We start from the raw sequence: 57,671 nt of genomic DNA on the forward strand, positions 1-57,671 counted from the left end.
ATACCGCTTGTTGCGGCACTTCACCTAAATGACTCAGTACACGCAATGCGCCTAACATTTCTAACGTAATATCAAATTCAGTGGCTAACGCAGAAGTGGCAAGGCTGCGAAACTGTTTGTAAGCCAGACCCATAGTAAAAGACAGGCTTTCATTGAGTGCAGGAATATCAGTGTAATTCTGTGACATAACGTTGCTTCGTTGTAGTAAGAAAATAAAACAGTGCCAATATACCTAAAGTGCAGCTAAGTTCCCATCCACGAAGGAAAGTGTTGCTTAATCCTAACTCACTGTTCGACATATAAAGTTGAATGGGCAACATGGTTGCTAACAATATATCGGCGTGTAGCTCTTGGTGTGGGCCTTGATCATGATAAATTTTATGGGTAATGGCATAGATAAGTGCAAATAGCCCTAAGCCGTAAAGAATAAAGTTACTTTGATAGCCCGCGATAAGTAGCATAAATACTGCAGCAATAGCACATCCGCCCACTTGGGTAACAAAGCGTGATTTCACTACGTTTAAATAGGCCTTTCGGCTCGTTTGTGTGGCCGCTGCAATCACAGGCACCATACAAAATGCACCAGAGACAAGATCGACAATCATTAGAAAGCCAAGACCCAAGCCAATTAAGCTGACTGATATTAAACGCTGTTTAGCGGTAACGGGTGTCGATTTTGGCTTGCCAAACCCAGCCTTTGGTTTAGGTGGCAATAGCCATAAAAACAGTTTGGTAACGCAGATACTCACCACTATCGCGAGTCCCACTTCGTGTAAACGCTGCGGCATATCCATAGTGGTATGTAGCGCAAAGACAACATTTAATATCCAGTTAATGGTTGGCATAAACAGTGCGCCTACTTTGGCTGGAGAATCTGCCCGTTTTCTTAGTTGATCGAAGAGCACAATACTGATCGTCCAAATAATGAAAGGGTGATCACTAAAAACTTCAGACACGAAAACCGCACAATAAGCTGATAGCAAGACTATGGCGAATGTTTTGCTTAACCCTTTCCAACTGTAATCTTTTACTTTTGTGGCGATGATGATCGGAAATAAAGCAAAGTACACATGTGAATTTACATGGAATAGTTTCCCGAACATCATACAGATACACACAATTAAGCTAGTGCGTAGTGCATCTGTACTGATGAATTGTTTCATATTTCACTTACCAGTTATTGTCGCTTAGTAGATGTAGCGGAATAGGGCAATCACATGGATCCAAGCGCTGCTGATCACATCCAAAATAGGATTACCATTGAGCACGATAACACTCGCGCGTGAACCTGAAATCACATCTTGTTGTGGTACGTTAACGGCAATACGAGTGCGGATTTTTTGTTGTTCGCGGATCCAACGTGAATCGTTACTAACCGTTGATAACTGTGTTAATGGGTTGCTAGCATCAAACACCGCACGATCTTGGTTTTCTATTTCACCTTCAAATACACGTCCTGGTTGGGAATCAAAACTGATCAATACATGATTATCGGGCTGTAAATGCGCAATGCCTTTTTCGTTAAAATCAGCGCTTAGCCAGCTGTTATTTTCATTTACAAGAAAAAGAATAGGGGTGCCTTTATTCACATAAGTCCCTGCATCTAATTGTAAATTACTCACTGTGCCTGCTGTTTTTGCCACAACCGTAGTATTGGATAAATCCCATTCAGCACGCGCTAATTTGGCTTGTGCTAGTTCAACGGCTGCGGTGTTTTTCTTACCTGATAGTGTTGCTTTAATTTTAAGTACATCCGCCTGCGCTGCTGAAATGGCGCTTTTTGCTACATCTGCAGCACTGATTGCATCATCTAACTCTTGGTGAGTAGTTAACCCCTTACGACTTAAGGTTTGATAGCGAACCAATTTATTTTGCGCATTTTTCCATAAGGTTTTTTTCTGTAATACCACTTGCTCTGCTGCTGCAAGCTGCTGCCATGTACCAGCATTGGCTTCTTTGGCTTGCTGTAATTCCGCTTTTGCTTGCTCAACGGCAATTTGATAAGGCTTAGCATCAATAGAAAATAAAGGCTGATTGGCGCTAACGTATTGACCATTAATGACATCGACATGAGTAATGTTGCCAGAGACTTCAGGGGCAATATTGACTACAGATTTATACAAGGTGGCTTGTGTGGTAAATGGCGATACGTTATCTGCAATTAATAAAAATGCAGAGAAGGCAAGTGCAAAACCGATGACGCTATATAGCATGATAGCGTAAATGTTTTTCTTCATTATTGTTACCTATACAACAAAATATGGAGTGATGATATTCTCACTTTGTTGTATCTGCAACATAAATCTTAAAATTAGTACCGGATAATAGATCAATAGCATCGACGTTATTGCGATCAAGAGAAATAAACGGCGATAAAAACCGCACTTAACTAGATGAAAATAATACTTTTGTTAGAAACTTCTGATTTTTTAGGTGATAAATTTGCCTATTTGGCGATTATCTACCATATTTAATTTAACCTGTATTGAGATAGTTACTCGAGCTTACGGAGGAATGAAGCTGTTTTCATAGACTCACGGGTACAGGTATCAGTGATTATTAATAGACCTCTTTGACCCGTTGTTAGTAATCACTCAGTTGCATCGCGCAACATGTGAAAAGTAGACAAAGCAACACAGTAAAAAGCTACATCGTAAGAGCTACGCATGTAAAAGCTTCTAAGTGAAAGCTTAGTTGTTAACAATTTGGTAAGTGACACCTTTTAAAAATTTGCTTCTTCGCCAATAAATAGCGGTTCGAACCTACTATGTCGAACACGGCAAGCTCAACGTAATGAGTGGCGAAGCGTAACAATATTAGTGTGCCGAGTAAGTACACTAATAGCAACACCAAGCCGCACTGCAATAGTGCGGCTTTTTACGTTTTAAGGACGTATTTATATTTTTGAAAATAGTCGAGATTATTACGCATTTCTATTGAAAAACTTAATATATTGAAAAATAAAGATAATATTGTGTTATCCACAAATTTAGTGGGTAACTCTTATCGTATATAATTACTGTTAGCTTATTTTTTAAACACGAGACATAACAATATTAGCAATATGTTGTGCTTATATCGCTAAGTTGTGTTTTCCGTACAGGCTTTTGGCGGCTAAATAATCTCTATTATCTTCTTTGATGTGGGCTTGGGTTGCAATTACCTCAACAATGTCAATGCCATATTCAATTAAATCTTTGATTTTTTTGGGGTTGTTAGTGACTAAGCGGATTCGCTTTATCTTTAAAGCCGTTAATGCTTGTGCTGCCTCGTTAAAATCTCGAAGATCATTATCAAAACCTAAACGATTGTTTGCTTCATAAGTATTCATTCCTTGGCTTTGCAGTTGATAAGCATCAATTTTATTATAGAGTCCGATACCACGCCCTTCTTGGCGAAGATAAAGAATAATGCCTCCTTGTTGTTGCATCTTTACTATTGTCTCATTTAGCTGTTCACCACAGTCACATCTTGATGAGCGAAAGACATCACCAGTCAAACATTCTGAGTGAAGGCGAACTAGAGGAGCACTTGTCGTATCAGCATTATTAAAGATGATTGCTACATGCTCTTTACCTGATGTAAAGCCATTAAATGAGAGAAGCTCCGCTGGGATATGACTATCTTGCCCGATCTTAAATGATACTCTGGCTCTTACCGTTACCATAATCTTTCTAGCTCTTTCTATTATTGATATATAGCTATGACGATGTGAATCATCATAGCTGTAAGTAACCGCAGGTGATGAAAAAGAATCAGGGTGTTATTTCAATAAGCACATTGATCATCTCTAGAGCACTTAATGCCGCTTCTTCACCCTTGTTTCCCATTTTTGTTCCTGCACGTTCAATAGCTTGTTCAATAGAATCAACGGTGAGTACACCAAAAGCCACGGGTGTCTGGTATTCAAGCGCAACTTGTGCCAAGCCTTTATTGCACTCACCTGCAACAAAATCAAAATGTGGTGTCCCACCACGGATCACTGCTCCAATTGCGATTATCGCATCGTAATTACCTTGCTTCGCTATTTGCTGTGCAGCTAAAGGTAATTCATAGGCACCTGGACAGCGAATAACCGTAATATTTTCTGCTTTAACTTGCCCTTTACGTTGCAGGGCATTAATAGCACCGGATAAAAGGTTTTCATTAATGAAGCTGTTAAAGCGAGCTATGACAATAGCGATGCGAGCATGAGGTGCAGTCAACCCCCCTTCAATAATTTTCATGATATTCCTTATGTCGTTGCGTTAAGAGAAGTAAAGCAAACTAATGTTGAGTTTTAATTAGTCATAAATATATTCGACAACTTCAAGACCGAACCCTGATAAAGCTCGATAACCCTGATTACTATTTGATAATAAACGTATTTTTTTAACACCGAGATCAGCTAAAATTTGCGATCCTAAACCAATATTACGTGACTGAACGATTCCAGAATGGGGACTATTTGGCTGTTCTTTTGCATACATATCGAGCTTCTCAAATAGTGTTTTTGGTGACTCTTGCTGGCTAATGATCACCAATACACCATCTTCTGTTTGAATACGTTGCATAGCTGCTTCTAGTGACCATTGTGATAAGCCGACTTGTAAAATATCTTTAAGTGTATCTTTTACGTGAACACGCACTAGTGTTGCTGCTTTAGCTTGAATTTCACCTTTACATAATGCAAAGTGCGCCTGATTGTCTATGGTATCGCGATATGTCACTAACGTGAAAATCCCATATTCAGTATTCAGTTCATATTCAGAGATTCGTTCAATATGACTTTCTTGTTGAGTACGATATTCAATAAGGTCCGCAATGGTCCCAAGCTTCAAACCATGCTTTTCCGCAAATATCTCAAGTTGTGGTCGTCGTGCCATCGAACCATCTTCATTAAGTATTTCGACAATAACACTAGATGGCTCTAGCCCTGCTAATCTAGCAACATCACATCCAGCTTCAGTGTGGCCTGCACGAATTAGTACACCGCCATCTTGTGCCATAAGTGGAAAAATATGCCCAGGCATAACAATATCAGTAGATTTTGCATTTGGTGCGACTGCTGCAAGTACCGTCTTTGCTCTATCAGAAGCCGAAATACCTGTTGTCACATCATTCGCAGCTTCTATTGATATAGTAAAAGGTGTAGAGAAATTATCATTATTTCCTTGCACCATTAGGGGTAAATTTAGTGTTTTGCAGCGAGCTTTACTTAACGTTAAACAAATTAATCCACGGCCATGGGTTGCCATAAAATTAATAGCTTCAGGCGTAACCATTTCTGAAGCAATAATTAAATCGCCTTCATTTTCTCGACTCTCGTCGTCCATAAGAATAACCATTCTACCTTGACGGATATCGTCAATGATCTCTTTAGCACTACTCAAAGCCATAACATGTCCTTATTTATCAAATTTACATGTGTTATGAAATAAAGCCGTATCTTTCTAATAAATCCATAGAAACGTTTGATGTTTTTTCTGATTCGTATCTATCTACTTTAATTAATTTTTCAAGATAGCGAGCCATCATATCTATTTCTACATTTACCTTTTTATCAATATTAATATTAACAAGGTTAGTTTCAGCCAGTGTGTGAGGGACAATGGTTAATTTTATTACATTCTGATAGACGGCATTAATCGTTAAACTAATGCCATCAATCGTTACTGAACCTTTTTCTGATAAGTATTTTTTTAATTGGACAGGTACCGCGACCCATATATTAATCGCGCGCCCATTTCGTTTAAACTCTATAACTTCCCCTACACCATCAACGTGACCTGAAACAAGATGTCCGCCTAGCCGAGTTGTTGGTAACATGGCTTTTTCCAGATTAACTTCTTGCCCTATACGATAACTATGAAACGCAGTACGCTTATATGTTTCTAAGGAAAGATCAGCGGTATAACCTGACGGTAGTAATTTAGATACTGTTAAACAAACGCCATTAGTTGCAATGCTATCACCAATATTAACATCTGAGATATCAAGGTTATTAGTATTAACAACGATTGATAAATCTTCATTATGACGTATGATTGCGCCTATATTACCTATAGACTCTATTATTCCTGTAAACATAATATCCCTATAAATAGAACTATCTATTGGGTACTAATTATCAGTACCCAGAATAAGTAGGTCGAAAAATTAATAACGGTTTTATTTAGAGTTAAATAATGATTTTAATTACGTATAGCTAAATGCATCAGAATACATTTTTCCTATATTCGCCTTTTTCTGTGAGATCAGAATATCTTTCGCAGTCCGGCTCATACCAAATGGCCCGCAGACATAGATATCAAAGTCAGATAAATCTGAAAAATCTTCAATAACCGCGTCAATAACATTACCAATTTTTCCCTGCCAGTCAGTATTTAAATTCTCTACCACAGGAATATAATTTATATTTCTGTATTGTGCGGCGAGTGTTTTTAGTTGTTGATCAGCATAGAGTAAATTACAGTTATTTACTCCCCAATAAAGATAGATAGGCTGAGATAACTGTTTACTAATACAACAACTTAAAATGCTATTGATATATGATAAACCTGTCCCTCCTGCTATAAGTAGTAAAGGTGATTGGCTTTCATCTCTCAGCCATGCATCACCGTGTGGTGCATCGATTGTAAATTCTTTTTGATAAATAAATGCATTAATAAAGTGCGAAATAGCTTCAATGGCGGATTCTTTTACCGAACCTCCTACATGTAATTCAAGGAGCTCATTACAAGTTGGGCAGTTAGCAATAGAAAACGGCAAATTTTTTCCATTGAGATACACAATTACATATTGACCCGCTTTAAAATCAAAGCATTTGTCAGGCTTAATAAACACTTTGTAAATATGGCTGTCAGATGCTTCGACTTTTTTAACCTTGCAATTAAAAATCATGATTAAGCCCTGCTTTTATTTCAGGCTCGTGGCCATTGAGAGTGAACATCCTTTTTGTTCTCGCGTATTTAAACGACGAACAATTTCAACCGTTGTTCCTTGGAATGGATCTGGTTCTTTTAGATGGCGAACAATACCAATATCGTCGGTAACAATAAATGTCGGGTAGCTGGTAGATGAGGCATCCATATAACTCATCAAGCCCTCTTAGCCATCTTCTACGGGCGTTAAAGTGACAGGATCAAGCGCACGAGCATATACCCACGGTGGTACATGTTTACGCTGTAGGCTGTCTTCAAAGAAACAAGTGTTTAGCTCTACTTGGTTAAAGATATCTCGAATTTGACTTTCATGGAAAAGGCTAAAAGTCTCCATCAATAGTTGATTGAAATCTTGTCGGTTTAGCGCTTCTTTTTGTTTGGTTTTCCATCCCCCACCTGTAATGATAAACATATGTGCACCAGCATTAAATTCGATATTATGCTCTTTCATGTAGTGGCATAACAAATAAATAAAATACGGAGGGCCAATTAAACAAATTCCTTTTCCTTTACGCTGAATTGCTTTTAACGCTAAGATGGTTTGTTCAAAATCGATTTCATCGTTTTCAACGGTAAATGTTGTTGGGTAAAGTAATTCAACTAAGCTCATTACATATTTAAACCAAACATTTGACGCACTGAAACGATCTGGCCCCATATTCACTAGTTCTAATTGATGCTCGTGAAATTCACCCAAGTATTTCATGCCGTAATTAACAGAACCTAGCAAGCGTTCAATACTCTGCCGATCTCGAGCTATATGACTTTTGACTCCCTTTGTACCACTACTAGTAAACCAATTTTCAATATTTGATTCATCAGCAGTATGTAATCTTGAGTACTTGAACATTGAAGTAGGAAAAACAGGAATATCGTCAATGGACTGTATATTCTCATCTACGCCTTGTATATTACAATAGTACTTATAATCTTTATTATGATTGTAATGATAATGGAAAGACTCCAAAATAAGTTCTTTCTGTATTTTTTCTTGATCTTCAAATAGTAACGTTAGCGGTGATGATGTAAAAATAATATCATCTATTTCTGTACTCACCTTAATTTCAGTTGCATCTATATTTAATAATGTTGACATGTTAACCCTTATTTAATTTATAAATGGCAGTGTAAGGATCTGCACTGCCATTAATTAATGGCAATTATTTACTGACTTAATCAAATGAAACGTTATCTGTATAAATAGTTTATATAAATGGTAGTAAGACTTAGATATATCGAAAATATCTATCCGTAATTAAATTATTTAATAAGGTTATCTTTGATTTTTTGATTAAACATATTTATAAGCTTGGTAACATCGTCTTTATTTTTCATTGATTCAAAAGAGAGTAATAAATTTTTTGAACCTGTAACTTTTACTGCGTGCATTGTTGAGTCGTAGTACTCATCCACTTTGCCGACAGCATGCTGCTCAATAAGCTCTTCTACTCTTAGCTCAATGTTGGGGTCAGTAGGGTAGGCTTCACTCACATAACTTTGTATATACTCCCTTACTTCATCTCGAGCAATACGACGATTTTCATTGATATTAACGAGCAGTGGGAATTGGTGGTCAATATTTGATACATCAATATTATTCTCTTTAGCAACAGCGAGATAACGCTGATAGTATTTTTCTTTTTCTGCTAGGCTGTCACTCCAGCGGTAAGTGAGTGGCAATCCTTTTCTTGCTGCCCATTCAACCACGCCCATGCTTGAAGCTAAAATATATTGTTTTACTTCGCTAATACAATGCGGGTTAACAGAAATACGTGGGAAGTTAAAGAAGTCATCATCTGCCTGACAATAGTTTGTCGTCAGCGCTTCATTTAAAATTTCGTAACATGCTTCGAATTGTTGCTGTTGAGAGCTACGTTTTCTCTTAAAGAAATCCATTTCGAAGTCATTGACACAGTCACTTAAGCCTAAAACGAAACGACCGTAAGACATTTGATCAAGTAAGCCCGTTTGTTCTCCGATACGTACAGGATGATGGGTGGTAATCACTTGATTTAAAGAACCAATTTCTATACGTTTAGTCAAACCAAGTAAGAAGCTAATCGCTGTCAAAGGTTCTCCGATAATGCCGTTTTTAGAAAAATGATGCTCGCTGACGAGCACTCTTTTAAAGTGGTAATCATCTTTATCCACTAATGCGACAGTATCTACCATGTTGTCTAAAACCATTTCTGAAGTCATACCTTCAGGCTGGAAATTTAGGAAAAATAACCCGAAATTCATATTTTATTCCTTATGCCTTGATATTGAATAGTTTAAAAAGAACAGCTTACTGAGGATCTTTTAAGTGTGGCGCTACTTTTTCCATAAATAGCTCCATGGATTCACGAATTTCTTGTTCAGAACCATTCGCTTCAAATCCAACAGTAATATGCTTAATTCCAGTGGCATCAATATTACTTTGAATGATCTCAATGCATCGTTCTGGCGTGCCGACAGGGTTTAATTCGTTACTGTAATCAAGTCGGCGACGAGGATCAGCCAACCCCTTCATTACCCACTCACGCCACTGAGCTTTGAGGTAATCGTAGCCACGAGTTTGGTTACTGTCGTTGAAGATGTTGGTTGCATTTTTGTAAGAGTCGTACCAATTTTCTAGGAAATTACGGCATACGCTGTCTGCTTTTTCACCGTCTTCATTTACAGAGCAAATGAAAGTTAGGATATGTTCAATGTTGTTAATGTCATGACCATGCTCTGCCGCAACTTCATTGTACAATTCCATTTGTGAGACTTTCTCACTGACCGGAATAATCCAACTTAACACCATTGGTAAACCACGTTCAGCTAAATAAGTGATGGTCTCGGATGATTCGGCTGTCATGCAGGTGGGTTGTTTTTTGCTGTAAGCTTCTGGATAAACATTGACATCTGGGAACTCTACTACTTCACCGTCAGTATGTAGCACACCTGTTTTTGATGCATCCAAGATCATAGAGTAGAAATTTTCTGCGGTCTTACGAGAATCTTCCTGTGATGTACCAAAAACACGAAAATCTTTATGGTAGAGTCCGCGAACAGTACCGTAGTTAAAGCGCCCTTTAGACAGTTGATCTAAAACGAGAAGACTTTCTACATGTCGTGCTGGGTGCTCTGTCGGTAACACTATCCCCATGGTACCGACTTGGATCCTTTTGGTTCGACCAAGAATATTGGCACAGGCAATATAAAGGTTACCTGTAATACCAAACTCAGTGAAATGGTGTTCAAGTGTATAGAAACCATCAAAGTTGAGCTCTTCTGATGCAACGCCTAAACGAATAAAGCGCTCCATTACCTCTTGATGTGATTCACCTGGTGGTTGGTATGAGAAACAGATATTACTAATTTTCATTATTTCTTCCTTTTGGCTGTACTTAGGTAAGTACTATTTAGACACTAGCCAATACGCGATCAGCTAATCTATTAATAATTTCATTTTCGATTTTATTTTTGAGGCGCCGTTCATTTACCGTAATAACTGTTAGGTCTTCAAAATTTGGTTCAATAATTTCATCAACAAGCTCTACTAATTGACGATCTAAGCTCACAGCAGCTTTCGTCATTGATTGATAGAAGTTACGAAGCACCACTAGGTTTTCGCCCAAATCATGAGATGAGCCAACGAGTGAGTAAATTTTCTTTTTGTCAGATTTAACGTTACTGACTAAATGTTTTACTTCATGTTGGCAAACCCAATCATCGCCATCTGAAGTGAAAGCAATAAATGGAATATCTAGTTCACAAATTTTATTTATTGTCGAATCTAATGAGTCCCAATTATTTTCAAAACAATCTGTCACAAAGACTTTTGAACCTAGATTGTGTCCTTCAAAAATTAAATCTTCAGGAATAGTATTTACTTCCATTTGTAGATAATCATATTTCAGTGCTTTTTCTAGCGTACTTCTTAAATTGACAACACCGACGGCGGTAATTAAAAATGACAAATCAATTTCTGCTGCCACTTCATAAGCAATTCGAGCAGAAAGACTCGAAGCAATAAGACCTATATTGTTAATATTTCGTTCTTTTAGCCAATCAATAACAGTTAGCAAACTGTGTTTACCTACTGACATCGAGAACTGTTTGATCTCTCCGCTACTAAGACCGACATGATTTAACGAATCATAACGAATAACACGAAAACCATTATTTGCTAAATATTCGGCAAGACCAGCAAAATGATCCATGCGTCGAGCAAAGCCTGAGGCGATAACGATGGTATTATTACGCTTGGTTTCTTTATTTTTCGGCTTGGTTTCCCATACTCGAATATAACGGTTATCACCAATATCAATTACGTGATCAATAGGTAATGAATGTTGTGTATTTTCCATGATATATCTCTTTCTACGGTACAAATACGAGGAACTTATCTTCCTCAAGATAACGAGTCTGTTCGATTTTCACCGAGACATCTTTAGTGGTATATGTTGACGGCCTTTCATGTGATATATAGTTAACAAGCCGTTGAAGGGGACGCATCCCATCATGGGCGCCACCTACTCGAAATATATTATTCATTCCGGCTTCTATAATTCGTTCTGCACCATGTTCTGCTAATATATCTCTATATTTGAAAGACGACTCCCACGGCGCTATTGCGACGGTTTGCGTTACGCCCTTATGCACGAATGGAATGACTTCTGAAATGTCATTTACTTGATGAATATAAGCCGAGCGTGATAACGGCTGATTACCAAATGATCCCGCAGGTGATTGCGTTAATAACCAAGATTGGCTTTCACCTTTTTGAACTTTATATTTGGCAAACAAACATTCTCTTTCCGTTAAAGAAAAAGCTGCTTTTTCATCAAAATTCCGCTCACCTTTAGGCAATATGTCTTTATATTTATTTAATTGCTGAGCTAATTCATCAAAAAATATGTCTATGCTATCGCCAATATAATAAATATCTTGGGTGGAGAAACATGCTTGCTGATCGTAAAAACAGATATCATGTGCTACACCGATAGCAGCAGCCTTAATATCTGTTGGGTTGTCAACAATGGATATACTCTTTTTGGGACCAAATTTTAGAATATCTGCGTGTGATGGTGCATGTTCTGTAGCCCATTTAATTGCATCATCACCACCCCATGCAATAACCACATCAGCACAGCTCATTATTTGTTTTGGAATAGCAAGATCCTCGCTATGTGACCAATACATAACTGAGATTGAACGTGTGATCGGGTGTTCTGCATCTACATCGATAAAACTATTAACTAGCGCAGTAGCTGTAAAAGGATCAGCTGATGACGTTTTTATGATGCACTCGTTTTTGGTCAAAATCGCACGAAGAATAGAAGTCACACCAGATAGTGGTACGTTACCAGCTAATAGGTGTACAGATTTTCCTTTTGGGAGCGCTTTGACATAACATTCACCTTGGGGGATCCACTCATCAATAATATGCCGTGAGCTAAGATCATTCTCAACAATATCGTACAACGCACTTTTGCTACACAGAATCATTGAGATCCAGTTAGCTTCAAGTTTTGCCATCTCTTGTGAGTAACCGAGGAACTTAATAAGATCTCGAATATAAGTGAGTCGTCGGCTGTAAGTTTCGCTCTTCCATTTTTGTCCCACTGTATATAAGAAATTAACTATCTGATTTATAGTCAATTTGTTTTCTATATTTAGTGATTGAATAGCTTCAACATCACTTTGGGTGATGATAGGGATATTCACTTTATTATTGTTGAGCGTTAGTTCACGCATGCCATATCCAGACGTGTTTTGAACTACACCCCCAATAATCATTGGGATCTTCTTAATCATGTAATCTCCTTTGGTATTCGCACATGCTGAGTATGTAGTTTCGGTATAAACTATGCCGCATGAGCTAGCTGAATCAGATTAGATAAAGAAATATGGATGTGATAACTAATTTATTTTTTCTTTTTTCTATTCGAGATTTTGGTCACACTATTAATAAAATCAGTTTTTAATTTAATATTTTTATATTTAATCTTTCTGATTTTTTTATTTTTCATTTTTCATGATAGATGATGGTATAAGTGAAATATATTACAAAATGTTTTTATTATTAATTCGTTTTTTATGTTTTTTGTGATTTTATTTATTGGCTTTACTTTTTATCTTTATTTTTAATTTACTCCGGAATTTTTAAATTAGGTTGAATGGTATTTTTATAGTTTTTATTATTGATGGAATAAACATAACTTAAATGAATGGTGAAATTTATTTTAATTCTTTCTGGTTGTAGTTATGTCTTTGTTATATTGGGTGGTTTTTATTTTTTTGGTGTGGGTATGATGGGATTTATTATCGCTAGGTAGTGTTTGTCTATATATGGTATGTAATTAATGATATTACTATCTCCCACCAGAATATTATTGGTGTTTTAGAATAAATACAAGATTGTTCTTTATGTTTTTAAATTAAAATATTTGTGATGATAATAAAAAAAATTTGTCCGTATTTTGTATTTTATCTTTAAAAAACTAAAATCCTCTTAGATTTATCGTTTGGTATTAAATTGAAAATATACAAAGTCTAGAAAAGAAGATATTAATATTCAGCGATATTTTTCAAGATCGAGATGTCATTTGAACTATTTTAAAAAAGTGAAGATAGTCAACGATATGGGTTGGTATTCCCTAGGAGTATTTTAAATTTGTTAATGTAGGTACTGTAATGTTAGTAGCTGGTTGCTCATTAACGGTTGTGAGTGTTTTAAACGATATGCTGTACTTTGATATCGACCAACCATTGACTACTACAACATTTGGTGAAGTGGTTAGTCGTGGTGGATTAACAGAAAATTTTCAACGAATGTAAGTGATTAAGTGCTGTTACTAATTATAAGCGTATTCTTTTTGAGGCGTTTACAGGTTTTATTTGAGGTACTTGGCGAAGTACATACGTACTGCAAGTTGTGTAGTATCAAGATAGGAGTGGTGAATGGAAGTTAAAACACCAACATTTAATGTTGAAACTTTAGATGAATCAAAAATATACCATCATCATGATTACCCTCAGATTATCATTGGGTTAACAGGACAAAGTGAACTTGCGACGGATGATAGTTCGTTTTGTCTTTCTTCTGGTATGGGGTGCCTGATTGATGCCAATGTTGAACATAGTTTTTGTGGTACACCTAATAACCAAGTTTTAGTTATGAATCTTCCCCCGTTTGTATCAACGCTTGATGTTGATATGCTTGGCAGGGGGCATTTCAGCTTAGATGCGCGTACCCATCAGCTTATTTCCTTATTGGCAACTGAGTTAAAAGAAAGTGCGAATGATGGCGTGCTATCACAAGCAATCAGCAACACCTTACAGTGCTTAATTAAACGTAGTTTAATGCACTTTGGCGAAAAAAGAGTAGAGCGACTAAATATAGCACTAATTGATAACTATATAGATCAGCATATTCAGCAGAAGATATCGGTTGCAGAGTTATCAAGTGTTGCTTTTTTAGCGCAAAGCCAATTTTATGCTTTATTTAAAGCACAAATGGGGATCACACCGCACCAATATGTACTACGAAAACGGTTGGAGTTAGCGAAGCAATTGATCGCAGAACATCAAAAACCACTATCAGAAGTTGCGCAATTATGTGGATTTTCGAGTCAAAGTAGTTTCAGCCAAGCTTTTCGACGTTTATATGGCACGTCACCCACTCGTTATCAATTTTTCATTTAATAAGTTATATGCGGTACATGAAAGCGTTATATAGTTAAATTAGAGTATTTAACTATGTAGCGCTTTTTTAATGTGCTAGATCTCGTATTATTTATCTCCGGAGGAAAAATAAAACACCCCGTAGGAATGAGTAAGACGACATAAAATTTTATCCATAATATCTACTGGCAATAACAGTTTAGTAACATGGCAGTGGTGTTCATCATGACCTCACTGATCATGTCATAGAGGGAACCTGATGTTTAAAGCCGTTGATGTACTCCAGCCTGCTTTTATCGAGCAGCCTCTCGATCAGTTATGGTCGTTGATCTCACCTTTATATGCCGTTGATGAATCTACATGGCTTACGCAACTCTTACCATTGGCAGAGCCAAGTTCACAAGAGCAAGCGTTCTGTACCGAGAAAGCGTCAGAGCTAATAAGCCGTGTTCGTAGCGATAAAAATGCGGTGCAAATGATTGATGCACTGTTGCTGGAATATAGCTTAGATACTAAAGAAGGAATCTTGTTAATGTGCTTAGCGGAAGCACTGATGCGTATTCCTGATACTGCCACAGCAGATGCTTTGATCCGCGATAAACTCAGTGTGGCAGATTGGAAGTCCCATCTTAAAAACTCCGATTCTTTGTTTGTAAATGCTTCAACATGGGGGTTAATGCTCACTGGCAAAGTGGTGACATTAGATGCTAAGCAAGATGGTACGCCAACAAATGTAATTAACCGTTTGGTCAATAAAATGTCTGAGCCTGTGATCAGGCAAGCAATGCATCAAGCGATGAAAATAATGGGGCATCAATTTGTGTTAGGACGCAATATTGATGAAGCCATGAAAAACGGTAAACCGAAACGTGAACAAGGCTTTACCTATTCTTTCGATATGCTGGGGGAAGCGGCATTAACCGCAACAGATGCTAAGAAGTACTATAACGATTATCTCACCGCGATTAAGGCTGTCGGCCAAGATAAAAGTACCTCAGGTAGCCAAGCATCCCGTCCGCCGTCAGATCCTACCGTATCGATTAAGCTATCTGCATTGCATCCTCGTTATGAAGTCGCCAATGAAGCCCGCGTGCTGGATGAAATGTATCGATCGGTATTGGCGTTATTAATCCATGCCCGAGAGCATAACGTTGGTATCACCATTGATGCCGAAGAAGCCGATAGACTGGAGTTATCATTAAAACTGTTTGAAAAGCTTTATCGCTCAGATGAAGTTAAAGGGTGGGGACGCTTTGGACTTGTAGTTCAAGCTTATTCAAAACGGGCATTAGCGGTATTAACTTGGCTGGCGGCACTAGCAAAACAACAGGGCGATGTTATTCCACTCCGTTTGGTAAAAGGGGCTTACTGGGATAGTGAATTAAAGTTAAGCCAGCAAGCAGGGTATAGCGGATATCCGGTATTTACGCGCAAAGAGGGCACTGATACCTCTTATTTAGCTTGTGCACGATTACTGTTATCAAAGCATGTTGTAAATCTGATCTACCCACAGTTTGCTACCCATAATGCACATACGGTGAGTGCTATAGTGGCAATGGCAACACATTCAGGTTACGAATTTCAGCGTCTGCATGGTATGGGCGATGCGCTTTATAACCATGTGATGGCAATGCATCAAACATTGGTACGGATTTATGCACCTGTCGGTAGCCATAAAGATTTATTGCCTTACCTTGTGCGTCGATTACTAGAAAATGGTGCCAATAGCTCATTTGTCCATCGATTGGTGGATGCCAACTGTCCAATAGATTCTTTAAATCAACATCCTGTTGATTTATTAAAGCAACGAAAAACACTTCATAACAGCTTGATCCCATTACCTAAAGATATTTTTGGTTCTGCCCGTCAAAACTCTGCAGGCGTTAACATTGATATTGAATCTCAGTGGCAGCCATTTCAGCAAGCAATTCACGATTTTAATCAGATGACATGGAAAGCATCGCCAATCATAAACGGTAAACCAACCGCTATTTTAGCGGCTGAGCGAATCACTATTACCGCACCGTATGATCATAATGAAGTAGTGGGTGAAGTGGTTGATAGTACGTCATCACAAATTGAAACGGCGATCACCTCGGCACATGATGCCTTTGTGGAATGGTCGCAAACTGATGCTTCTCAGCGTGTCCATTACTTAAAACTGTTAGCGGATAAATTGGAGTTGCATCAAGCGGAATTGGTAGCGTTATGTCATCGCGAAGCAGGAAAAACCATTCACGATGCGATTGATGAAATTCGAGAAGCGGTTGATTTTTGTCGCTATTACAGTGAGCAAGTTGAAACGCATTTTTTATGCCCTCAGCGTAGTACCAGCTTCGATGGTATCGATCAGTTAGTGAGTTACCAAGGCCGTGGGGTGTTTGTTTGTATTAGCCCATGGAACTTTCCATTAGCGATCTTCTTAGGTCAAATTTGTGCGGCATTAGCGGCAGGTAATACTGTAGTGGCAAAACCTGCTGAGCAAACATCTTTAATTGCTTATCGTGCAATAGAGCTTTTATTACTGACAGGGATCCCACATGGGGTGATCCAATTACTGACGGGTAAGGGGCGTGATATTGGACAGCAATTAATCTCTGATGAGCGTATTGCTGGTGTGGCTTTTACGGGCTCAACACCAACAGCACAATTGATCAATCGCACTTTAATGGCAAGGGAATGTGCGCCTGTACCTTTCATTGCAGAAACGGGCGGTCAAAATGCGATGATCGTTGATAGTACTGCTTTGCCAGAGCAAGTAGTGCGAGATGTATTACGATCTGCGTTTGCTTCAGCGGGACAACGTTGTTCAGCACTGCGGGTGTTGTTTGTTCAACAAGATATTGCCGATCGGGTTATAGGGTTAATTCAAGGCGCGATGGCTGAACTGAGTGTGGGCGATCCTCGATTGCATGCAACAGATGTTGGGCCTGTGATTGATTCTTCGGCAAAAGACAAGCTGCTTACACATATTGAGAAGATGAAAAATCAAGCTCAACTTATATGCCAAACGCCATTAACAAGTGATTGTCAGTTAGGTGAATTTGTACCGCCAACTGCGATTGAGATCAGCAATATTGATCTATTAACCCAAGAGCACTTTGGGCCCATTCTGCACATTGTGAGATATAAGGCGAGTGAGCTTGATCAGGTGATCGACCAAATAAATAAAACTGGCTATGGATTAACCATGGGGATCCATAGCCGTAATGAACGAACGTACAGTGAAATTGAGTCACGTGCCAAAGTCGGCAACTGCTATATCAATCGCGATCAAGTGGGTGCCGTGGTTGGAGTACAACCGTTTGGTGGTCGAGGATTATCTGGTACTGGACCAAAAGCAGGAGGACCGCATTACCTATATCGCTTTATGCAACCAAATGTTGTTTCAATCAATACAGCTAAGCATATCGATATGGGGGAGGTTGAATAATGATGCATGCTCAACAACAAATATCACTATCTATGAATGTGCAAAAGTCGCTACGAGGTAGCATTTTTGCCGCTTCCATCTGGAATGATCTGGACTTTGAAACGCGAATCGCTATTCTACGCCGCTGGGCAAAATCGTTAGATAAATTGTCAGCAATGATGGTTAATTTTCAGTGTACGAATGCACAGGAAATGGTTGCTACACCCCATGTAATGCCCGGGCCTACAGGAGAGAGCAATACTCTTTATTGTGTAGGACGTGGCGTGGTTGTAGTAACCGCAAACGATGATGTCGCAAACCATGTGGTGATTGCTCAAATCGCTGCCGCACTGGTGTGTGGGAATAGCGTAATGTTATGCCTATCGCCAGATCATCCCTTAAAAGCAGGTGTCATTCTCAGCCAATTAGCGCAAGCAGGAGCTATCGCTAATGTTCTTACTGTTATCGAGAGTCATGACTTTGAACCGTTAATTCAGTCTGAAGCTGTGGTTGCTGTCGCTTACAGTGGATCAGCAGATCGTGCATTAGATATTGGGCGTCAATTAGCTGCACGAGAGGGGCAATTAGCACAATTAGTGGCAGAAACAGATGTAGTGAATTTACCGATTATTGGTAGCCAAAGTTACTGTTTACGCTTTATTACCGAGCGTACCAGAACGATCAATATTACTGCCGTTGGCGGTAATGCAACCTTGCTTGAATTGGGTTGCGGAGAAGCAAGCTAACCTGACGTAGATAATAAAATAAAGGCCTTTGCCATGAACAAAGGCCGATCAAAAGGAAGTACAACATGATTGAAAATAACTTCGCTATTACAGCGACGTTTATCGCATACCTACTTGCGATGTTAGCCATTGGTTATATGGCCTATAAACGCACCTCAAGCTCCAGTGATTACTTTTTGGGTGGACGCTCATTAGGGCCTTGGCCGTCAGCGATCTCTGCTGGCGCATCGGATATGAGTGGCTGGTTATTATTAGGTTTACCCGGTTATGCTTACCTCGCAGGCTTTGAGTCTTTATGGCTTGCTGGTGGCTTATTGTTAGGCACTTGGCTTAACTGGCTTATTTGTGCCAAGCGTTTACGTACTTACAGTATTACCGCAGATAATTCATTAACACTGCCTGAATTTTTATCACGTCGATTTGATGATAATTCAAAGCTGATCCAAACCATTTCTGCCTTCTTTATTTTGTTATTTTTCCTTTTCTATACCAGTGCTGGTTTAGTTGCAGGCGGAAAATTGTTTGAAACCGTATTTGGGCTTGATTACACCCTTGCACTGTTCATCGGTACTGTGTGTGTCGTGACGTACACCTTATTCGGTGGTTTCCTTGCAGTATCTTGGACTGACTTAGTGCAAGGTTTGTTAATGTCTGCGGCATTATTGATTGTACCTATCACCGCGATGAATGCGGATCCTGTCCATCTAATGGAAACCCTGCATAGCAAAAACCCAGAGCTGCTAACGTTTTGGAATGACATTAAAGGTCAGCCACTGTCTTGGATTGTGATCTTATCGCTACTCGGTTGGGGACTTGGCTACTTTGGTCAGCCGCATATTTTGGCACGTTTTAAAGCTACCCGTTCTAATAAAGATATTGGTTCTGCACGCCGAATCGCAGTGATCTGGACTGCCCTTTCTATGATTGGTGCACTGTTAGTGGGCTTAACGGGCATTGTTTATGTTGATGGCAATTTAGGTGTCGAACTTGCTGATAGTGAGAAAGTGTTCATGCTATTAGTAAATGCGATTTTCCACCCTGTAATGGCGGGTATTTTATTAGCTGCGATTTTAGCAGCGATCATGAGTACCGCTGATTCACAATTGTTGGTTTCATCATCTGCACTAGCGGAAGATTTTTATAAGCAAGTATTCCGCCCGCAAGCATCAAGCCAAGAGATTGTGATGGTCGGACGTATTGCGGTGATCTTATTATCTATTGTTGCATTTATCTTAGCGTTGGATCCTGAAAGCTCAGTGTTAGCGTTAGTCTCTTATGCATGGGCAGGATTTGGTGCGGCATTTGGACCTGTATTACTGCTGAGTCTGTATTGGAAAGAGATGAACCGTAATGGTGCGATTGCAGGTATTTTAGTCGGTGCTATTACTGTGGTGGTATGGAAGCAACTGACGGGCGGTATTTTTGATTTATATGAAATTATCCCAGGCTTTATTTTCGCAACACTAGCTGTGGTAGTGGTAAGTAAAGCAACTAACGCACCATCCGATGCAGTACAAAAGCAATATCAACAATACCAACAAAATCTGGCTGAGTTTGATTAACGCAGTTTTTTGTTGCTAAGTTTTCAAATTAAAATCCCGCTACAAGCTTGAACCTGTAGCGGGATTTTTGTTTTAGCATACTAACGATGAGATGTTCATGTCGCTTTTAATCAACTAGCGGATAAACACCGTTTTCATCGTGGGTTTCTTTACCTGTGATCGGTGGGTTAAACACACAAGCCATCACCATTTCTTTATCTTTGTAAGCACGTAAATAGTGTTCATCGTGCTGATCAAGAATATACAGCGTGCCCGGTTTAATAGGGTAGGTTTTGCCACCAACCACTTCAATTTCCCCTTCACCACTCATGCAATATACTGATTCTAAGTGATTTTTATAGTGGATATGGGTTTCTGTATTTTCAAAGATAGTCGTAATATGGAAAGAAAAGCCCATCTTGTCATCTTTGAGCAACATACGAACGCTTTCCCATGTTTCAGAAGCAACACGACGCTCACTATCACGACATTCATCTAATGTTCTAACAATCATGATTTGTCCTTAAATTATGATGCTTGTTTAAAGTCTTTTGCGACAATTTGCTCTACCGCATTTTCAAAAATAGCTAAACCTTGTGTTAGCTCATCATGTGAGATAGTAAGTGGACTAAAGAATTTCACTACTTCATCATTAGGGCCTGCAGTTTCAATCACTAAGCCATTTTCAAAACACGTTTTTGCTATTTGTCCGGCAAGCTCGCCATCGTTACATTCAATCCCAATCATCATGCCGCGACCTTTCTTCTGCACAAACAGATCGGCATGATCGTGAAGGCATTTATCTAATACCTTGCTAATGATCTCAGAGCTTGCGGCAACATGTTTTTCAAGTGAATCATCAGCCCAGTAGGTTTCAAGGGCTTTGGTTGCGGTTACGAATGCATGGTTATTACCACGGAAAGTGCCGTTGTGCTCACCTGGTTGCCAAATATCAAGCTCAGGTTTGAACAGTACAATCGCCATTGGTAAACCATAGCCACCAATGGATTTTGATAGGGTCACAATATCAGGTTTGATCCCTGACGGTTCAAAGCTAAAGAAAGTGCCTGTACGTCCACAGCCTGCTTGAATATCATCCACAATCAGTAAAATATCGTGTTGTTTACAAATAGCTTCTAAACGCTGGAGCCATTGGTTAGAAGCGACATTCAAACCGCCTTCACCCTGTACTGTTTCAATCAATACTGCGGCAGGTTTATCCATGCCGAGCTGAGTTATCGGTAAGCATGGTTTCAAATAATTTAAGACCATCAATATCCGCATAACCTTCAAAAGGGATACGCGTAATATTGTTAAGGCTCATCCCCGAACCTTGACGGTGATGTTGATTGCCTGTTGCGGCTAATGCGCCTGCAGTACAACCATGAAACCCATTGGTGAAAGCAACAACAGAGCTACGTTTTTTCACTTTACGTGCTAGTTTCAAAGCTGCTTCTACTGCATTTGTACCCGTAGGTCCGGTAAATTGTGTCACATAGTTAAGCTGGCGAGGGGCGAGAATATTACGCTCTAATACTTCAAGGAAATTGGCTTTAGCCGTGGAGTGCATATCTAAACCGTGGGTGATCCCATCTTGTTCGATATAGTCGAGTAGAGCCTGTTTGAACACAGGATTATTATGACCGTAATTTAGAGAACCAGCACCTGCGAGAAAATCGAGGTAACGATCGACTTGTTCGGTTTCAAGCCAGCTGCCTTTTGCTTTGGTAAATACGACGGGGAAACTGTTTGAGTAAGAACGAACTTTTGATTCCTGTTTCTTAAAAATATCCATAATATGCCCGTTTATTTTCCTTTCTGTTGAGTATGAGTTAAAGGGATGCGATACAAGAATTCCGTATCGTGTTTACCTTTAAAATGAATGTCTTCGTCTAAAAAAGTACTCACTTCGCCATGCTCGCCATGGCGTGCGTCTAGCTTTCTAAATAACGCCCACGATGCGCGGTTATCTTCTGTGATCGTGGTTTCAATGGCTGTGATAGGGTGCAATTCATCACGCGTTATTAACTCTTGTAACATGTTAAAGGCAAGCCCATGACCTCGATATTGGTGTGATACCGCTACCTGCCATACAAATAAAGTGCTGGGCTCATCAGGCTTTTTATAACCTGAAATAAACCCTGCAATCTGACCATTACAACGTGCAATAACGCAGGTTTTATGGAAGTGGGTAGATTGAAGAAAGTTACAATAAGAGGAGTTGGTATCGAGAGGGGGACAATCAGCGATCAGATTAAAAATCTCATCACCATCTTTCGCTGTTGGTTGTAAAAATGTCCATGTTTGCTTTATGTCTTCACCTATTTCGGAAGCATTTACCGAAGGTGTTGATATGTCCATATTAAGAGTCTATTCCTTTGAGCTCTAAATAATTTGGTGGGTATTATTACTCATAAAAATGACAAGACACTAAAAAATGATGACATTAACCTGTTTTATGTGAGGCGCGTTGTGGTTTTGTGGTTAATAAAATGAAAGTTAAGTCGTTAGAGTACTAACTTATTTTTTGTTTTGATAATGGTGATGACAAAAAACAATAATTAATATGTGAGTTGTTGTGTATGGGAGGGGCGTTTTGCGCTAAATTTCGAAAAATCATTTCCCCAAAATATCGTCTCTACCTCGCTGCACTTTGCTGATAAAAAAGCGCATAGTAAAACTCTTATTTCTTGAAGGATTAAGGACACAATAATGTTAACTATGCTTAATGTTGATATTGATAATGCAGTGGCGTTTTCAATTGATGGCAAGGTCAATGAAGATGACATGAAGCGTATTTTATATGATGCGCAAGCGAAAACTGAAGTACATGGCAAGATTGTGATTTTCGAGCAGATCGATAATTTTGATGGGATCGAATTTTCAGCGCTACTTGAAGAAGTACGTTATGTCTTTCATGCGGGTATTTCGCACATTACCAAAGTTGCAGTGGTTGCTGATAAGAAGTGGATTGAAAAAATCGTCAAAGTGGAAGACAAGCTATTTCGTAACATCGATATTCAGTTCTTCCAGCCAGAGGAAAAAGATCAGGCGATCGAATTTTTAAAACAGCAATAATGTGAGTGACAATAACCATGCACAATAATTGATCTTATTATGTGCATGGTTATGGGTTTGCGTTTTTGAGCGTATATTTAGCGCTACATGTAGGTGTTAAACGCGCTTAAAAATAATTGAAGTGTTAATCCCACCGAACGCAAAGTTGTTGCTCATAATGTATTGGCAATCAAGGTTGCGTCCTTCACCACGGATGTAGTCTAAGTCGCCACATTCAGGATCAACGTTATCTAGGTTAAGGGTTGGGTTAAACCAACCGTTATGCATCATTTCTAAACTCAACCATGCTTCAATCGCGCCACAGGCACCAAGAGTATGGCCTAAATAGCTTTTCAGTGAACTAATAGGCGTGTCATTACCAAAGATGCTGGCTGTTGCTTGGCTCTCGGCAATATCACCTTTCTCAGTGGCTGTGCCGTGGGCTGAAATATAGTCGATATCACTTGGTGATAAGTTTGCTTGCTGTAGTGCCATTTCCATACATAACTGCATGGTTTCTTTTTGTGGTTGTGTCACGTGGGCAGCATCACAGTTGCTTGCAAAGCCAACTACTTCAGCATAGATCTTCGCGCCACGAGCAATCGCATGGTCGTATTCTTCTAACACTAATGTGCCAGCACCTTCGCCAATCACTAAGCCATCACGCTCGGTATCGTAAGGGCGAGGCGTTGCTTTAGGCGTGTCGTTTTTAAGGCTGGTAGCAAAAAGGGTATCAAAAACGGCAGACTCTGTTGGGCAAAGCTCTTCAGCACCACCTGCCACCATTACAGTTTGATAACCGTGTTTAATGGCTTCATACGCATAACCAATTGCTTGGCTACCAGAGGTACATGCACTGCTCGTTGGGATCACACGACCACGCAGACCAAAGAATAAACCTACGTTTACCGCAGTAGTATGAGGCATCATTTGTACATAAGTGGTAGCAGTAATAGCGCGGGTGCTTTTCTCATTAAGCATTACACCAAAAGCACTGATCGCAGGGGTACTTCCGGTTGAAGAGCCGTAAGCGATACCGGTTTGACCGTTAGTCAGTACCTCGTTGTCTAGCAATCCAGCTTGGATAAGTGCGTTTTCAGTTGCCAATGTCGATAGTTTAGATACACGTCCCATGGCACGGGTTTTCTTACGTGTGTAATGTTTTGGCAAGGTGAAGTTTTCAATCGGTGCGGCAAGTTTGGTGTTTAAGCCATCATACAATTCATAGTCTTGCATGTAGATCGTCGCATTTTCACATGCACGCAGTTTTGGCTCAATGTGCTGCCAATCGTTACCAAATGCAGTAACCCCTGACATGCCTGTAACAACTACACGACGGTTCATACTAAACCTCCGTTCACTGAAATGACCTGACGAGTAACATAAGCGGCAATGTCAGACATTAGGTAGCTAACTAATCCGGCAACTTCTTCAGGCTCACCCATACGGCGTAGCGGTACTTGCGGTAAAGCATGCTCTTTTACGTGCTCGTCTACCATACCTGTGTCAATCAGTCCCGGTGCAACACAGTTGACAGTGATCTTACGTTTTGCGAGCTCTAACGCTAATGACTTGGTCGCACCGATCACACTGGCTTTTGCTGCGCTGTAGTTGGTTTGTCCTCGGTTACCGGTGATCCCTGATACCGATGCTAAGGTGACAATACGACCACCTTTACGCTTTTGCACCATAGGCATTACGCAAGGGTGTAACACGTTATAGAAGCTATCAAGGTTAGTGTGGATCACGCCGTCCCATTCTTGCTCTGTCATTGCTGGGAATGCGGTATCTCGGGTGATCCCTGCATTACTTACCACGCCGTAATAAGCACCATGTTCAGCAATGTCTGCATTGAGTTGTTCGCGGCATTGTTCACGGTTGCTGATATCAAATTGAATTAAGCGACCTTCACCGCCCGCTTCTGTTATTGAAGCCAATGTTGCTTCAGCACCTTGTTTATCACTCATGTAGTGAACGGCGATTGTAAAACCATCTTTAGCCAGCTGTATTGCTATCGCGCGACCGATGCCTTTACTAGCACCTGTTACGAGGACGTGTCGAGTCATGCGTTCTTCCTGTTATTGTTGTTTGTTTGCATTTGTTCTAATTGTGTTTTTGAGGGAACAAATGCATTGAGTTGACTGCTTGCAACGATGTTATCGTTAACCATGATCTTGCAGTCAAAAACAGCCATGCCGTTATTTTCCATAATTTGTTCAGCATGAATGTCTAAAATTTCGTGTTCTTTAAATACGCTTAATTCACTGTGGTAGCGACGGCAACCTAAGAGAAAACCGATCGGTGAATCATCGCCTTTTTTCCAAGCGTGATAGCCTGACCAACCTGCGACAGTTTGTGCCATAAACTCGATCCCAACATAGCCGGGAACAGATTGCGTTTGTGGATCGAAATACAGGCAATCAGAGCGGATCACAACACGGCAATGAATGTGCTTTTCACCCACATCGATAAGTTCATCGACAAGGATCATTGGCGCTTCATGGGGTAATAGTTGATGTAATGGGGGGCAATTAGTCATCGGTAAGTCCAAGAATAAGGCTGATGTTGTTGCCACCAAATGCAAACGAGTTACTGAGCACAACGGGTTTGGTTAATGCCATATCCGCTGAGGCTAATTGAATTGGGAGATCGTCTGCGACAACACCATCATTAATTTGTTTTGGCAGTGGTAAATTATAGCGAAGTAAGTGCCAACAAATGGCAGCTTCAATCGCACTTGCAGCTCCTAGAGTATGTCCGGTAAGAGGTTTGGTTGAACTCACGGGTACGTGATTACCAAATACACGGGCAAGGGCTTTTGCTTCCATTGCATCATTTAAAGGCGTTGCCGTTCCATGGGCGTTGATATAACCAATATCGTTTGGTGTCAGGTTGGCATCGGCTAATGCTTTACGCATTGCGACTTCTGCTCCTGTGCCTTCTGGGTGTGGTGCTGAAATATGATGAGCATCAGAGCTATCGCCGACACCAAGCAGTGCAATATGCGGTGTTGATTGATTTTCATCTGGGGTGTGAGCAAGCAGCATAAAAGCTGCCCCTTCACCAATGTTGATCCCGTTGCGATTATCACTAAATGGGTTACACAAACTGCTTGAAAGAGAATCTAAGCCGTGAAAACCATTAAGGGTTAAGTGACAAAGACTGTCAGCCCCACCGACAATCACTGCATCGACTAAGCCCGCTTTTAGCATTCGCTTTGCTGATAAAAACACGCGGCCACTAGATGAACATGCGGTTGAAAGGGTATAGCAAGGCCCTGTTAATTGGTAATAGTCAGCAATAAATTGCCCAGTATTACTTGGCTCTTGCTGGTGGTAGTGATAACCATTTGGGTAACTGCAGGTCTCTTTTCGTGTCGTTAGCGCTTGCTCGCCATCACTGATCCCAGAGGTCGTTGTTCCAACAATCACTGCAATACGATCATTACCGTATTGCTTAATGGCGGCATGGATCTCTGGCTCAATTTGTTGCAGTGCAGATAAAGCTAAACGGTTATTAGCGGTATCTTGGTGCGCAAAACGCGTGCTATCAATATTTGGTAGTGCAGATGAAACTTTGCCAACGACAGTCTCTGTGCCGTCATTTAGCCAGCCTTGTACGGTTAGCATATCAGGGCTAACACCTTGGCGTAATCGTTTGTGGATGGTGTCATGTTCGCAGCCTAACGCTGAGTTAAACCCACACCCACGAATATAAATTGGCTGTTTGTCGGCGATTGTTTGCATAGTGCTGGTATCTGGCTCTTTGATATTGGTTATTTAAGATTTTGTCGTCATGAGTGAGAGATTATTTGCCTGACTCATGTTGGCTTGATTGCAGTGTTTTAATACCGATCGTGTAATGTTGCTGATGGTTGATAAACGTAATATCACCTTTTAGCGGATCGCTATTTTTATAATCAATATCTGCAATTATATCACCTTTACTATCAATTAATTGACGGTGATTATGAGTTTGTTTTAATTGCCAACCTACTTGCTCTAATGGGGCTTTCCAAGCATCCATCGGCCACAGCGTGATCATAATATTAAATAAAACCTGCTTAGGATCGGGCAGTGTTGCACCTAGCCCCGGCATGACATAGGTATCAATATGTTGATCTTGATAATCAAGGCTAAGAATACGGGTTCCCCATGAAGAAAATCCCGCTAATGCTACGCGCTTTGGATCAACTTGTAGCTGAACCGGAAGCTGGTGGCTTTGTTTTTGCCATGTTGCAGTGATCAGCTGGCTGGCTGTTAATGAGTAACCCAGTTGAGCAGGTGTTGGTAAGGTCACAAGCGTATTGGGCGCAATTTCCACTTGGTTTTGCTGCACTATTGGTTTGCTGGCGCATCCGACTAATACCACGCTCGCCATCAATATGGCAATCATACCTTTAGCGTGTTGTTTTATGGTTTTCATTACAAAGAGCCTTATTGATGTTGTTGCGATGGTTTTACTTTACTCATCGCCAACGGGGCTAATAGCCAAGCGATGATGATGCCTGTCAGCACGGTGATCCCAAAACTATGTATGGCTTGAGTTTCACTCAGAGCAAGTAAGCCAAATGACAAAACAGTGGTTAATGCGGATAAGGTGATTGCCAATAATGTGGTGATCCCTTGCTGGTGCGCTGTTTCTGCTTTTAGCTCTGCAAAAAATAGACTGTAATCAATCCCGATACCCAAAATTAAGATCAGCGCTAATAGGTTGAACAAGTTAAGTGGTGTACCTGTTAGGCTTGTGATCGCAATACCCGCCATACCAGCTATTAAGGATGGCGCGATCATTTTCACACCTTGCTTGAGACCATAACGCCAAGCTAATAACAGATAAATCGCAAAGGTCGCCGCGATCAATAGCCAAGTCACGTGCTCTCGGTATTGTCCGAACAGAGCTGAAATCTCATCGGCTTTGTTTAAATACGTCAGTTCACTGTCGTTATGCGTTAGCTGTTCAATAGCGTTTTGCTGCTTAATGTCATGAAGCAAAATCACCGCGCTGTATTTACTGACACCATTTTTATCTTTTAGTGCATCGAGCCACATAAAACGCAGTGGTGCTGAGATCGGTGATGCCAAGAAATGCGCCATGGTTAAAGGTTCAAATGTGGCGGTGAAGCTAACAGGTTGTGCCAGATTTAAACTTTGGCTGAGTGTTGTACCTTGCTCTTTATATAGTTGTTGGACTAACTCGAAGTTAGCTCTTTGCTGCTCAAGTGTTGGAATATATTGACCAAGGCTTTGATAACTCTTTAGTGCCCCTTGTTTGATTAATCCATCTAAGGCGTGATCGGTAGCTGCGATTTTATTGAGTAATGCTTGCTGGCTATCAGCTTTTACTAGAAACATTTGTTGGCTACTGCTTACACCCGTGATGGCTTTAATTGTCGCTTCTTGATGTTGTAACGACGCAGGAAGGGCTTGCAGTTGGCGAATATCATCGTTGTAAGTTGCTTTGGTTAAACCATAAATGGACAGCAGTGCTAATAGTATAGGTGTAACCCAACGGATACTGGGTTGCAGCCATAGATGCAGCCAACGACCTAATGTACCAGCAAAAGGAATAGCACGAGGTTTGCTTGGTTTTGCTGCAAGGGTGGGATACCAACAGACCACGGTGGCGTAAGCGGCAGTTAAGCCAATGGCTGAGAATAAAGACAGTTGCTGCAAACCAGGGAAGGGCGCAACTAACATACCTAAATAACCAATCAAGCTAGTGATTAAACCAAGCGTGATTGCAGTAAATATATGTTTTAAACCTTGCTGTGCATTCCAATGTTTACCTGCTGCTAAACGATCGGTGAGGTAATGGAAAGCATAGTCGATGGAAACCCCAATCAAGCTGGCACCAAAGACCAAGCTAAACAGATGTACCTTGCCAAAAATCGCAACAGTAGTAACAAATGCTGCCACTAAACCACAGCTAATGGAAAGCAGGGCAAGGGCTAATGGTAAGGTGCTGCGATAAACCGCGATTAATAAAATCACAATCCCTAGCAGTGAGCCTAAGCCTATGGTGCTAATTTCATTTTCTGCGCTTTGCGTACCGTGAGCAGCGTAGAAAATAACTCCAGTTTGCTCGATTGCAAGCGGTGAATCAGTAAGTGAATACTTGCTTTCAATTTGTTGCTCTAACGAGGTTAATGCTGGCAACTTATCTTGTAAGCCAATGTTATAGGCTGAGCCTTTGAGATTGGCAGTGATCAGGGCGTAATGTTTGTCTTGATATTCTGTGGTTAGAAAGCCTTGTTTTAGACTGAATTTACCAGTTTTAGCGGTGAGATCGGCAAGGTATTCACGAAACAACAAGAAAGGATCGTTTTTAAGTTCTGTGCCAGTAATACCTGAGAACGGGTTATACAGAGTATGGATAACGTTTTGAGTTTGCTGTTCAGGATGATGTTGCAGGCGATTTTGTTGCTCTGGCGTTAATAATTGAAAGCGTTTCGGATAGTAGAGCTTTGCCCATGCTTGTTGCTGATCTTGGCTTACTTCGGCATCAATATGGCTAAACATATCAAGGGAAGGCAGGGCTTGGCTAAAGTCTTTAGCGGCTTTGAGCATGGTATCGCTGTCTTTACTGCCGACAACAAAGACCACCTTATCGCTCATACTAGTGGCAATATGATCAAACGCTTGTTGCGCTATGGGATCTTGGCGATTTTCAGGTAATAACGCCAAGATGTTCGTTTCAATAGGGAGTTGTTTACGCGCTGTGAGTTGGTAGCCAAGGGCGGCTACCAAAATCAACATAATCGCAAGCCATAAACTGGCTAACTTAGAATTGGAAAACACGTTGTTCTTCTGATGTTAGTGTGGTCGGTGTCGTTTTTTGTTGGCTAAAAGTGATAATGGTTTTATCGCCACGAATTTCATCCAGTTCAAGCTCGTTAATGAACTTACCACCTTCAATTTCAATCTTGCTAAAGACTTTATCTAACGGCGCTACTTTGGGAGTAAGCACTAACTGCCATTGATTGTTCGTCGTGCTGTCTTTTATCTCTTTAAGTGATAAATCAAACTGCTCAGTAAGCTGTGAAGTATCGCCTTTAAACAGCGATAAGAACACATGGCTAAAGTAGAACACCATTGGATTATCACTGGCTGAAAGCACCTGTGCTGGTTGGTTATCAAACTGCTGGCTAAGTTTATCTTGGGTTAACACCAGTGATACAGGCATCGGCTGGGTTTGATGCCACCATAGGCCGTTTTTCGCTGACAGTAAAAACTGACCACTTGATAGCAATGGTTGATCGAACATTGCCATTTCACGTTTTTGAGTAAAATCACCACGCACAAGCGGCGCTGAAGATAAGTTTTTTTGTAGCTGATCTAACCTAATAGCATGGGCTGATAAGCTAGTAAGCGCTAACACAGATGCAGCCAATGTTGCTTTTGCTGCTCGTTTAAAGACACGGCTAAAACGGGTTTTATCACGCATGGTTGGCATACCAAGCCTCCACTTTTTCGGTAAATACTTTTGGTGACACAAAGCACATCTCACGATCAGCGATGCCAACCGCCACTTGCATGGTGTGCCCTTTGGTCATTCGTGCCCCTGTTTCACCATCATAGATAACATAATCAACACGAAGACGGTTTTCCCATTCTGTCATGGTGGCAGTAATGCGGATAGGATGGTCGTAAGGGATCGCTTTAACATACTTCACGCGGGTATCAATGATTGACCATACATAACCCGATGCTTCCATTTCACGATAACTGTAGTTCAGTTTGTTCATTAACTGATGACGTGCTTCTTCAAAGTAGCGGAAGTAGTTACCGTGATAAATGACGCCCATTGGATCGGCATCTTGAAAACTCGTTGTAAGCGAGATTTCAGCACTGATGAATTCCGGTTTTATTGTTGTCATTAATCGATTTCCCTACAAACAAAAAATAAGAAAATGTATACCCAAGCCCTTGTTACTTAATGAACACCTCGAGCTAGCTTAGGTATAAGTCACCAAGATAATAGCGGAAAAAACCATACTCACTCTGAATGTTGAGTGAGTATTAGGTCAATTTTCCAAGCAAGAGAAACAGTTAGCGATATAGCGGCCAGTGTTGATGCTGGATCATATCGATAAACAGACGTAAGTCTTGCTCTAGTGGGCGATCTTCAATAACCGATTCAAAGTGCTCTAATACCGCTTCATTCATCTTAGTCAGCGCAGGACTTAAATGTGATGCGTTAAGCTCTTCATCACGCTTTCTTAGCTCAATTGCTTGGGTTGCTGCTAGCAATGATGCTGCGGTGACTTGCTCTGTTAACTGCAATACACGTAAGCAATCACGAGAAGCAATAGTACCCATGCTCACTTTATCTTGGTTATGACACTCGGTTGAGCGAGAGAATACGCTGGCTGGCATAGTGTGTTTTAACGCTTCTGCCGTCCATGCTGAGATACCGATTTGTACCGCTTTAAAACCGTGGTTGATTGGCTTACGCTCACCCATTGCACCTGTTAGGTTAAATGGCAAACCGTTGTTGAACTTGTAATCCATCAGCTGTGCCATTTGGCGATCAAGCAGATCGGCAATGTTAGCAACAGCGGTTTTTAGGGTATCCATCGCCATTGCAATATGACCACCATAGAAGTGACTACCGTGAAGTACACGTTCGTTATCACCATCAATAATTGGGTTATCGTTAGCGCTGTTTAGCTCGTTCTCAATCATTTGGCGTAGCCACGGCAGGCTATCTTGCAGCACGCCGATTACATGAGGTGCACAACGCAATGAGTAACGATCTTGCAGTCGATCACTGTTACGAGGTGGACGTTCTGCTTGCAGATCTGAACGTAACCAACTAGCAATAAGTTGCTGCCCCGGATGTGGTTTTACCGCAAATAATGCTTCATCAAAGTGGAAATCATTACCTTGCATCGCAACAGACACCATTGCGGTGATCTTAGTTGCCATTTGCGCGAGATATTCCGCGCGCTTGTAAGCTAAACAGGCAAGAGCAGTCATTACCGATGTGCCATTCATTAGCGCTAAGCCTTCTTTCGGTCTTAGTTGAATAGGTGTAATACCAAGCTCATTAAACACTTCTGCGGTTGGCCGCACTTCACCTTTATAAATCACATCACGCTCACCGATTAAGGTGGCAGCAACGTAAGATAGCGGGGTTAAATCACCACTGGCACCCACAGAGCCTTCTTCAGGAATACGTGGCACGATGTCGTGATTAATCAAGGTTACTAATTGGTTCAGTAGTTCATGGCTAACGCCAGAAACCCCTTGAGATAGCGAGCATAAACGGGTGGCTAGCACAGCACGGGCTTGTTGCGGTGCTAATACTTCACCTAAACCACAGCCGTGGAAACGGGTTAAATGTAGCGGTAATTCATCAACGAGTTTTGGTGGGATCGCAACCGTACATGAATCACCGTAGCCAGTGGTTACACCATAAATTACGCCTTCATCTTTGAGTAGGCGTTCAAGGAAAGCGACACCGCGGTCAATTTTTTCGTTGAATGCAGCATCATTGTTCATTTCAGCATGGGCACCATTAGCGATAGCACAAACGTCTTCAATCGTGAGGCGATCGGCACCAAACTTAATGGTTTGTTGGGTTGTTGAGGTATTATTGGTTGTCATTGTTCTTTCCACTAAGCTGCCAAAAATTAAAAAAGTTGTACCACTGCAATGGTGCTTTGATTGTGTAGGACTCTAGCCTTGACGCATATTGCTGCACAGTCTCTTGTAATGCCGTTTCACGTGTCTTACGAGGCAAAATTAACTGCTCACTAAAAGGTTCAAAGTACACATCAAAATGTGGTGTCGCTTGGCTATCATCACGCAAGCCAAAGAGTGTGTAGACGGGTACTTTGAGCACAGAAGCAAGAATAAAAGGTCCTTGTGGGAATGGTGCTGGTTTACCTAAAAAGTCTGCCCATACCACACGTTGTTCTTTAGTCACTGAAGTGCGATCACCGACAATGACCACCCATTCACCTTGCTCAACTTTTTGCTGCAACATGATCGCGGTATCTGCGCCTAATTCATTCACTTGAATAAGATTAAGATCAGAATCTGGGTTAATGGCCTTGAGCACCGCATTAAAGCGTTCAGCGTGTTCCGTAAAGACTAATGCGTTGATCTTAATATCGGGGTGGCGAGAGCTTAATGCTCGGCATAGCTCTAGATTTCCAAGGTGTGACCCCAGCACAACGATGCCTTGTTGGCGCTTTGCTAGCTCATTAAAGTGTTCGTCGCCGTGAATGGTTAAGTTATTTTCAGAATAGTCGCCTTTCCATGCCACCAGTTTATCTAACATGGTGTGAGTAAAAGACAGTAGATGATCGTAGCTATTGAGCTTTGACGGTAAAGCTAGCTGATTGTCGCTGGCGTAGCTTTCAAGCTGTTCGAGATAATCCTCAGAGGCTTTTCGTGCTTTTTTACCAGTTATGTAGTAATAACCCATCACGGCTTTTAACAATACGTTAAATGCTTTACGACCTAGCAGTGAATACACCGCGAGTAAGGTTTTAATACCTAAAATAGTGCCACGCTCAGCGTGTGAAGACCAATGCTGCTGTTCGATTGGCTTACGTTTAATCAGCTTGGGGATACGCGGCAACATGCCGAAAAACAGTTTGGTATGCATCCAACTGATTTTGACGTTATCCCATAGCGCATCAAAGTGAGAAATGCCATCTTCTGGATAAATCACTTTGGTATCAATAAAACGAATATCGCCGTCATCCCAGTAAAAACGCACCATGATTTCAGTATCAAAATCCATTCGTAGCCCAAGTTGATTGTGATTAATCACATTAACGATTGGGCTAATAGGATAAGAGCGAAAGCCACACATGCTGTCTTTAATGTTAAAAGACAAGGTTTCAATCCATACCCAAATATGGGTGGCATAACGCCCATATAAACGAGATTTCGGCACTGAATCATCATAGATAGGTTGACCAGAAATCAGTGCTTCAGGATGGGCTTGAGACTCTTCGAGTAGTTTAGGTAAGGCGGCTAAATCATGTTGACCATCGGCATCAATTTGGAGTGCATGGCTAAAACCAAGAAGATCGGCTTGCTTTATACCTGCGATCACTGCACCGCCTTTACCTTGATTCTTTGGTAATGTGACTATGGTGATATTTGGGCGTTTAGCTTGCTCAGATAAAATCTTTCGGGTAGCTAATTCGCTACCATCATCAACGATAATGATCGGAAAACCATAAGATGTGAGGGCATCAATCACCGCAGGCACTGTTGCACCATGGTTATAGCAAGGGATCAGAAAGCAGGGGTTAAATGCATTCATGCTGGCTGCCCCAGTTTTATTTTTCCTGATGAATGTTTGTGTAATTCGTCATTATCATCGGTTGAGGTATAGCTAAAGTGTAATTTCTGCTGATCATCACGCCATTCCAGTGTCAGAGTAATGGTTGAGTCTGGCAAAATTGGCTCTTGGAATTTAATCACATCCATGCCGTTAAAATGAGTGGGAATATCAGTAAAGCATTGCTTGGCAAAATGGACTGCCCAATCAATTTGGCTGACACCTGGTAGCAGTGGAAAAGACGGAAAATGTCCTTGAAAATCTGATAGCTGACCATCGGGACGTAAGGTAAGTTCTGCCTTATTGTCGTCGATATGTTGAGCGAGTAATGTTGGAGTTCTATTTGTCATCATCATTATTATTCTTTTTTGCTAGGCGTTATCGGCTTTAAATAACTGCTCTAAATCACTGACTAATCGCTTCCCTTGGGTGTTGAGTGGAATACTCTCAACCAGTCGGTAACTACGTGGAATGCCGACAGGTTCGATCCACTGGCGCAGTTGTTGGCGTAATAGCAACCAAAACTTACCTTTGCCCATTAGCGCTATTTGCTGATGCCCTTCGTCTGTCAGTGTGATCACTGCCCCTAAGATTAGACGATTATCTTGCTCTAGCGGTAACACAGCCGCTTCATCAATCCATGGTAGCGAACATAAACGTTGTTCAACATCGGTGAGCGAAATTCGTTTTTCTTCAATTTTGATAATGCGGTCAGTACGACCTTTTAGCATGAAACGATCGTTATCGATCAGTTCACAATGATCGCTGGTTTGATACCACTGAGTTTGATCAATAAACGGCGATAGGATCTTCAAGCATTGCTCGGCATTAAGCGCAATGTCGATAGCTGGAAAACGCTGCCACGGTGTAGAGGTTTGTTGCTGTTGACGATACGCCATACCGCCGGTTTCTGTGCTGCCGAAAACTTCAAAAGGTAATTGTTCAAACAGGTGTTGGCATTGGTGAGCGGCAGCTAAAGGTAAAGGACCACCGGATGAGAAAATAGCACGATACTGTGAGGTTTTCTGTTCGTTATCGAGGCGCTTTAGCAAAGCAGGGCTGCTGATCAGCACATGATCATTGCTCGCTTGTGCCATTACTTGTTCAGGGTAGATCAAATCAAATCGACTAAAGCTACGATCACAACATAATGGCTAAAGAATACGAAACAGTAAGCCGTAAATATGTTGGTGCGATACCGTACTGCTAATGGTGGCTTGTGCTAGTTTTTCGCCCCATAAGCTCTCAAGTTGAGCTATTTCATTATTCAGCAACGCCAGATTTTTATGAATGGCTTTCGGTGTACCACTAGAGCCAGAAGTAAATAGTGTGAGCTCAATAGCTTCAAGTGCTAGAGGGGTAAATGGTGTAGCGTTGTTAGCACTTGCTTGCCAGTCAATATCGTTGAGCTTTAGGCTAATACAATCACTTGGACATTGAATATTGTTGTCGTGCAACAAGCCATCAAAATGGTGGCTAAGTTCAGCTAATGCTGCTGGCTGGTGATTGCTCGGTAAAACCAGTTGGTGTTTACTGTGCGCCAGTGCCATAAATGCCACAGCAAAAAAGTAGCTATCTTCACAACATATCGCCCATTGCTTAGCGTCATAGTGTGCAAGGGTTTGGCATAGCAGTGTAACATCATGGGTAAATTGCGCCCAAGATGCGTTACCTGAAGGATCGACAGACACAGGAGAATGGCGATGAGACTGCAGCATCAACTGAGAGAGTGACGTCATTGTTGTGGGCAGTGTTAATGGTTCCATGATAATTCCGGTGTTGAAGGTGAAGATGAACGGCTATGGCAGCAGATGAGGGACAAGCCCTTAACCTTATTGTGATTTACGTTGAACGAATTGGCGAATTATCCATTCAATCGCAAACAGGCTGCCTGCAAAAACGTAGCTGATCAAACCGTTGTATAACGTCCACATTTGAAGGGGAAGGAAACACGTGGTTAAGGCGATTGCACCATTGATAATGAAAAACAAGCACCAGATCTTGGTTACATTACGAGTGTAACGGACACCTCTCGGTGGTAAATCGGGTTCTTGTAGTCGTGCTAATCGCTCTATCAGGCTTTGCTTTTGCCACAGACTGGCACCAAACAACCCTAGCATCAGTACATTGACTATCACGGGGTAATATAAAAACCAGCCGTGTTCACGGAAGACGCTACCGAGTAGAGCAAGTATTAAGCCTGCACCACCACTTAGCCACGCAATGTACTTGAGTTCACGAAGTTGGGTTTGTTTAGCGGCAATGATCCGAAGAAGAAACAAGACGGCAAGCAGTCCTGCGACTACCCCCACCCCCCAACGGCTTAAACCATAGTAAACCGCGAGAGGATAGGCGAGTAACGCTAATGCTGACACTGCAGTCAGCAAACGCATCATGGATTATTCCTTAACTAGCTCGATCACAGCATCGACAACATCATCAACGGTGCGCACTGTTTTGAACTCTTCAGGTTTGATTTTTTGACCTGTTAGGTTTTGTAGATGAACCACCAAATCAACCGCATCAATACTGTCTAGATCAAGATCTGTGTATAGATTGGTTTGTGGTTGAATGTCATCCGCATCAAGTTCAAATAGCTCTACAAGCACGTTTTTAACTTGATCAAATACTTGGTTACGGTTTGCTTCTGTCATATTCTAATACGCTGCTTTATATGTATTTATTTTTTATTGTTAGAGATGTAGTTTGCTAGATTTGCTACCGACGCGAAGTGCTCGCGAGTGTTAGTGTCATCAGCATCAATAACAATATTGTACTTCTTCTTAATCGCTAAGCCCAATTCCAGAGCGTCGATAGAGTCAAGGCCTAGACCATCATTAAAAAGAGGCGCATCTGTCTCGATATCATCAACCGTGATGTCTTCAAGGTTTAATGATTCAATGATCAGTGCTTTTAATTCGTTGTGTAGTTGTTCCATAGTACCTACTTATGATTGTTATCATGCTGCTCAATCGTGTGTTGGGCAGGAAAAATGGCCTCGCCAAGATAACGATTGAGCTTACGCGCTGCAGTCGTGGCTGAATCACTGCTTTCCAGAAATGATCCGATCTCTATTTTATCCTTTACTTCAACTAAGAAGAAAGGCTTGGTATCAGGCACTTGATACCACTTCTTCTCTTTAGTTAAGAAGCTTGGCTCTACGGTGATATGAATAACACGTAGATCTGATTCTGTGCGTACCGCAATCTGTGCTGCACCACGTTGTAATTTGGACTTTTTCCCCGGTGTTGTGCGCGTACCTTCAGGGAAAACCAATAAAACATTACCGTTACCTAAACGCTCACTACAGCCATCTAATAAGCTTTCAGGATCTTTATTGGGAATGTAGCCCGCCGCTTTCACAATGCCTTTCATAAATGGGTTATGCCAAATAGCGGCTTTTACTAAGCAATCACATTGTGGCAGTCGTGATGCAATTAATACGTAGTCAATTAAGCTTGGATGGTTTGCCACAATAAGGCAATTGCGATCATTTGCTAATAGTTCGGTATTTTCAAAACGGTAATCAATCGCTCCCCAAAAACGCATGGTACGACAGAAAAAATCAAACGCTTGTTGAATGATTTTCTGCACCTTAAATTCACGCTGCTGCGTATCTTTGGCTGTACGTGTCATGAGTGGGAAGACAATAAAAGTCAACGCCAGTGCGCCTAATCCAAAGATGGTAAAGCAGAAACCGGTTGCGAAAATCCGCCAGTATTTATTCAGACGTTGTGCCACTGTCAGCGTTGAATTTGGCATTATTTGCGTTTCCACTGCCAGCAGTGACGTTGATCGGCAATAGCAAATTGGTTGTCGCCTAATGCGAGATGCTTAATGACATCCAGTGTTTGCGGGTAGCCCATATTCACATCCTTTGTTGGCTTATCAACTGCCTTCCATTGCAGTGTGTAGTCATCGCCAGCAGAAAGAATCGCACTAAAGGCATAACCTTGATAGGCATCATTCTCAAATGCTTGGTATTGCTCGGGAAGTGGTTCGTCAAAATCAACCAGCAATACTTGGTGTTGTGGGTTATCGTTTAAGTAACATGCCGCTTCAATTAACGCTGAATGCAGTGTGTGTTCACCTGCCGATAACGATGTTACCGGGATCGGCTGTTTGGTGATGATGGTATAAAGACCCGCTGCGGTATTGTGAACAGATTGAGAGAAAGCGATAGGTGAAGCATCGTCACCGTCAATGATGGATTCAATCAGATTAACCGTGCGATGAAGTTCGCCGTGGCGACTAGCAAAAATGATGTAATCGATATCTTTTTCATCAGCGAGTGATAGCGCGCTTTGCAGTGCAAGCTTAGTTAAATTGCTCATGCGTCGACGCATCATGGCTGGAATTTTATTAAACTTGATCGGCTCAGGTGCTTGAGGCCAGCGTTGGGTTTCTGCCCATTCTTGCCATTCTGAAGAGGAGGAAAGACCTAAAGAAAGGGCTGTCCATTCATTAATAGTAAAGTGCACCGAGTTCATTATTAGCCGTCTGAGTAATATCTATTGTTATAATTTGAATTTGTCTATGATAATAAAATCCGTTGCTTATTGAAAAAGGTATTTGGAATTAAAGCTTAGCTTGTAAACTCTTCTTCAAATAAGTGATATTGATAGTCAGTTATCATAAGTATTACAAGCTTAATATAGACAGCAAAATAATGCTTAGCCGATAAAATTCTAACTAATAACAGCGATAATAATTAAACAATGAAAAAACTTTTCTTAACAACTTTAGCTAGCTTGCTTATTGTCGGTTGTACCAGTAAACCTGTTATGAACTTAAACAATGTTTATGTACCAACCGCAGTGACGGGACAACAGCACACGGCAGAAGATGTACAAAAAGCGATTTTAACTGCCGCAGAACAGCGTGGTTGGAGTGCGCGAGTGATCAAGCCGGGATTAATTTTGGCGAATATTTCGGTGCGAACTCATAGTGCAACGATTGAGATCCCATACTCATCAACCAGCTATAGCATTGACTATAAAGACAGCCAAAACCTAGATTACGACGGTACTGATATTCATCGTAATTACAATAATTGGGTGGTGAGACTTTCTCGTTCAATCCAACAACAACTGGGTGTAAGTACCCAAAATTACTAAGAAAATAGTGGTGTTTGTTGGTAAGTTATTGAACCTAAAGGTGACATGGTTAATTATCAATAATTTGTTTTAGAACAATAATGCCCCCTCAAGGGTCGATAGAATAAGCGCTGACTTTGTAACTGATGTTAGGTGTCGCGTGACCCATTATTCTATTGATCCTTTCAATGCTCTTGATGCAAAAACAGAAGCGCAAAAACTCGCTTTTGCTCCTATCGTATTTCAAACCGCTAAGTCACTGCGTGATCTTGGTATTCTCGCTGCATTAGATGAAGTGAAAAAAGAAGGGCTGGATGCTGCTGCCATTTCACAGCGTACAGGGATCAGTGAATATGGGGCCAAAGTGCTATTAGATATGGGGTTAAGTGCTCATATCGTAACGTGGCAAGCGCCGAATTATCGTTTAGCGAATCTTGGTTACTATCTATTGCATGATGGTATGACACGAGCGAATTTAGATTTCACTGCCGATGTTTGTTATGCCGCCATGATGCACCTTTCTGAATCAATTAAAGAAAGTAAACCTGCTAGCTTAGTGGAACTCGGTGATTGGGAAACCATTTACCAAGGGTTATCGCAATTGCCAACGGCAGCCAAAGAAAGCTGGTTTAACTTCGATCATTTCTATTCTGATCGCTCATTCCCGTTATTGCTTGAGCGTGTGTTTGCTAAAAAGCCCAAGCGTTTATTTGATATTGGTGGTAACACGGGGAAATGGGCGCAACAGTGCTGTGCCTATGATCCTGATGTGAATGTCACCATTATCGACTTGCCACAACAAATTGAAATGGCACTAACGCAAGCACAAGAAAAAGGCTTGGCTGAACGCATTGATGGTGTTGGTATCAATGTGCTGGATAAAACTCAAGCGCTACCGCAAGGTGCCGATGTGTGGTGGATGAGCCAGTTCTTAGATTGTTTCTCGCCAATGGAAATTCTCAGTATTTTACGTCGAGTAAGAGAAGCCATGTCACCGGGTGCGACTGTGTATATTCTTGAGCTGTTTTGGGATGCACAGCGCTATGAAGCTGCCACCTATAGCTTGAATGCAACCTCGTTATATTTCACCTGTTTAGCAAATGGTAATAGCCGTTTCTACCGCAGTGAAGACTTCCTTGAAATTGTCGCAGAAGCTGGGCTTGTGGTTGTTGAGCGAGAAGATAACATCGGTTTAGGTCATACCTTACTGACACTGGCTGCGGCATAACCTGACGTTTTACTTCTCTTGATAGGCGATCATCTCTATTGGCGTAACAGAAGTTTGGTTTCTTACTAATTGCTCAGTGGCTTTTAACCATTGAGCAATATGTTGCTGGTGGTGTGGGTGTTCATTTGTCATCGCTCTGGCATGGCGGCAATCATCTAACGCCATAAACGTTTTTGAGCCTTTAATATGCTGATAAACATGTTCACCAAATTCAAAAGGCACGACCGCATCATGCTGACAATGGATCACTAACGCATGGCTTGACGGGACACGATGTAAGCTTTGCTCGGCTGCATAGTCATCACGCATGATAAATTGCGCAAACCAGTCATACATGATGCCAAATGGGCTTTGGCGTAATACAAATTGGGCTTCTTTGATGTAACTGCTAAACGGTGAATCGAGGATCATGCCATCGATAGCCACTGGGTTATCCGCCCACGCACGTAGGAAAATATTACTACTGATTGAGGTCGCAACTACAAATAACGGCTGGTGGTTGTATTGGTTGATAAAGTTCAGCATTGAAATAGCATCAAGGTAGGCTGCTTTATCGGTTGCATTGCCTGTTGAATAACCAAAGCCTGAATAGTCAAAGGTCAGAACATTAAAACGGTGTTGAGTCAGCCATACGACTTTTTCTTGGGTTTGCTCCATTTGCCCACTATTGCCATGAAAATGCACAATCGTGCCGCGTTGTGGTGAGTTTGAAGCAGGGAAAAGGCGATAAGCAATGTGATTGCCCGATAGTGAATATACACGCGAGACTTTTTCGCTTGGATCGCGTTCATTAGTGGGTGAAAAGAACGCTTGGTTAGCACATCCATTAAGTGATAGGACTGTTAGTAAGCTAATGAGATATAACAATGATTTCATCATCTTGCCTTCCGCTCACCCGACATAATGATAAGTGTGTACAGCGTGGCGAAAAAATGTGATCTCGTTTATGAGAAATCACAACAATGATTCATATATCCATTTTTTAAAGCAAAGGCTTGGGGCAAGAAGTGGCGCGATGACAGATCTTTGCTAAACTTCCTGCTCGCATTAACAGGCCGTTTAACCTTATCGAGTCATACCTTAGATAAGTGCATTCTATCGTGATCAAAGGAACAAGATTTTGAATAACAGACAACGCACACAAGTCGCAATTATTGGTGCAGGTCCATCAGGGGCTGTTGCAGCCGCGTTACTCAATCAACATAAGGTTGATGTTGTCGTTTTAGAGAAAAAGACCTTTCCTCGTTTTTCTATTGGCGAAAGCTTACTGCCTGCGTGTATGGAAGTGATCAAAAAAGCCAATATGGTCGATGCTGTTAATGCGGCCGATTTCCAATACAAGAACGGTGCGGCATTTCGTCGTCGTGACACCTACACGGCATTTGATTTTCGTGACAAGTTTACTGACGGTGCAGGTACAACGTTTCAAGTTCAACGTGGCAACTTTGATAAAGTGCTGGCGGATGAAGCGGCAAAGCAAGGTGTTGAAATTCGCTACCAACACAATGTGGAAGCGGTGGATTGCGGCGATACTACATCGGTATTAACAGTACGCGATGAAGTGAGCGATCAGGTTTATCAGCTAGAAGCTGATTTTATTCTTGATGCCAGCGGTTTTGGTCGTGTGCTGCCGCGTTTACTCGATTTAGAACAACCATCATGCTTGCCTGTACGCCATGCGATTTTCACCCATGTTGTCGATCATATTGAAGACAGTGGTGTTGCGCATGATCGTGAAAAAATCCTGATCTCAGTACATCCAACCAATGAAGATGTTTGGTTTTGGTTAATCCCATTTAGCAATGGCACTTGTTCATTAGGTGTAGTGGCAGAGCCTGCGTTCTTAGCCCAATACGATGTTGATGAAAAAACAGCGCTGCAACAAATTGTGGCAGAAGAGCCGACCTTAAATAAACTGCTAAGCAAGGCAGAATACTCAAATCCAGCGGCACAAATTGGCGGTTATTCTGCCAACGTGAAGCATCTTGCTACCAACAACTATGCTCTGCTTGGTAATGCTGGGGAGTTTTTAGATCCTGTATTCTCATCAGGTGTGACTATTGCCATGCAGTCAGCCGACTTTGCGGTTAATGCCTTACTAAAGCAATTAGCAGGTGATGAAGTAAATTGGCAGCAAGATTATGCTGAGAAGCTGATGGTGGGTGTGAATACTTTCCGCACGTATGTTGAAGGTTGGTATTCTGGTGAATTACAGAAAGTGATTTTCTATACCGATCCTGAGCCGAAAATTAAACAAATGGTGTGTTCGATTTTGGCAGGTTACGCATGGGATCAGAATAACCCGTTCGTTGCTCAGTCTGAGCGTCGTTTACGCACCCTTGCAGAGATTTGTAGCTAATCAGATTGCTTCTATTTCAAGCCATGTTTAATGGCTTGAAATAGTAATATTGGTTTTCATAAATAGGGCAGCAAAAGCGTGATTTTTGTCTTAATTTAATTAGATAGAAGGCGTATAACAAATACATACACTATTTATGAGGAAGTACCGATGTTTCCAGAATATAAAGATTTGATCGATTCTTTAAAGGGTAAAGAAGTGGGTTTTGATCGTCTATACGACAAACACAGCGAGCTAAATGCTGAAATTGAAAAAATGACAGCGAAAGACGGTTACGACGAAGATATTATTGATAAGCTAAAGAAAGAAAAGCTACTACTTAAAGATGAAATCTTGGCTTATTTAAAAAATGCCGAAGCGAAGTAAGAATATATTCGTCAACAATAAGTAAATTGAAACAGAAAAGATAAGCGTTGGCTTTTCTTTTCTGTTTCTACATTGGGTGTATCATTTTTTCAAGATTGCGCACTTGTAAATTTTTTATCTTTAACTAGGTTTAATATAAGGTTTGATGAATATTATCTTTTAGTGTTTAGTACAAATCGTCTTATATTTATATATTGGTTAAATAAAGTTAATACTAACTATTTGTTTTGTTGTGAAGGTTGTCGGACTGTGGCGCAGCTTGGTAGCGCACCGTCATGGGGTGTCGGGGGTCGGAGGTTCAAATCCTCTCAGTCCGACCATAACCCTAAAAAGTTCAGATATTCTTTTAGGGTTACAGGTCATTTTTGTCGTATAAATAACAAAATAATATTAATTTTCCACATGAGCTATATATTTAAGAGTTGGAAAAATGCCTGATGTGATCATGCACATTATTACTACATTTACGTATTGAGTATTAAGTTTCTGAGATGCAAGTTACAAATCTGGGACTGTTACGAGGGCCTCCCCCACCTAATTGTAAATTGAACGTGTAGTAAGAGTTGGAAGGGCTTCCAGGAATAGGCTCGTTTGTCCAATAGGTATATTCTACTAGCCAATCACGTTGTGTGAACATATTTTCTATACTACTCGAAGTGGTAATAATGTTATCGTTAGCAAATTGCTCCAATTCATTCTTTGTTGGCAAGCGCCAATTATCTCTCTCTCCGATTTCCTCTCTGCTATAAGTATCGCATAATGAGTCTGCTTCGGACACAGTAAACAAGGAATAGTCACCATCAAGTCCATCATCAAGTCTAATTCCAATCGCCGGAGGGGGTAAACTAGAGTCTACAGTAGTTACAGAAGATGCTAAGTTTGGATTAATGTTATCAACATATATTTTTGACGGAGAACTGGTAAATAACGTTCCATTACCTGCATCGAAGATATCAATACAGGTGTCTGCGAGTGAACATATGGTGATATCGGCCTGAGTACTGTCAATACCATCCTCTGAAGCAATGACCGTTGCTGTGCCAATATCACTAGCCGTGATTTCTCCCGTCATCGAAACCGTTAACGATGGGTCAAGTGATAACCATGTTGCAGAGTTAGTAATATCCAATCTACTGTCATCAGTGTATGTCGCAATGGCAATTAATTGCTGTGCGTTCCGCTCTGTTTTACCTTTCACAAGAGTAACTTCATTAGGGGTGACTTCAATTTGAGTTATCTCCGCAGGTGTGACAGTGAATTCCACTGTCGTGCTGATGTTATCCATTTGGGCTGTTAGTGTAGCAGTGCCTTCTTCAAGACCGTTCAGCAACCCCATTTCTGAAAATGATGCATTATTTGTATTGTTTGAAACCCACGTAACAGAATTCGTAATAGGGGATTGGGTACCATCATTAAATACTGCTGTTGCTGTTAATTGCTGGTTTAGGCCTTTCACTACACTAATCGTTGAAGGCTCTATTAGTATATTAGTTATTACAGTTATAACTGTGGCATCCACTGTATTACTTGTAATACCATCTAATGATGCGGTTAAAGTTGTTGCGCCTGTATTTATACCGTTGAGTAAACCTGAAGGCGTCACATCTGCTGTATTTCTATCGTTTGATAGCCACGAAACATCATTAGTTATAACTGCAGAGGTACCATCAATGTAGTTAGCTGTTGCGACCAACTGTATAGACTCATCTTTTACTATAGTGACAGGAGAAGGGGTGACATTGATAGTATTAATAGTTGATCCAGTGATTGCTAGAGGAGTGGCTACTATTTCAATGGTTATATCAATAGTATTACTGGTAATTCCATCTTTTGTAGCTGCAATTGTTACAGTACCTGGCGTATTGCCAGCAATGAATTCCCCTGGGGCGTCAAAGTATCCTTTTTCTTCGTCACTCGTACTCCAATCACTGATAGTTAAGTCTGTTAATATGTTTGATGAACCGTCCGAATAGTAGCCTGTAGCTTGGAACGATTGTTTGTTACCAGCAACTAAATTTAATCCACTTACGTCAAACGATGTACTTGTTGATGGTGAAATCTTAATTAATATTAAATCAGAGGTACCACAACCATTTATAAAGATGATCAATGGTAAAAATATCAGTGAAAAAAAGTATTTAAAAAATGTACTCATATTAGAACCTTATTTAAATGTACATGTATTATTCAATCCTGCTCACTGATGCATATTCCATTGCTATTTGTTCCATTACTAAGAGCATAATGGGAAAAATACTAACCAACTTAATATGAACTTTAATATTAGTATTCAATTTGTCTATTTGCCTTAGTTCTTTATTTTATTAAAGGTGTCGCAATTATTGTAAAGTGTCTTATTTTTATATTTTGCTTGTTTGATTATAGTTTTTCCGCTTTTAAAACATGGAGATACTATTCCGTGGACTTTATTACAATAAAATATTACGGATTGAAAATAGTTAAATTAGCATTGCTTGATCATATGGACGAACTGATCATCTTGATGAGTAACTTCAAAGCCGAATCTTAGATATAGTTTTTCTACTCGATTAGTTTTGATATAGATGAGCTTAATGGGTAATGAGGCGCTTTGGGCTTGTTCAATTACATCATTTAGAATCTGACTACCGATCCCTTGCCCTTGATATTGTGGCAGTAAGAAAAAACGCCCAAAGTAAATATGATCGTCATGGCGCTGGACTAAATAACTGCCTGCTGGTTTGCCATTAATTTCAATGATGGTTGGTTTGGCTAATTCCCATTCTTCACGGTGAATCCGTTGTTGAATGGTTTCATCCCAACCAAAGATAGCTTTAATTGGTTCGTATTCTGCGGCTTTTTTCAGTTCAAACAGAAAGTTGTAGTCAGTATTTTTGGCTTGGCGAGTAGTAAACATGCCGTTCTCCAAATATTTTGATGATAGGGGTATGTTTTGTGAGGTGAGTGGAGGAGAGAAATGGCATACCTTACTTTTATCGAGTTAAAGCCTGTATGCCAATCGGATCACTGACAGAAAGTCTCAATATACAGCGCTTCTACTTTGTCTCGTGCCCATTGGGTACGGCGTAAAAACTTCAATGATGATTTGATTGATGGGTTGCTGTAGAAACAGTTGATCTGAATTTTCGCATCCAAACCTTCCCAGCCATAGTGTTCTTGTAAGCGTACAAGGATCATTTCTAGGGTTAATCCGTGTAATGGGTTATTCGGTTGTTCTTGGCTCATTTTAATGGGTGTTCCTACACTGCGGTGATCAAAGGGGGCGAGTGTATCAGAATGCATGAGAGATGTTGATGCTTTCACGCATTCTGATTGTAGCCTGATGTTTAGGTTAGCTCCCAATGTGAAATGACATGGGTATCTAGGCTTTGATTTCTATTAACCAATAATGATGGGCATACCCCAGTCCAGCGTTTAAAGGCGCGAGAAAAGGTGCTGAGATCGGAAAAGCCAAGTTTAAGGGCGATATCCGTTAATGCTAATTCTGGATCGTCTAATAAAGAGAGGGCTTTTTCGAGCTTATAGTTCTCTAACACGCCACGGTAACTGGTAGAAAGGCAGGCTAAGCGACGATTTAGGGTACGGAAACTGATATCCATTAAGCTGGCAACATGATTGCCAGAGGCGATTTCCAGATCCGATAAGCTGTCTAATACGCGGTAGACTTGGGTGATCACGTTGTGCTGGTGGAAGTTCTCTAGCTGTCTTTGCAGCTGCCACAAACTATTCTGATTGATGATCGGATCGGCTTCCGTTAATGGTGCTGTCAGTGACTTTTTACTAAAGGTCAGGCGAATTAATGGATAACCATAGTGACACTTTAGGTTTAACGCTGACGATGCCATTAAGTTATCAAACAGTTGTTGCTCTATACGGGCATTGGTTAAAGAGGGCAGAAACACATCCCCTTTAATGGCTTTATGACCCCATGTTTGTTTAAACACGCTGAGTAAGAAAGCGAAATGCAATGCTAATAAAGACAGGCTTTCGGTTGAGTGTTTGGCAACAGGCTCATTGCTTAATAGCCATAAGTTAATGTTATCGCCTTTATTTTCATCAAGATAAAAGCGGATTGAGCTGTTTAATAACTCGCTGTATTGGCACAGCGTGTGAAGCTGAGTGTATCGATCTGGGCTTGTCCATAACGCTAAGCTGTAAAAGTTAAAGGTCAGCGGATTAATTGATTGCGTGATTTTGGTTAGCTGATGCGATAAAGCATGGTATTCAGGTGTGATCGTTGAAAGGTACTGTTTTAGCCACAGACCTTCAAAATGGGTCATATCAAAGGTGTGGTTCTCTTCCATATTGAAGTTGGCAAAGGGAATGATGCGTTTCCAGCCAGAAGAAACCGTATTTTTGTAAGGTGACAGGGAATGATTGATGTCCATGGTTACCAACACGCTCCGATAATGTTTACTTTTTAGTAACAAATAAGCCGTTTAATAATACTGCTATTCCTACCAATGTAAAAAATCGCAATTACTGACCGTTATAAAATAATAATTCATGTTAATTTAAAATGAATCAAATGTTCAGCTTTAATTCTATTTTGTTTTCATACTGTTCTTTAGGATGTTTTATATTTTACATGGTGCTCTTTGTAGCACGTTAAATATATCATAAATAAAAAGCAGTAATGATAATTAATACTAACAAAAGACTTTTATATAAACGAAAAAGAATATGAAAAAGGGGCTTTGTCATTATTTTTACATTCGATGAATTGTTTTATTCAATATATAGTCAATTTAAACTTAACGAAAAAATGCTTTTATATATGACGTAATGATAGCTTAGTTAGCTAATCATTTATATTTTTTAGTGGTGTTTTTGTGCTTTTATTTTGTGTATTTTGGTTGTAAAAATTTACTCTTTATCAATAGTGGTAATAATCGGCTTTTCTGGGCGTTTGTTTTAACCTTATTTGTGAGTATTACATTTCTTATTGGTGATGAACCAATGATGCCTGCTAACACACGATAAGTAATGATAAACAATGTGTTAGGTAAAGATTAACGCTTAAATATTGTTTTAAATCATATTGATAGCGGTGTTTTTATCTCTTTTTCTTTTCTTGTTTTTTGCATTTTCTATTCTCTTCTTTGGTGTTTCCCTCGTATCTCTATCGCGCTGTATTCGGTTTATTGCCGCTATTTAGTGTCTAAAAACGCAGTTTTTAACCATGTAAAAAAGTGTCATTTCGCAGTTCGCTCAACAAATTTCGTTTTATGACAATAAATGAAAAATAGTAATAAAAATAAGGTCGAAATTTTGCTTTGGGAACAATTCTTATTACCCAAACATTTTCGATTAATGCTCATTTTTATTAATAATGTGAATACATATTTATTCATCATGCGTACAACATAATCCATTGTGACTGCAATTGTTGTTGCTTCTCAAAAATGAAAAACATTGATTGCAATTTTTTTTATAGCGCTCGTGATGGTGATCACGTAGATTTTAAAAGGTAGGAGGTTGAGCGGAAGTGCTTGATTTAAATGATTTGTTTTTTACGTCGTGAGAATTAGCAAAATTTCGCTTTGGTTTGTTAATAAATACGTAACATCGTATTTATTACTGATACGACTCCTAATGGTTTTATTTCTCTTGCAAGATTATTCACTCTGTATGTTGTGCAGGTTGTGTCATAAGTTGAAATAATCCGTAACAAGTTGATATGGAGGGGTTGGCTGCTTAGTGCAAATGTAAAGAGGATTGAAAATGAATGCGGATTCTGGTTTTAGCGATATTTTATCTGCAGCAAAAAAGATTTTAATTGGTCAAACGATCCTAGGTTCTCTATTTATCTGTTTTTCCTTTATTTCTGCTGATTGGCTTTATATTAAATCTTCCATTATTGGAGTCGCTATTGCGGTTATTCCATCTTTGTTAGGTTTAATGACAGCCGCTTTTAAAATAAAAACAAATAAAGACATTAATATTCGATATTTAGCCAAGCTTAATAGTTTTATTAAGTGGGTATATACCGCAGTAATGATGTTAGCTGTTGTTCGTTTTATTCCAGTTAATCATGTAGCTATGTTATTGGCTTACAGCGTGACATTTTTAGGATGCTTTTTAACCCCGATACTAAACAAACCTCAATTTAGGATGACGTAAGGTGGAATCAGTAACTACTGCTCATGATTATATTGAGCACCACTTAACATTCCTTACTGTAGGCGATGGTTTTTGGAGCCTCAATATCGACTCCATGTTTATGGTATGGGTGTTAGGTTTACTGTTCATCGGGCTCTTTAGGTATGTGGCAACCCGTGGAACCGCAGGGGTTCCTGGTCGATTGCAGTGCTTTATTGAAATCACGTATGAATTTGTAAACAACCTCGTTAAGGAAATATTCCAAACGAAAAGCAAGATTGTTGGCCCATTGGCATTAACGATTTTCGTCTGGGTTTTCTTAATGAACATGATCGACTTAATTCCTGTTGATTTTGTTCCAACGTTAGCGCGTGAATTAGGCTTTACTCACTTCCGTGATTTGCCTTCTGCCGATGTTAACGTGCCGATGTCGATGGCGATTGGTGTGTTTATTTTGATTATTGGTTACACCCTGAAAAATAAAGGGTTAGTTGGCTTTATTAAAGAGTTAACAACGCAACCATTTGAACACCCATTGTTGTATCCGGTGAACTTCGTTTTGGAGTTGGTAACATTAATTTCAAAACCAATTTCTCTTGGACTTCGACTATTCGGAAATATGTACGCAGGTGAAATGATTTTTATCCTGATTGCATTAATGCCGTGGTGGATCCAGTGGGCGCTAAGCGTGCCTTGGGCATTATTCCACATTCTGATTGTGTTCCTTCAAGCCTTTATTTTCATGGTATTGACAGTTGTATACCTCGCAATGGCAACCGAAGAACATTAATTAAATTCGTTTCAATTTAAGTTTATATATTTAGTAATTTTTGGAGTCTTTCATGGATATCGTAAGTGCAGTTCTTTACGTTGCTGGTGCGCTTCTCATTGGTTTAGGTGCAGCTGGTGCGGCATCAGGTATCGGTAACCTTGCTGGTAAATACCTAGAAGGTGTTGCTCGCCAACCTGATCTAACCCCTATGCTACGTACTCAATTCTTCATCATGATGGGTCTTGTGGATGCGGTTCCTATGATCGGTGTGGGTATTGGTCTTTACATCATCTTTGCTGTGGCGTAATAGCCAAAACTACCGTTATAAATCATAACGTTATTTAAATAGTGAGGATGGTATGAATTTAAATGCAACCATGCTTGGTCAGGCAATCTCTTTCGTGATTTTTGTTTGGCTATGTATGAAATATGTATGACCACCGCTAACGGCGTTAATTGAACAACGCCAGCGTGATATCGCCGAAGGACTGATTCATACCGAAAACGCATCAAAAGAGCTTGAGTTAGCGAAAGCTAATGGTGAAAAGCTACTTGATGATGCGAAGAAAAGTGCAAATGAATTAGTTGAGCAAGGGAATAAACGCCGCGCTCAAATCATCGAAGACGCACAAGCGGAAGGTGAGAAAGAAAAAGCGCGCATTATTGCTCAAGGTCAAGCGGAAGTAGAAAGCGATCGAAATCGTCTACGCCAAGAACTACGTGCAGAAATGTCTGACATGGTAATTGAAACCGCACAGAAATTGATTGCTCGTAACTTAGACACGGATGCGAACCGCGATCTTGTTAATAAACTCATCAAGGATATGTAAGCGGGGAGCACATTATGTCAGATCCACTAACGATTGCTCAGCCTTATGCCAAAGCAGCGTTTGATTTCGCTCTTACCAATAATGCATTGGAACAATGGGAGCAGATGTTAATCGTGGCTTCAACGGTGGCTAGCCAACCTGTGATTGCTCAGCAAATCGAAGATAGTGAGCAATTTGGCGAGCACGACTCGGCAGCATTTACAGAGATGTTCTTAGGCGTTTGTGAAGGATTGCTGGACGAACACGGTCAGAACCTGATCAAAGTAATGGCAGAGAATGGACGTCTAAATGTGTTGTCGCAAGTGGCAGAGTTGTTCCATGAACTGAAAGAAGATCATGAACGCATGGTTACTGCTACGGTAACTACCACTGAGCCGTTAACTGATGAGCAAAAAGCGAACCTGAAACAGGCGCTGCAACAGAAATTAAATCGCAGTGTTGAGCTTGATTGTCAGATTGATGAATCGCTTGTAGGCGGAATGCTAATCAAAGCTGATGAAATGGTGATTGATGGCACGCTAAAGAGCTCTATCCACCGCTTAGCGACAAGCCTTCAGGCGTAATAGGTAAATAATATGCAACTGAATTCCAACGAAATTAGCGATCTAATTAGACAAAGAATCGCCACCTTCAATGTGACCAGTCAGGCACGTAACGAAGGTACAATCGTCTCTGTAAGCGACGGTATTATTGTTATCAATGGTCTTGCTGATGTCATGCAGGGTGAGATGATTGAACTTCCAGACAACCGTTATGCATTGGCACTTAACTTAGAACGTCACTCTGTCGGTGCCGTTGTTATGGGTCCGTACGCTGATCTTGCTGAAGGCATGAAAGTAACAGGTACTGGCCGTATTCTTGAAGTGCCAGTTGGTAAAGGTTTACTGGGTCGTGTGGTTAACACCCTAGGTCAGCCAATTGATGGTAAAGGCGCAATTGATAACGATGGTTTTGCGCCAGTAGAAATTATTGCACCGGGTGTAATCGATCGTAAATCTGTCGATCAGCCAATTCAAACCGGCTACAAAGCGGTTGACTCCATGGTGCCAATCGGTCGTGGTCAGCGTGAGCTTATCATCGGTGACCGTCAGACAGGTAAAACAGCGATGGCGATTGATGCCATCATCAACCAGAAAGAATCTGGTATCTATTCTGTGTATGTGGCAATTGGTCAAAAAGCTTCAACGATTGCTAACGTAGTACGCAAGCTTGAAGAAAACGGCGCACTGAAAAACACCATTGTAGTGGTAGCGTCAGCATCAGAAGCCGCAGCCCTTCAATACCTAGCACCATATGCTGGTTGTACTATGGGTGAATACTTCCGTGACCGCGGTGAAGATGCTCTAATTGTTTACGATGACTTATCTAAACAAGCGGTTGCTTACCGTCAAATTTCACTATTGCTTAAGCGTCCACCCGGCCGTGAAGCTTTCCCTGGTGATGTGTTCTACCTTCACTCACGTCTACTAGAACGTGCAGCACGTGTTAACGCTGAATATGTTGAGCGATTCACAAACGGTGAAGTAAAAGGTCAAACTGGTTCATTAACGGCGTTGCCAATCATCGAAACCCAAGCGGGTGACGTGTCAGCGTTCGTACCAACTAACGTTATCTCAATTACGGATGGTCAGATCTTCTTGCAGACTAACTTGTTTAACGCAGGTTTACGTCCAGCCGTTGACCCTGGTATTTCAGTATCACGTGTTGGTGGTGCTGCTCAAACCAAGATCATGAAGAAGCTGTCTGGTGGTATTCGTACCGCACTTGCACAGTACCGTGAATTGGCAGCGTTTGCGCAGTTCTCATCGGATCTTGATGATGCTACTCGTAAGCAGTTAGACCACGGTGAGAAAGTCACAGAGCTAATGAAGCAAAAGCAGTACGCACCTATGTCTGTTGCTGAGCAATCACTGGCTATTTTCTCTGCTGAGAAAGGTTACTTGAATAACGTTGAGTTATCTCAAATCGGTGCATTTGAAGAAGCATTAATGGCGTTTGCGAAGAGTCAGTACGCTGAGCTACTTGCATCTATTAATGAGTCTGGCAATTACAACGATGACATCGAAGCAAGCTTGCACCAGCTTCTAAAAACCTTCGTTGATACCCAGTCGTACTAAGCGACGAGCAATATCCGTCTAAGCACGACGCAGTATGAATGAAGATAGGAGCTAACCATGTCAAATGCAAAAGAGATCCGCACTAAGATCGCCAGCGTGCAAAACACGCAAAAGATCACCAGTGCAATGCAGATGGTTGCCGCAAGTAAGATGCGTAAAGTTCAGCACAACATGGAAGCGACCCGTCCTTACGCCGAGAACATGCGTAAGGTGATTGGGCACGTGACTTCCGGTTCGCTGGAGTATAAGCATCCCTATCTTGAAGAGCGTGAGGTAAAACGTGTTGCTTACATCATCATTTCCTCAGACCGAGGTTTATGTGGTGGCTTAAACATTAACTTGTTTAAGAAAACACTGGCAGATATGCGCCAATGGAAAGAGCAAGGGGTAGCAGTTGATACCACCTTGATCGGTTCAAAAGCAATTTCGTTTTTCCACCGTTTCGGCAATGTCATTGCACAAACATCCGGTATTGGTGATGAGCCAAAACTTGAAGATATTTTAGGCCCTGTGAATGCCATGTTGGAGTATTTCGACGATGGCAAGATTGACCGCTTGTTCCTGGTTTACAACGAATTTGTGAACACCATGGTGCAAAAGCCAAAGGTCATCCAGTTATTGCCTAACCCTGAGCTTGAACAAGAAGAGCAAGATGAAGCGAATGTTTCAAGCCGTTGGGACTATATCTACGAGCCAGATCCAAAACCGATCCTCAACGAGCTGATGCTTCGCTATATCGAATCACAGGTCTACCAAGGCACCGTTGAGAGTATCGCTTGTGAGCAAGCAGCACGAATGGTTGCGATGAAAGCAGCAACCGATAATGCGGGCGAGCTGATTAATGATTTACAGCTTGTATATAACAAAGCCCGTCAAGCCGCTATTACCCAAGAGCTAAGTGAAATCGTAGCTGGGGCACAAGCCGTTTAAATAGAATTCTGAGGACATCAAATGAGTACTGGTAAGATTGTCAAAGTCATCGGCGCTGTCGTTGACGTGGAATTTGACCAAGATAGCGTACCACGTGTGTACGATGCGCTTAACCTTGTTGACAGTGAGCACGCAGAGCTTGTTCTAGAAGTACAACAGCAGATTGGTAGCGGTGTAGTTCGCTGTATCGCAATGGGTTCATCAGACGGTCTACGTCGTGGTTTAGAAGTGGTTAACACTAAGGCACCAATTACAGTGCCTGTAGGTGAAGAAACCCTAGGCCGTATTATGAACGTATTGGGTACGCCTATCGATGAATGTGGCGAAATTGGTGAGAAGAAAAAATATGCGATTCACCGTGCAGCGCCTTCTTATGAAGATCAATCTAACAGTTCTGAGCTGCTAGAAACCGATGTTAAGGTTATCGACCTTATCTGTCCATTTGCTAAGGGCGGTAAAATCGGTTTGTTCGGTGGTGCGGGTGTTGGTAAGACCGTTAACATGATGGAGCTTATCAACAACATCGCAAAAGCACACTCTGGTTTATCTGTATTTACCGGTGTGGGTGAACGTACTCGTGAAGGTAACGACTTCTACTACGAAATGAAAGAAGCGGGCGTACTGGATAAAGTATCCATGGTGTACGGTCAGATGAACGAGCCACCAGGTAACCGTCTTCGTGTTGCGCTAACAGGCTTAACCATCGCAGAAAGCTTCCGTGATGAAGGTCGTGACGTACTACTGTTCATCGATAACATTTACCGTTACACCTTGGCAGGTACTGAGGTATCAGCACTGTTAGGTCGTATGCCTTCAGCGGTAGGTTACCAGCCTACACTTGCTGAAGAAATGGGTGTGCTGCAAGAGCGTATCACTTCAACCAAAACGGGTTCTATCACTTCTATTCAAGCGGTATATGTACCTGCGGATGACTTGACTGACCCATCACCAGCGACCACCTTCGCTCACCTTGATGCGACAGTTGTATTGTCTCGTAATATTGCTGCACTTGGTCTTTATCCTGCGATTGACCCATTGGATTCGACTTCTCGCCAGCTTGATCCATTGGTTGTTGGTCAAGAGCACTATGACGTTGCACGTGGCGTTCAAACTGTACTTCAGCGTTATAAAGAGCTGAAAGACATCATCGCAATCCTAGGTATGGATGAATTATCTGAAGAAGACAAGCAAACCGTATCTCGCGCTCGTAAGATTGAACGTTTCCTAACTCAGCCTTATCACGTAGCGGAAGTCTTTACAGGTCAACCAGGTGTGTTCGTTTCTCTAAAAGACACTATTGCGGGCTTTAAAGGCTTACTAAGCGGTGAGTATGACGATATCCCAGAGCAAGCATTCTTGTACTGTGGTGGTATCGAAGAAGTACTCGAAAAAGCGAAAAACATGTAAGGCTTAAGGAGGCATTATGGCTATTGGCGTTACCGAGCATACATTCCAGCTCAATATCGTGAGTGCAGAAGGTCCGTTATTTTCTGGCCCAGCACACGCGCTGGCAATTTCTGGCTCCGATGGGGAATTGGGTATTCGCCCTGGTCACTCTCCTTTGTTGAGCCGACTAAAACCGGGTGTGGCGAGTTTTGTCACTGGGTTAAAGGATCCTGAAGAAATCCTTTATATCTCAGGTGGTCTTGTTGAAGTTCAACCCTCTGTAGTAACTGTACTTGCCGATACGGCAATGCATGGGAAGGATATCGATAAAGCCCGCGCAGACGAAGCTCGACGCGCCGCTGAAGAGAATATCAACAAGCATGCTGATGATATTAACTTCGCAATGGCGGAAATGGATCTGGCGAAAGCAATGGCACAGTTACGTGCGGTTGAACTGACCCAGAAACAAATACGCCGCTGATCCTGATGGAATAAATACAGTAACCGTTTGTTGGACTACATCACCATAGAAAGGCAAGCGGATATTGTTTTGTACCAACAGGAGACGCATACCTTTTTCATAACAAGGAAACGTGGTGTGAAAGGTCATAATAAATACAGGGACGCTATTTATTAGATGGTATCTCCAGTAAACCCATCACTATCAAAGCCCTTACTTTGTACCGAGAGTAAGGGCTTTTTCTTTATATTAGAGCTAAAACTCTATAAAAGTTGAGTTATTTTCTATATTTTTGTTTTTAAATATGTTTTTTAGGAATAATTTAAAAGTTGCAATTCAATAAGATTTTTTTATCGTAACGATTTAATTGTTTTGTGGTTTGTATGTTCTTGTTTAAACATACTTTTATTTTTTACTTTGTGTCAAAATATTGACGGCGTGTTTTTTTAAAGTATCTTTCGCACAACAGCTTTGCGTATTTTTATACGTTAATTATTAAAATAAAAAGATATTTATGCTACTCAAAAAAACACTACTGTCTTCTATCATCTTGCTCAGCTTATCGGGTTGTCATGATGGTGGCGGCAATGCCGAATTCAATGTAACTCCACCCAAACCTGACTCTTCTGATTCTAGTACCGATAATAAAAAACCTATTATTGACGTTACGCCGTCAAAACCCACTTTTGGTTCATCGGGTATTGTAACGGGCATGACAGGACAGCCTGTACGTGGTCAAATTAAGGCGTCCGCCAATAAAGGTGCCGTAATAACTTACTCGATTTCAAATAACCCAAGTTGGTTAACGATTGATCCTAATACGGGTGAGTTATCAGGTACGCCACATCAAAACGACAACGGTGATTACACGATCACGGTAACGGCAACTAACGGTAAACAAACCAATAGTATTCAAGTTAGCGTTGTCATTGGTGATAGTAATAACGCACCAACTATCTTGCCTGTAACTACTCAGAATGTTGTAGTTAATACGCCATTTACTGTTGCTGTATCGGCTAACGATAAAGACAATAACCGTTTAACTTATCGTCTTATTAACGCGCCTGTTTGGGCAAAAATAGATGCTGTAACAGGTATTATTACGGGTAAGCCGACGGCTGTTGGCAAGCATCCTTTGAAAATTGAAGTCTCTGACGGTAAAGCTAAAGCCTTTACATCTGTGATGATTAACACGGTAGTCAATCCAACTCCTGTTGTTACTATTGCAGGTAAGATGACTGCACGTACGCGCCAACCTTTCGTTGCACAAATTTCAGCGAAAGATCCTAACGGTAAGCCATTGCATTTCACACTATCAGGGCAGCCAAGTTGGATGCAGATTAACCCTCAAACAGGTGTTATATCTGGTACGCCAGGTCGTGA

General features: G+C 40.9%; 54 protein-coding genes, 1 tRNA gene and 4 pseudogenes (2 of these 59 running past the window's edge). 21 read left to right on the forward strand and 38 right to left on the reverse strand.

Annotated elements, in window-relative coordinates:
• From Q7674_RS00845 to luxC, 13 genes and pseudogenes are all read right to left on the reverse strand, one after another.
• Window positions 1–187 carry the 5' end (the start) of a MarR family winged helix-turn-helix transcriptional regulator gene (locus Q7674_RS00845; protein WP_008988600.1) on the reverse strand. The gene continues 272 nt to the left of window position 1, outside the view, so 187 of the gene's 459 nt are visible here — the first part of the coding sequence; the start codon lies at window positions 185–187; its stop codon lies off the left edge, out of view.
• Entirely contained in the window at window positions 168–1,163 is a 996-nt protein-coding gene (locus Q7674_RS00850; RefSeq protein ID WP_008988601.1) for a DUF2955 domain-containing protein, read from the reverse strand. The genes Q7674_RS00845 and Q7674_RS00850 overlap by 20 nt, the downstream gene beginning before the upstream one ends.
• A 24-nt stretch (window positions 1,164–1,187) precedes the next feature.
• Window positions 1,188–2,237 carry an HlyD family secretion protein gene (locus Q7674_RS00855; RefSeq protein WP_045065780.1) on the reverse strand — a complete coding sequence of 350 codons (1,050 nt, stop codon included), beginning with the start codon at window positions 2,235–2,237 and terminating at the stop codon, window positions 1,188–1,190.
• Window positions 2,238–3,073: 836 nt separating this feature from the next.
• Window positions 3,074–3,667, reverse strand: coding sequence for a GTP cyclohydrolase II (locus Q7674_RS00860; RefSeq protein ID WP_023934913.1), 594 nt, complete (start codon window positions 3,665–3,667; stop codon window positions 3,074–3,076).
• An 88-nt stretch (window positions 3,668–3,755) separates the two neighbouring features.
• Window positions 3,756–4,226, reverse strand: a complete 471-nt coding sequence (gene ribH, locus Q7674_RS00865) for a 6,7-dimethyl-8-ribityllumazine synthase (RefSeq protein ID WP_045065778.1) — start codon at window positions 4,224–4,226, stop codon at window positions 3,756–3,758.
• Window positions 4,227–4,283: 57 nt separating this feature from the next.
• On the reverse strand, window positions 4,284–5,378 hold the full coding sequence (gene ribBA, locus Q7674_RS00870) for a bifunctional 3,4-dihydroxy-2-butanone-4-phosphate synthase/GTP cyclohydrolase II (protein ID WP_045065777.1): 1,095 nt from the start codon (window positions 5,376–5,378) through the stop codon (window positions 4,284–4,286).
• A 31-nt stretch (window positions 5,379–5,409) separates the two neighbouring features.
• Entirely contained in the window at window positions 5,410–6,069 is a 660-nt protein-coding gene (locus tag Q7674_RS00875) for a riboflavin synthase (protein ID WP_023934909.1), read from the reverse strand.
• A gap of 108 nt (window positions 6,070–6,177) precedes the next feature.
• Entirely contained in the window at window positions 6,178–6,882 is a 705-nt protein-coding gene (gene luxG, locus Q7674_RS00880; RefSeq protein WP_023934908.1) for a flavin mononucleotide reductase LuxG, read from the reverse strand.
• 15 nt (window positions 6,883–6,897) lie between these two features.
• Window positions 6,898–8,019: pseudogene (luxE, locus tag Q7674_RS00885) on the reverse strand (long-chain-fatty-acid--protein ligase LuxE).
• 164 nt (window positions 8,020–8,183) lie between these two features.
• Window positions 8,184–9,164: a luciferase subunit beta gene (gene luxB / locus Q7674_RS00890; protein WP_023934906.1), complete on the reverse strand. Its 981-nt coding sequence runs from the start codon at window positions 9,162–9,164 to the stop codon at window positions 8,184–8,186.
• Window positions 9,165–9,210: 46 nt separating this feature from the next.
• Window positions 9,211–10,275: a luciferase subunit alpha gene (gene luxA, locus Q7674_RS00895; RefSeq protein ID WP_023934905.1), complete on the reverse strand. Its 1,065-nt coding sequence runs from the start codon at window positions 10,273–10,275 to the stop codon at window positions 9,211–9,213.
• A gap of 37 nt (window positions 10,276–10,312) precedes the next feature.
• Entirely contained in the window at window positions 10,313–11,260 is a 948-nt protein-coding gene (gene luxD, locus Q7674_RS00900) for a fatty acid reductase transferase subunit LuxD (protein ID WP_045065774.1), read from the reverse strand.
• A 13-nt stretch (window positions 11,261–11,273) separates the two neighbouring features.
• Window positions 11,274–12,710, reverse strand: a complete 1,437-nt coding sequence (gene luxC / locus Q7674_RS00905; protein WP_045065769.1) for a long-chain-fatty-acyl-CoA reductase LuxC — start codon at window positions 12,708–12,710, stop codon at window positions 11,274–11,276.
• An 879-nt stretch (window positions 12,711–13,589) separates the two neighbouring features.
• On the opposite strand from luxC, the gene Q7674_RS00910 reads away from it, so the two are divergent.
• The 5 genes from Q7674_RS00910 to putP all read left to right on the forward strand — a co-directional run bounded on the left by Q7674_RS00910 (window position 13,590) and on the right by putP (window position 20,299).
• Window positions 13,590–13,733: a hypothetical protein gene (locus Q7674_RS00910; protein WP_155395156.1), complete on the forward strand. Its 144-nt coding sequence runs from the start codon at window positions 13,590–13,592 to the stop codon at window positions 13,731–13,733.
• Between the two features lie 123 nt (window positions 13,734–13,856).
• Window positions 13,857–14,600 carry a helix-turn-helix domain-containing protein gene (locus Q7674_RS00915; protein ID WP_023934901.1) on the forward strand — a complete coding sequence of 248 codons (744 nt, stop codon included), beginning with the start codon at window positions 13,857–13,859 and terminating at the stop codon, window positions 14,598–14,600.
• A gap of 238 nt (window positions 14,601–14,838) precedes the next feature.
• Complete coding sequence (gene putA / locus Q7674_RS00920; RefSeq protein WP_107229649.1) at window positions 14,839–18,012, forward strand: bifunctional proline dehydrogenase/L-glutamate gamma-semialdehyde dehydrogenase PutA; 3,174 nt, start codon at window positions 14,839–14,841, stop codon at window positions 18,010–18,012.
• Entirely contained in the window at window positions 18,012–18,737 is a 726-nt protein-coding gene (locus Q7674_RS00925; protein ID WP_045065254.1) for an aldehyde dehydrogenase family protein, read from the forward strand. The genes putA and Q7674_RS00925 overlap by 1 nt, the downstream gene beginning before the upstream one ends.
• Window positions 18,738–18,802: 65 nt before the next feature.
• Window positions 18,803–20,299, forward strand: a complete 1,497-nt coding sequence (putP, locus tag Q7674_RS00930) for a sodium/proline symporter PutP (RefSeq protein ID WP_305422270.1) — start codon at window positions 18,803–18,805, stop codon at window positions 20,297–20,299.
• A gap of 106 nt (window positions 20,300–20,405) precedes the next feature.
• Here the strand turns inward: putP and Q7674_RS00935 are convergent, their stop codons facing one another.
• From Q7674_RS00935 to ectA, 3 genes and pseudogenes are all read right to left on the reverse strand, one after another.
• Complete coding sequence (locus Q7674_RS00935) at window positions 20,406–20,792, reverse strand: ectoine synthase (RefSeq protein WP_008988619.1); 387 nt, start codon at window positions 20,790–20,792, stop codon at window positions 20,406–20,408.
• A gap of 14 nt (window positions 20,793–20,806) precedes the next feature.
• Window positions 20,807–22,073 (reverse strand): annotated as a pseudogene (ectB, locus tag Q7674_RS00940) (diaminobutyrate--2-oxoglutarate transaminase).
• An 11-nt stretch (window positions 22,074–22,084) separates the two neighbouring features.
• Window positions 22,085–22,639, reverse strand: a complete 555-nt coding sequence (ectA, locus tag Q7674_RS00945) for a diaminobutyrate acetyltransferase (protein ID WP_008988621.1) — start codon at window positions 22,637–22,639, stop codon at window positions 22,085–22,087.
• Between the two features lie 351 nt (window positions 22,640–22,990).
• On the opposite strand from ectA, the gene Q7674_RS00950 reads away from it, so the two are divergent.
• Entirely contained in the window at window positions 22,991–23,356 is a 366-nt protein-coding gene (locus Q7674_RS00950; protein ID WP_023934894.1) for a SpoIIAA family protein, read from the forward strand.
• Window positions 23,357–23,452: 96 nt separating this feature from the next.
• Here the strand turns inward: Q7674_RS00950 and Q7674_RS00955 are convergent, their stop codons facing one another.
• The 17 genes and pseudogenes from Q7674_RS00955 to Q7674_RS01035 all read right to left on the reverse strand — a co-directional run bounded on the left by Q7674_RS00955 (window position 23,453) and on the right by Q7674_RS01035 (window position 39,132).
• Entirely contained in the window at window positions 23,453–24,679 is a 1,227-nt protein-coding gene (locus Q7674_RS00955; protein WP_045065260.1) for a beta-ketoacyl-ACP synthase, read from the reverse strand.
• Complete coding sequence (locus Q7674_RS00960) at window positions 24,676–25,401, reverse strand: 3-ketoacyl-ACP reductase FabG2 (RefSeq protein ID WP_305422273.1); 726 nt, start codon at window positions 25,399–25,401, stop codon at window positions 24,676–24,678. Before Q7674_RS00960 ends, Q7674_RS00955 begins: the two co-directional genes overlap by 4 nt.
• Complete coding sequence (locus Q7674_RS00965) at window positions 25,398–25,874, reverse strand: hotdog family protein (protein ID WP_045065261.1); 477 nt, start codon at window positions 25,872–25,874, stop codon at window positions 25,398–25,400. Before Q7674_RS00965 ends, Q7674_RS00960 begins: the two co-directional genes overlap by 4 nt.
• Window positions 25,867–27,081 (reverse strand): beta-ketoacyl-[acyl-carrier-protein] synthase family protein, encoded by a 1,215-nt coding sequence (locus tag Q7674_RS00970; RefSeq protein WP_305422276.1) that lies wholly within the window; start codon window positions 27,079–27,081, stop codon window positions 25,867–25,869. The genes Q7674_RS00965 and Q7674_RS00970 overlap by 8 nt, the downstream gene beginning before the upstream one ends.
• A gap of 61 nt (window positions 27,082–27,142) precedes the next feature.
• Window positions 27,143–27,760, reverse strand: coding sequence for a DUF3261 domain-containing protein (locus Q7674_RS00975; protein ID WP_045065264.1), 618 nt, complete (start codon window positions 27,758–27,760; stop codon window positions 27,143–27,145).
• Window positions 27,761–27,771: 11 nt separating this feature from the next.
• On the reverse strand, window positions 27,772–30,135 hold the full coding sequence (locus Q7674_RS00980) for an MMPL family transporter (protein ID WP_045065265.1): 2,364 nt from the start codon (window positions 30,133–30,135) through the stop codon (window positions 27,772–27,774).
• Complete coding sequence (locus Q7674_RS00985; protein WP_045065267.1) at window positions 30,119–30,790, reverse strand: LolA family protein; 672 nt, start codon at window positions 30,788–30,790, stop codon at window positions 30,119–30,121. Before Q7674_RS00985 ends, Q7674_RS00980 begins: the two co-directional genes overlap by 17 nt.
• Window positions 30,774–31,214, reverse strand: a complete 441-nt coding sequence (locus Q7674_RS00990; protein WP_305422279.1) for an acyl-CoA thioesterase — start codon at window positions 31,212–31,214, stop codon at window positions 30,774–30,776. The genes Q7674_RS00985 and Q7674_RS00990 overlap by 17 nt, the downstream gene beginning before the upstream one ends.
• A 172-nt stretch (window positions 31,215–31,386) precedes the next feature.
• On the reverse strand, window positions 31,387–32,946 hold the full coding sequence (locus Q7674_RS00995) for an HAL/PAL/TAL family ammonia-lyase (protein WP_305422281.1): 1,560 nt from the start codon (window positions 32,944–32,946) through the stop codon (window positions 31,387–31,389).
• Window positions 32,933–34,624: a glycosyltransferase family 2 protein gene (locus Q7674_RS01000; RefSeq protein ID WP_305422283.1), complete on the reverse strand. Its 1,692-nt coding sequence runs from the start codon at window positions 34,622–34,624 to the stop codon at window positions 32,933–32,935. Before Q7674_RS01000 ends, Q7674_RS00995 begins: the two co-directional genes overlap by 14 nt.
• The gene (locus Q7674_RS01005) at window positions 34,621–34,992 is read right to left on the reverse strand and encodes an ApeI family dehydratase (RefSeq protein ID WP_023934882.1); all 372 of its coding nucleotides are present in this window, start codon (window positions 34,990–34,992) and stop codon (window positions 34,621–34,623) included. The genes Q7674_RS01000 and Q7674_RS01005 overlap by 4 nt, the downstream gene beginning before the upstream one ends.
• Window positions 34,993–35,013: 21 nt before the next feature.
• Window positions 35,014–36,408: pseudogene (locus Q7674_RS21895) on the reverse strand (AMP-binding protein).
• Window positions 36,409–36,474: 66 nt separating this feature from the next.
• Window positions 36,475–37,038, reverse strand: coding sequence for a COG4648 family protein (locus Q7674_RS01015; RefSeq protein WP_045065273.1), 564 nt, complete (start codon window positions 37,036–37,038; stop codon window positions 36,475–36,477).
• 3 nt (window positions 37,039–37,041) lie between these two features.
• On the reverse strand, window positions 37,042–37,296 hold the full coding sequence (locus Q7674_RS01020; protein WP_008988636.1) for an acyl carrier protein: 255 nt from the start codon (window positions 37,294–37,296) through the stop codon (window positions 37,042–37,044).
• A gap of 26 nt (window positions 37,297–37,322) precedes the next feature.
• The gene (locus Q7674_RS01025; protein ID WP_008988637.1) at window positions 37,323–37,580 is read right to left on the reverse strand and encodes a phosphopantetheine-binding protein; all 258 of its coding nucleotides are present in this window, start codon (window positions 37,578–37,580) and stop codon (window positions 37,323–37,325) included.
• 5 nt (window positions 37,581–37,585) lie between these two features.
• Window positions 37,586–38,404 (reverse strand): lysophospholipid acyltransferase family protein, encoded by an 819-nt coding sequence (locus Q7674_RS01030; RefSeq protein ID WP_023934879.1) that lies wholly within the window; start codon window positions 38,402–38,404, stop codon window positions 37,586–37,588.
• Entirely contained in the window at window positions 38,404–39,132 is a 729-nt protein-coding gene (locus tag Q7674_RS01035) for a beta-ketoacyl synthase chain length factor (RefSeq protein ID WP_045065275.1), read from the reverse strand. Before Q7674_RS01035 ends, Q7674_RS01030 begins: the two co-directional genes overlap by 1 nt.
• Window positions 39,133–39,360: 228 nt before the next feature.
• Here Q7674_RS01035 and Q7674_RS01040 point away from each other — a divergent pair, with 228 nt between their 5' ends.
• Window positions 39,361–39,759 carry a hypothetical protein gene (locus Q7674_RS01040; RefSeq protein ID WP_045065277.1) on the forward strand — a complete coding sequence of 133 codons (399 nt, stop codon included), beginning with the start codon at window positions 39,361–39,363 and terminating at the stop codon, window positions 39,757–39,759.
• 139 nt (window positions 39,760–39,898) lie between these two features.
• A complete protein-coding gene (locus Q7674_RS01045; protein WP_305422288.1) occupies window positions 39,899–40,966 on the forward strand; it encodes a methyltransferase in 1,068 nt (355 codons plus the stop codon).
• 9 nt (window positions 40,967–40,975) lie between these two features.
• On the opposite strand, the gene Q7674_RS01050 is transcribed toward Q7674_RS01045, so the two are convergent.
• Window positions 40,976–41,845, reverse strand: a complete 870-nt coding sequence (locus tag Q7674_RS01050) for an alpha/beta hydrolase (RefSeq protein ID WP_305422290.1) — start codon at window positions 41,843–41,845, stop codon at window positions 40,976–40,978.
• 238 nt (window positions 41,846–42,083) lie between these two features.
• On the opposite strand from Q7674_RS01050, the gene Q7674_RS01055 reads away from it, so the two are divergent.
• The 3 genes from Q7674_RS01055 (at window position 42,084) to Q7674_RS01065 (ending at window position 44,011) form a co-directional block, all read left to right on the forward strand.
• Window positions 42,084–43,325 (forward strand): NAD(P)/FAD-dependent oxidoreductase, encoded by a 1,242-nt coding sequence (locus Q7674_RS01055; RefSeq protein ID WP_045065281.1) that lies wholly within the window; start codon window positions 42,084–42,086, stop codon window positions 43,323–43,325.
• 150 nt (window positions 43,326–43,475) lie between these two features.
• Window positions 43,476–43,691, forward strand: coding sequence for an HP1242/YdcH family protein (locus Q7674_RS01060; protein ID WP_008988644.1), 216 nt, complete (start codon window positions 43,476–43,478; stop codon window positions 43,689–43,691).
• 243 nt (window positions 43,692–43,934) lie between these two features.
• Window positions 43,935–44,011: transfer RNA gene (locus Q7674_RS01065), tRNA-Pro, on the forward strand.
• A 158-nt stretch (window positions 44,012–44,169) separates the two neighbouring features.
• On the opposite strand, the gene Q7674_RS01070 is transcribed toward Q7674_RS01065, so the two are convergent.
• The 4 genes from Q7674_RS01070 to Q7674_RS01085 all read right to left on the reverse strand — a co-directional run bounded on the left by Q7674_RS01070 (window position 44,170) and on the right by Q7674_RS01085 (window position 48,079).
• Complete coding sequence (locus Q7674_RS01070) at window positions 44,170–45,846, reverse strand: Ig-like domain-containing protein (RefSeq protein ID WP_305422292.1); 1,677 nt, start codon at window positions 45,844–45,846, stop codon at window positions 44,170–44,172.
• Between the two features lie 309 nt (window positions 45,847–46,155).
• Window positions 46,156–46,587, reverse strand: a complete 432-nt coding sequence (locus tag Q7674_RS01075) for a GNAT family N-acetyltransferase (RefSeq protein ID WP_008988646.1) — start codon at window positions 46,585–46,587, stop codon at window positions 46,156–46,158.
• 107 nt (window positions 46,588–46,694) lie between these two features.
• Window positions 46,695–46,916, reverse strand: a complete 222-nt coding sequence (locus tag Q7674_RS01080; protein WP_008988647.1) for a VF530 family protein — start codon at window positions 46,914–46,916, stop codon at window positions 46,695–46,697.
• 101 nt (window positions 46,917–47,017) lie between these two features.
• Entirely contained in the window at window positions 47,018–48,079 is a 1,062-nt protein-coding gene (locus Q7674_RS01085; RefSeq protein WP_107229648.1) for a helix-turn-helix domain-containing protein, read from the reverse strand.
• A 1,336-nt stretch (window positions 48,080–49,415) separates the two neighbouring features.
• Here Q7674_RS01085 and Q7674_RS01090 point away from each other — a divergent pair.
• The 10 genes and pseudogenes from Q7674_RS01090 to Q7674_RS01135 all read left to right on the forward strand — a co-directional run.
• The gene (locus tag Q7674_RS01090; RefSeq protein WP_045065286.1) at window positions 49,416–49,814 is read left to right on the forward strand and encodes an ATP synthase subunit I; all 399 of its coding nucleotides are present in this window, start codon (window positions 49,416–49,418) and stop codon (window positions 49,812–49,814) included.
• 1 nt (window position 49,815) lies between these two features.
• Window positions 49,816–50,583 (forward strand): F0F1 ATP synthase subunit A, encoded by a 768-nt coding sequence (gene atpB, locus Q7674_RS01095; protein ID WP_045065288.1) that lies wholly within the window; start codon window positions 49,816–49,818, stop codon window positions 50,581–50,583.
• Between the two features lie 52 nt (window positions 50,584–50,635).
• Window positions 50,636–50,872 carry a F0F1 ATP synthase subunit C gene (gene atpE / locus Q7674_RS01100; RefSeq protein WP_004730405.1) on the forward strand — a complete coding sequence of 79 codons (237 nt, stop codon included), beginning with the start codon at window positions 50,636–50,638 and terminating at the stop codon, window positions 50,870–50,872.
• A gap of 52 nt (window positions 50,873–50,924) precedes the next feature.
• Window positions 50,925–51,395 (forward strand): annotated as a pseudogene (gene atpF, locus Q7674_RS01105) (F0F1 ATP synthase subunit B).
• A 14-nt stretch (window positions 51,396–51,409) separates the two neighbouring features.
• A complete protein-coding gene (locus Q7674_RS01110) occupies window positions 51,410–51,958 on the forward strand; it encodes a F0F1 ATP synthase subunit delta (protein WP_305422296.1) in 549 nt (182 codons plus the stop codon).
• Between the two features lie 12 nt (window positions 51,959–51,970).
• Window positions 51,971–53,512, forward strand: a complete 1,542-nt coding sequence (gene atpA, locus Q7674_RS01115) for a F0F1 ATP synthase subunit alpha (protein WP_008988653.1) — start codon at window positions 51,971–51,973, stop codon at window positions 53,510–53,512.
• Window positions 53,513–53,569: 57 nt separating this feature from the next.
• Complete coding sequence (atpG, locus tag Q7674_RS01120; RefSeq protein ID WP_045065292.1) at window positions 53,570–54,442, forward strand: F0F1 ATP synthase subunit gamma; 873 nt, start codon at window positions 53,570–53,572, stop codon at window positions 54,440–54,442.
• Window positions 54,443–54,463: 21 nt separating this feature from the next.
• A complete protein-coding gene (gene atpD, locus Q7674_RS01125; RefSeq protein WP_305422298.1) occupies window positions 54,464–55,849 on the forward strand; it encodes a F0F1 ATP synthase subunit beta in 1,386 nt (461 codons plus the stop codon).
• A gap of 16 nt (window positions 55,850–55,865) precedes the next feature.
• The gene (locus Q7674_RS01130) at window positions 55,866–56,309 is read left to right on the forward strand and encodes a F0F1 ATP synthase subunit epsilon (protein WP_008988656.1); all 444 of its coding nucleotides are present in this window, start codon (window positions 55,866–55,868) and stop codon (window positions 56,307–56,309) included.
• Window positions 56,310–56,802: 493 nt separating this feature from the next.
• A protein-coding gene (locus tag Q7674_RS01135; protein WP_305422300.1) for a M66 family metalloprotease crosses the window boundary here: on the forward strand, window positions 56,803–57,671 show its 5' end (the start). The gene runs 3,043 nt beyond the window's last position; 869 of the gene's 3,912 nt are visible here — the first part of the coding sequence; the start codon lies at window positions 56,803–56,805; its stop codon lies off the right edge, out of view.

Origin of the sequence: Photobacterium leiognathi (assembly GCF_030685535.1) — a bacterium.
Taxonomy (GTDB): domain Bacteria; phylum Pseudomonadota; class Gammaproteobacteria; order Enterobacterales; family Vibrionaceae; genus Photobacterium; species Photobacterium leiognathi.

Coding starts and splice junctions, on each gene's coding strand:
- Q7674_RS00850 (WP_008988601.1), bottom strand. CDS start 1,163: ATGAAACAATTCATCAGTACAGATGCACTACGCACTAGCTTAATTGTG.
- Q7674_RS00855 (WP_045065780.1), bottom strand. CDS start 2,237: ATGAAGAAAAACATTTACGCTATCATGCTATATAGCGTCATCGGTTTT.
- Q7674_RS00860 (WP_023934913.1), bottom strand. CDS start 3,667: ATGGTAACGGTAAGAGCCAGAGTATCATTTAAGATCGGGCAAGATAGT.
- ribH (WP_045065778.1), bottom strand. CDS start 4,226: ATGAAAATTATTGAAGGGGGGTTGACTGCACCTCATGCTCGCATCGCT.
- ribBA (WP_045065777.1), bottom strand. CDS start 5,378: ATGGCTTTGAGTAGTGCTAAAGAGATCATTGACGATATCCGTCAAGGT.
- Q7674_RS00875 (WP_023934909.1), bottom strand. CDS start 6,069: ATGTTTACAGGAATAATAGAGTCTATAGGTAATATAGGCGCAATCATA.
- luxG (WP_023934908.1), bottom strand. CDS start 6,882: ATGATTTTTAATTGCAAGGTTAAAAAAGTCGAAGCATCTGACAGCCAT.
- luxB (WP_023934906.1), bottom strand. CDS start 9,164: ATGAATTTCGGGTTATTTTTCCTAAATTTCCAGCCTGAAGGTATGACT.
- luxA (WP_023934905.1), bottom strand. CDS start 10,275: ATGAAAATTAGTAATATCTGTTTCTCATACCAACCACCAGGTGAATCA.
- luxD (WP_045065774.1), bottom strand. CDS start 11,260: ATGGAAAATACACAACATTCATTACCTATTGATCACGTAATTGATATT.
- luxC (WP_045065769.1), bottom strand. CDS start 12,710: ATGATTAAGAAGATCCCAATGATTATTGGGGGTGTAGTTCAAAACACG.
- Q7674_RS00910 (WP_155395156.1), top strand. CDS start 13,590: ATGTTAGTAGCTGGTTGCTCATTAACGGTTGTGAGTGTTTTAAACGAT.
- Q7674_RS00915 (WP_023934901.1), top strand. CDS start 13,857: ATGGAAGTTAAAACACCAACATTTAATGTTGAAACTTTAGATGAATCA.
- putA (WP_107229649.1), top strand. CDS start 14,839: ATGTTTAAAGCCGTTGATGTACTCCAGCCTGCTTTTATCGAGCAGCCT.
- Q7674_RS00925 (WP_045065254.1), top strand. CDS start 18,012: ATGATGCATGCTCAACAACAAATATCACTATCTATGAATGTGCAAAAG.
- putP (WP_305422270.1), top strand. CDS start 18,803: ATGATTGAAAATAACTTCGCTATTACAGCGACGTTTATCGCATACCTA.
- Q7674_RS00935 (WP_008988619.1), bottom strand. CDS start 20,792: ATGATTGTTAGAACATTAGATGAATGTCGTGATAGTGAGCGTCGTGTT.
- ectA (WP_008988621.1), bottom strand. CDS start 22,639: ATGGACATATCAACACCTTCGGTAAATGCTTCCGAAATAGGTGAAGAC.
- Q7674_RS00950 (WP_023934894.1), top strand. CDS start 22,991: ATGTTAACTATGCTTAATGTTGATATTGATAATGCAGTGGCGTTTTCA.
- Q7674_RS00955 (WP_045065260.1), bottom strand. CDS start 24,679: ATGAACCGTCGTGTAGTTGTTACAGGCATGTCAGGGGTTACTGCATTT.
- Q7674_RS00960 (WP_305422273.1), bottom strand. CDS start 25,401: ATGACTCGACACGTCCTCGTAACAGGTGCTAGTAAAGGCATCGGTCGC.
- Q7674_RS00965 (WP_045065261.1), bottom strand. CDS start 25,874: ATGACTAATTGCCCCCCATTACATCAACTATTACCCCATGAAGCGCCA.
- Q7674_RS00970 (WP_305422276.1), bottom strand. CDS start 27,081: ATGCAAACAATCGCCGACAAACAGCCAATTTATATTCGTGGGTGTGGG.
- Q7674_RS00975 (WP_045065264.1), bottom strand. CDS start 27,760: ATGAAAACCATAAAACAACACGCTAAAGGTATGATTGCCATATTGATG.
- Q7674_RS00985 (WP_045065267.1), bottom strand. CDS start 30,790: ATGCCAACCATGCGTGATAAAACCCGTTTTAGCCGTGTCTTTAAACGA.
- Q7674_RS00990 (WP_305422279.1), bottom strand. CDS start 31,214: ATGACAACAATAAAACCGGAATTCATCAGTGCTGAAATCTCGCTTACA.
- Q7674_RS00995 (WP_305422281.1), bottom strand. CDS start 32,946: ATGACAACCAATAATACCTCAACAACCCAACAAACCATTAAGTTTGGT.
- Q7674_RS01000 (WP_305422283.1), bottom strand. CDS start 34,624: ATGAATGCATTTAACCCCTGCTTTCTGATCCCTTGCTATAACCATGGT.
- Q7674_RS01005 (WP_023934882.1), bottom strand. CDS start 34,992: ATGACAAATAGAACTCCAACATTACTCGCTCAACATATCGACGACAAT.
- Q7674_RS01015 (WP_045065273.1), bottom strand. CDS start 37,038: ATGATGCGTTTGCTGACTGCAGTGTCAGCATTAGCGTTACTCGCCTAT.
- Q7674_RS01020 (WP_008988636.1), bottom strand. CDS start 37,296: ATGACAGAAGCAAACCGTAACCAAGTATTTGATCAAGTTAAAAACGTG.
- Q7674_RS01025 (WP_008988637.1), bottom strand. CDS start 37,580: ATGGAACAACTACACAACGAATTAAAAGCACTGATCATTGAATCATTA.
- Q7674_RS01030 (WP_023934879.1), bottom strand. CDS start 38,404: ATGCCAAATTCAACGCTGACAGTGGCACAACGTCTGAATAAATACTGG.
- Q7674_RS01035 (WP_045065275.1), bottom strand. CDS start 39,132: ATGAACTCGGTGCACTTTACTATTAATGAATGGACAGCCCTTTCTTTA.
- Q7674_RS01040 (WP_045065277.1), top strand. CDS start 39,361: ATGAAAAAACTTTTCTTAACAACTTTAGCTAGCTTGCTTATTGTCGGT.
- Q7674_RS01050 (WP_305422290.1), bottom strand. CDS start 41,845: ATGATGAAATCATTGTTATATCTCATTAGCTTACTAACAGTCCTATCA.
- Q7674_RS01060 (WP_008988644.1), top strand. CDS start 43,476: ATGTTTCCAGAATATAAAGATTTGATCGATTCTTTAAAGGGTAAAGAA.
- Q7674_RS01070 (WP_305422292.1), bottom strand. CDS start 45,846: ATGAGTACATTTTTTAAATACTTTTTTTCACTGATATTTTTACCATTG.
- Q7674_RS01075 (WP_008988646.1), bottom strand. CDS start 46,587: ATGTTTACTACTCGCCAAGCCAAAAATACTGACTACAACTTTCTGTTT.
- Q7674_RS01080 (WP_008988647.1), bottom strand. CDS start 46,916: ATGAGCCAAGAACAACCGAATAACCCATTACACGGATTAACCCTAGAA.
- Q7674_RS01085 (WP_107229648.1), bottom strand. CDS start 48,079: ATGGACATCAATCATTCCCTGTCACCTTACAAAAATACGGTTTCTTCT.
- Q7674_RS01090 (WP_045065286.1), top strand. CDS start 49,416: ATGAATGCGGATTCTGGTTTTAGCGATATTTTATCTGCAGCAAAAAAG.
- atpE (WP_004730405.1), top strand. CDS start 50,636: ATGGATATCGTAAGTGCAGTTCTTTACGTTGCTGGTGCGCTTCTCATT.
- Q7674_RS01110 (WP_305422296.1), top strand. CDS start 51,410: ATGTCAGATCCACTAACGATTGCTCAGCCTTATGCCAAAGCAGCGTTT.
- atpA (WP_008988653.1), top strand. CDS start 51,971: ATGCAACTGAATTCCAACGAAATTAGCGATCTAATTAGACAAAGAATC.
- atpG (WP_045065292.1), top strand. CDS start 53,570: ATGTCAAATGCAAAAGAGATCCGCACTAAGATCGCCAGCGTGCAAAAC.
- atpD (WP_305422298.1), top strand. CDS start 54,464: ATGAGTACTGGTAAGATTGTCAAAGTCATCGGCGCTGTCGTTGACGTG.
- Q7674_RS01130 (WP_008988656.1), top strand. CDS start 55,866: ATGGCTATTGGCGTTACCGAGCATACATTCCAGCTCAATATCGTGAGT.